Genomic DNA, 57671 nt, shown 5'->3' with positions numbered 1-57671 from the left:
ATCGTAGAGATGATCTCCCTGAGGAAGATCAAGCAGCACAGGAAGAAGAAACTCAATCTTCCGTTGCTGGCAAGTCTAAACAAGAAAATAAAAATACTTCGCTAGACATTAGCGAATCAAAAGTAATGGAATTGGAAGAAGCATTACAGGATGAAAGCAAGCCTGAATCAAGCATAGCGGCATCTATAAAAGATTTAGAAGAAGAGATACTAGATGCAACCAATATAGAAGCTGTTTCTAAAGAGAAATTTGAAGCAGCAAGTAAAGAAAATGCACCTGCAGAAAAACAAATAGCCAAACCCAAAATAGTTGAAAAGCCTGCCGAGCTTCCAGAGATTGATACAACCGCTAATGGGAAATCAAATGGAAAAGATAAGGGTGTAACGATTGAGCTATTAATAAAAGGTAAAAAGCATGTGCTCACAACAGACAAAGACACCTGCAAAGTAGGACGTGACCCTAGTTGCGATATTATCATTCAGAACAAATTCGTTTCTCGAATGCATGCACAGATAATTTTGAAAGATGGAAAGTTCTTAGTTGAAGACAGTAGCTTCAATGGCACTTATATCGAATTTAGTAACGGCCAGAAAATCCACGTCTCAAAAGACGAGCAAACCCTCGTGGCTAACGGTTTAATGAGCATGGGCAAACCTGTGGACGACAAATCCAAATCCGTTATTGAATTCAAGATCAGCCAATAAATTTCTCTTTCGCAAAAATAATCTAGTTACCTAATTCATGGATAGTCAGCTATTCATAAAATACATGAATTTACACAAACTCAGTGCTTCCCGCTGACTTTGCGTATTTCACGCCGTTGGTGTTTATCTGGCTTGCCGTGAGACTTCGGCATGCTGGCATTTAATAATTTTCGTTGTTCAGTCCTAAGCTCACGCTCTTGTATGCTTTGTGGTGTTTCTTCATAAAGCAGCTGCGCGGCTTTGGCTGGGCCACGTTTGTCATTTAGTGCGACTATTTTTACAACTGAATGTATTTGACCGCGGGTAATTTCAAGCTGGTCTCCCGCTTGTACGGGTCGAGATGATTTCACGCGTTGGTCATTTACATGCACTTTGCCACCATTCACTGCATCGGCTGCAATAGCGCGTGTTTTAAAAAACCGTGCTGCCCAAAGCCATTTATCTACACGGACTTTTTGTGGAATATTCTTATCTTCAGGCATAGGTTTATTCTAACCTCATCAGTATAATTCATCACTTTAAACCGCTGAAATCTTTACCATGAAACTAGAACTGATTAGTTTTAACGTCTGCCCATTTGTGCAACGCAGTGTCATTACCCTTATTCATAAGAATTGTGACTATGGCATCACCTTTATTGAATTAAGCAACCCGCCAGATTGGTTTCTTGAAATTTCTCCCTTAGGCAAAGTACCCGTTCTAAAAGTAGATGATAAAGAAGTGCTTTTTGAGTCTGCGGTGATTAACGAATTTATAGATGATGTTACCCCTGGCACTTTAAAACCTTCCGACCCTCTTACTTTAGCGAAAAACCGTGCTTGGATTGAATACGGTGGCACTTGTTTAGCTGACTTGTACATGATTTCTGATCATAACGAAGAAGCCGATATGAAAAAGCAAATGAATGAGTGTGTAGAGCGATTGCAACGAGTGGAAGATATTTTAGGTGATTCCACCTTTTTTAATGGCGAAGAACTTTCGCTCATTGATGCTGCTTATGCACCGTTGCTGATACGCTTAGATTTTATGAATGAAAAATTGAATCTAATTGATTGGAACACCTTTCCAAAACTTAAAAAATGGCGGGACAACTTACTCGATTTAAAGTCTGTTCAAAAATCGATTATTGATAATTTTGACCTGCATTACACCAACAAAATTAAGGGTCAGAACGGGTATTTGGCTAGTATCCTGCAATAAGATAATTTGAAACTTATTTACGAGTTACAAACTAGAATTAACTACTCATTCCTTAACAGCAATTAGGTTATGAACCTTAGCAACACCACCTATACTATTTGCCATTTCAGCTGCTGCACTTTTAACACTTTCATTTTCGACAAACCCTGCAAGTAGTATTTGTTTTTGCTTTACTTCGGTAGTGATAGCCGTTGCTCCGCCCAATCCGGTAGTTTTTGTAAGCTTTGTTTTTAACTTTGCAGAAATATTAGCATCATCTAAAACCTCACCTGCACTTCTAGAACCAGGAAATACAATCAGTGCATCCAACACTTTTTTTGCGCCTGCAACGCTATTCGCAATACTTAGTGCTATTGATTCTTCAGATTCAGTACTGACAAACCCCGAGAGCTGCAAAACCCCTTTAGAGACTTCAACATTGATATTCCTTGCAGGAACATTCTTTTCACTAATAAGTGCTGTTTTTGCTTTAGAAGCAATGACCGCATCATCAACATGTTCGCCGGCACTTTCAGCTAACAAAGATGATATTAAAACTAAATTTAATAGTGCAGCCATTACTATATTTTTTAAATTCATATTCTTTCTCTATTTGTTATTACTCATACATTACGAGCTATAAAAACTTGAATTGATATACATAAATTATCAACCATTGCTTAGACCCAGTAAACTATGTGCTCCGCTACTTCCATCACTTCTGTTTCGCTAATGACACGATTTTTGACAGATTTCTTTTTTTTATGCACGGTACTGCGATCACCAGAAATTAAGTAATGCCATTTAGGCAGCCCTCTGCCTTCATGCAGTCGACGATATGAACAAGATTTCGGCAACCACTTGAATTCTTCGACGTCGTCTACCTCAAGTTGCAGACAATCATCAACCAGTTTTCTACGATGCTTATAGTCCTTACATTGACAGGTGTTCTCATCTAACAAATGACATGCTACATCGGTATAAAACAGCTCTTTAGTTTCAGCATCTTCTAATTTAATTAGACAACACTTCCCACAGCCATCGCAGAGAGATTCCCATTCTTTTTGGGACATCTCTACAAGTGTTTTGGTTTTCCAGAATGGTTTTTCTGATTTTTCTTTATTTGGCGATTTCATTAATCATCTGATTCAAACGGTTGACGAAGGTAGCCGGATCTTCAAGCTGCCCACCTTCTGCAAGAATCGCTTGATCAAACAAAATTCGCGCCCAATCCTCAAAACGATCTTCAGCTTGTTCATTTTCCATGCGCTGCACTAAAGTATGCGTCGGATTAATTTCTAATACCGGCTTACTCTCGGGCATGTCATGTCCGGCTTGTTTCATGAGATTCTGCATATATAACGCCATATCTTGTTCACTCAACACGATACAGGCCGGAGAGCTCGTTAGACGATGCGAGACTCGCACATCTTCTACTTTTTCTTCTAATACTCTCTTGATGCGCTCTATTAATCCTTCTGCATCTTTCTCTGCTTTCTCGCGTTCTTTTTTATCTTCCTCACTGCTTAGCTTATCAAGATCAAGTTCTCCTTTAGCTACTGAAGCAAAAGATTTTTCTTGATATTCATTTAGATGACTCATCAACCATTCATCTACGCGGTCAGAAAGTAGCAATACCTCAATATCTTTTTCTTTGAAAATTTCTAGATGCGGGCTATTTTTAGCTGCGGCATAGTTATCTGCAGTAATGAAGTAGATTTTCTCTTGATCAGATTTCATGCGCGCAAGGTAGTCATCCAAAGAAACCGTTTGTCCATCACTATCTTGATGCGTTGATGCAAACCTTAGTAGCTTGGCTATTTTTTCTTTATTAGCAAAATCTTCGCCAGGACCTTCTTTTAAAACTTTGCCGAATACATTCCAAAATTCTTGATACTTAGCAGACTCATTTTTAGCTAACTTTTCTAACAAACCAAGAATCTTTTTTACTGAACCTGAACGTATATTGTCGATAACTTTATTGTTTTGCAGAATTTCACGCGAAATGTTCAGCGGTAGATCATTTGAATCTATCACCCCACGCACGAAACGCAGGTAACGTGGCATTAGCTTATCCGCATCGTCCATAATGAACACGCGTTGTACATAGAGTTTGACACCATGCTTTGTATTGGGCTCAAACAAATCAAACGGCGCTTGCGAAGGAACGTACAACAAGGAAGTGTATTCCGTTTTCCCTTCCACTCGATTATGGGTCCACAATAATGGATCAACAAAGTCATGCCCTACATGTTTATAAAACTCCTTGTATTCTTCTTCAGTAATTTCACTTTTAGGGCGCACCCATAAAGCAGAAGCTTTATTTACCGTTTCCCACTCATTGGTAAGCTCACTTTTATCATCTTCACCACTCTGATCTTCCTTGGTCTCATCATTATTGATCTCATCTTCCTTGAGCATCTCAATAGGCAAAGGCACATGATCTGAATAGGTGCCAATAATTGATTTCAGACGATAACTGCTTAAAAATTCATCTTCATCTTTCTTTAGATGCAAAATAACTTCAGTTCCACGTTGTTCTTTTACAGCCTGTTCTAATGTATACGAACCGGTACCTTCAGATTCCCACTGAACGGCTTGATTATTTTCAAGCCCAGCACGCCTGGTAATTAAGGTAACTTTGTCGGCAACAATAAATGCAGAGTAAAAACCTACTCCAAACTGGCCGATAAGATGCGAATCTTTACTTTGATCCCCCGTAAGTGTATCTAAAAACTCTTTGGTGCCTGATTTGGCAATCGTGCCCACATTGCTGACCACCTCATCACGACTCATACCCACACCATTATCTCGTATCGTTACGGTGCGGTCCTCTTTGTTAAACTCGACTTGAATCTTTAACTCTGCATCATTACTTAATAAGGAATCATCAGAGATCGCCTCAAAACGTAACTTGTCGCACGCATCCGATGCATTGGATATCAATTCGCGTAAAAATATTTCTTTATTTGAGTAAAGCGAATGAATCATTAAGTGCAGAAGTTGTGAAACTTCTGTTTCAAACTGCAATGTTTCTTTCTTGTTACTGTCTTCGGTCTTTTTGTTTGTTTTTGTATTCATACTCTTAATAATGCGTTGGTTATTTAAAATTTACGGTTTTAACTTAACGATTTATTTGACCATCTACTACAAAAGATAAACTTTCGCTGGGTGCACCTGGGCCATAATCCGTCAAATCTTCTAAGGTGGCTTTTAAGTTAAGTTGTTTTACATCTGGGTTTTTAGCTAAATGCCCAACGATGGCTTCATCGGCTTTTACACCAAAGGTTTTGAGCAAAGCTCGAATATCTTTTCTGCTGTTGTCATCCATCGTCATTCTCCTAATTATTGGGTCACTTTTTGAAAAATAAAGGCCTCTAGAAATTTCTCTAGCGTTTCGCGTGCTTGCTGGAAATTATCCACTGGTGCTAGCAGTTCTTCCAATCCATGAACAAAAGGGCCTACTTTCTCTGGTTTGCCGCATTCTTGATAAATCGTCTGCACATGACTAGGTAACATCTCTAAGTGAAACTGCAGTGCGAGTGTAGAATCACCGTAGGCGAAACCTTGATTTACGCATGCCTCGCTCGTCATAAAGTTTTTAGCGCCCTTTGGAATATCAAAAGTATCGCTATGCCAGTGAATAGCATCAAAACGAATTGGCAAGTTCTCGACTCGTTCATCCATAAGTCCTTTGGTACGCTTAACCGGAAACCAACCTATTTCTTCATTTGCATTCTTACTGACCTTAGCTCCCAACACATTAGCGATAAGTTGCGCGCCCAAACATACCCCTAACACAGGTATTTCACGTTTTAGCACCGATTCAATAAATTCTTTCTCTAAAGTAAGCCATGGATATTCATCATCATCCCCCACACCCATCGGCCCACCCATTACCACCAATGCATCAATATCGTGTATCGATGGCAAAGATTGATCTTCGTACATACAAGTTCTCGACAAAGTACAACCACGAGCAACAAATATATCTTCCATTGAGCCTAAGCCTTCAAATGGAACATGCTTCAAGTAATGTATTTGCATAAAAATTATTTAGCTATCAACAACCTGCTCATGATCAAGCAGCCATTGTTTGCGTTGCACAAGCTTGCCTGTGTCATCACCCATAAAACCACCTAAGCCCGCAACACTTACCACTCGATGACAAGGAACCAGTAACAATAACTGGTTACGCCGACATGCATTACCTACTGCACGTGGACCCGATTTAATCTTTTTAGCTATTTCTCCATAGGTTTTAGTACTGCCAAATGAAATTTTTCTAATTTGATCCCATACTCTTAATTGATAATCCGTTCCTTGCTTAAATAAAAACGGCAAATTGAATTCTTCTAGATCTCCTGAAAAATAAGCCGTTAGTTGTTTTTGTATTTCTACTGCAAAAGGATCTTTTTTAGATAGCGCACGCACTTGATCAGCGACTTGCCGCACTTCCATTACAAAGTCATCTTGATAATCCACCGCGATCTTGCCGATTGGGGTTTTTACAACGATTTGATCCATACTGAATTGTACATGTTTGACCTGGAGGGTCTGCTATAGACTTTACTATGGCAGAAACAAAAACGCCTCGATATACGAGGCGTTTCGAATAAAATTTAAAACTACAGCTATATTTTTTCTTTTAGATTTTTTCCTTGATCCTAGCGGCCTTACCGGTACGTCCACGCAAGTAGTAAAGCTTAGCTTGTCTTACGTTACCTTTACGCTTTACCGCTACACTTTCAATTAAAGGACTGTGAGTCTGAAATACTCGCTCAACCCCTTCACCATGCGAAAGTTTCCGTACTGTGAATGCGGAATTTATTCCACGATTACGTCTGGCAATGACAACACCTTCAAAAGCCTGCAAACGTTCACGATCGCCTTCTTTTACTCTTACCTGCACAACTACGGTATCACCAGGACTGAAGTCAGGTAAATCTTGCTTGAGCTGATGCTGGTCTATTTCTTGGATAATATTCGACATGTTCTTAAGGTACTTTAGTTTTGGTGTTCTTGTATATATTCCTGTAGCAAGGCCTTTTGCTCATCGCTTAGCTCTAATTTTTCAATTAGATCTGGCCTGCGTTGAAAAGTACGTCCCAATGACTGTTTTTCGCGCCATCTCTGAATGGCTTGATGGTCACCGCCCAGTAATACCTTGGGTACACTGAGATCGTTGATTCTTTCCGGGCGCGTATAATGCGGGCAATCGAGCAGCCCGTCAACAAAGGAATCCTGATGTGCCGATTCATCATGCCCCAATGCCCCTGGAATGTGTCTAATGAGTGCATCCACCATCATCATTGCAGGTAATTCACCACCGCTCACTACAGTATTCCCGATCGAGATCTCCTCATCGACCCCAGCTTCAATTAAACGCTCATCAATGCCCTCATACCGTCCTGCAAGCAGTATCAGATTACTGTAGGCAGTTAGTCTTTCTACATCCGCATGTTGAAATGGTTTGCCTTGAGCGGACAGACAGATCACTCGCACGCTAGTTTCAGATTTCCTAGCCTTTTGTATGGTTTTTAGTAAAGGCTCAAATTGCATCACCATGCCTGGGCCGCCCCCATAGGGACGGTCATCCACACGACGATTAAGGTCGCTAGAAAAATCTCTAGGATTGAAAACTTCAAGGCTGGCAATATTATTTTCAATCGCCCTACCTACAACACCGAACATTGCCAAGTTCAATACCATTTCTGGAAACAGTGTAATGACTTTAAAATTCATTAATGTAAGCGCTAGTAGTCTTTTTGCCAATCAACCGTAATTTTTTTCTGCTCTAAGTCTACGTGTTTAACCACTTGTTCACGAATATATGGAATTAATATTTCTTGCTTGTCATTTTTATCTTGCACTACCAACACATCATTCGCCCCGGTCTCCATCATCCTCTTAACTAGGCCCAGCTGATCTCCTTCAATGTTAATTACACTTAGTCCTTCCAACTGAAACCAGTAAAACTCATCGCTCACGAGATCAGGCAACTCGGTCTTAGCAATCCAAATCTCAGAACGCACCAATGTTTCCGCTAGAGTACGGTCATCAATGTTACTCAACTTTGCGACAATTTTATTACTATGCAACTTACCCTCTTGCAGTTCATATATCTCTGCACTGCTGGATGTTCGCAACTGCCACTTTGAGTAATCGAGAATCTGTTCTTTAGGACGACAAAAGGAAAATATTTTTAGCCAACCCTTGATGCCGAAAACACCTTGGATAGCTCCGAGCTGAATATGTGTATCTTGCTGACTCAAGATGCAGCCCAATACGGGCTAAAGAAATTGTTTTGAAAAGGCAGTGCTTATTAAGCAGCTTGCTTGAGGTGATTCTTCACCAGATATGCAACTCGGTCTGAAGGCTTAGCTCCGTGACCACACCAATGCTCAAAACGCTCCATCTCAATATTCAACCTTACTTCCTGACCTTTTGCAGTAGGATTAAAATAGCCAATTCGTTCAATGTAACTACTATCACGACGTTTGCGCGAATCCGTTACAACAATGTGGTAGAAAGGGCGCTTTTTAGCTCCGCCTCTGGCTAATCGAATGGTGACCATATATTTCTAATCTGAATATTTGCGTTATTGAGAGCCGGGCATTGTACGCAGATTTGGCCGAAAATAAAGCGTATTGAGGCACTTCAGCCCTGAGATTAAGAGATAGATAAAGGGATAAGAGACGGTTCAATTCCTTACGCTAACCCAGACGGCATCTCAGTCCGTGAATATATCAAGCCATGCGTTAACCTAATCCTGGCGGCATCCCACCACCTTTCAATCCTTGCATCATGCGCTGCATGCCTCCTTTCTTGGAGAACTTCTTCATCATTTTCTTCATTTGTAGGTGCTGCTTAAGCAGACGGTTTACATCTTGCACCTGAGTACCGGACCCAGCAGCAATACGACGCTTGCGGGTATTCTTAATCACATCTGGAAAACGACGCTCATGTGGCGTCATAGAATTGATGATCGCAATCATCTGATGCAAAGACTTGTCATCTCCCATACCTGATGCTTTTTGAGCCATTCCCGCAGCACCCAGAATTTTATCCATAATGCCAGCCATGCCTCCCATACTCATCATTTGTTCAAGCTGACTTTTTAAATCAACCATATTGAAGCTTTTACCCTTTTTAATTTTCTTAGCAAGTTTCTGAGCTTTTTCGTGATCAACTTTTTGCTCAACTTCTTCAACCAAACTCACCACATCGCCCATTCCCAAAATCCGCGATGCAATACGATCTGGATGAAACGGTTCTAGCGCTGTGGTTTTTTCGCCGGTTCCCAAAAATTTAATGGGTTTACCCGTTACGTGTCGCACCGACAAGGCTGCGCCACCTCGCGCATCACCATCTGTCTTGGTCAGAATTACGCCGGTTAATGGCAGTGCTTCATTAAACGCTTTTGCAGAGTTCGCCGCGTCCTGACCACTCATACTATCGACAACAAATAATGTTTCAGTGGGCTGTATGGCTTGATGCAACTGAATGATTTCTTGCATCATCTTTTCATCAACATGCAATCGGCCCGCAGTATCCACTAACAACACATCTTTAAATTGTGTTTTAGCTTGCTCTACTGCTCGCTTGGCAATATCAATCGGCGCCTGACTAGTATCACTTGGTATAAATTCAACACCTACTTCATTTGCCAGTGTTTGCAGTTGTTGAATTGCCGCTGGACGATAAACGTCACAACTCACCACCGCGACAGATTTATTTTGTTTCTCAGTTAGAAAGCGAGAAAGTTTACCGATACTGGTGGTTTTACCTGCACCTTGTAATCCCGCAATTAATATAACCACAGGAGGTTGCGCAGCGAGCGCTAATGATTCATTAGCATCCCCCATCAAATGCGCTAACTCATCATTTACAATCTTGATGAGCGCCTGACCAGGAGACAAACTGGTCAATACTTCTTGGCCTAAAGCTTTCTCTTTAATGCTTGCAATAAAATCTTTGACAACCGGCAACGCAACGTCGGCTTCTAGCAAAGCCATACGTACTTCGCGCAACGTTTCTTGGATATTTTCTTCGCTTAAGCGTGCTTGCCCGCGCAGTTTTTGAACAGTACCCGCAAGGCGAGTGGATAAACTATCAAACATAGAAATATGCTCCTATTAAGGAGCCTAGTTAACAAAGGAAGTGGATTATAGCGAAATTACAACGTAATTAGATCGAAATTAAATCGTAATTAGATCCTAATAATCTGGCCACTGGTGAGCTGATGTATTTTAAAGTCTGAAATAGCGGTATTAAGCTGCTCGATGATCAAGTCTTCTTTCCCTGGCTGCAAATGAGAAATGTATAATTCTGGACGATGGTTTAATTTTTTTAAGTCATCTGCCAAGGCATTAGGATAATAATGCTTCGCATCACGACCAATATCTTCATCTTCGTTGGTAAACCCGCACTCTACAATAATCATATCCATTCGCGGTTCTTCATTAAGCGCATCCCAGAAGGTGTCATTGGTAAATGAATCGCCACTGAATGCAATACTGCCTGTGCCATTGTTGATGATATATGCCGCAGCAGGAACAGAATGATTCATTTCCACCATCTTTATGACCTTGTCGCCAAACTCTATACAGTCGCCAGACTGCATCGATTCATAAATAATCACAGGAGTTTTAGGATCAGGTAACTCGAAAAAGTTTGGCCACACATCCCAATTGAAAATATTCTTTGCTAGCACATCATAGGTCTCTTGTTTGCAGTGCAACGTCAAAGGGCGATCTACAAGAGCATCGTAGACCGTGTCCAACAACATCGGTAATAAGGCAATATGATCTAGGTGGCTATGAGTAATGAAAACATGTTGGAGTTTAGACAGTTCATCAAGCGACAGGTCGCCCAAACCCGTGCCACAATCGATTAGCACCGAGTCATCTATTAATAGCGAGGTGGTCTTATTGCCTAAGCCAATTCCACCGCTGCAGCCGAGGATACGTATATTCATTGGTTATTAATGATCAAGATCTGAATAATGCTATCATTGCCAACAACACAGAAATGTCTAACCGATCTCAATTCACTTTAGATATGATTGTCTGAGATAATGACCTGATAAACGAAGATATTTATTACATCGATCCTAGTTTCTTGTGACCTCGTTCTCATTATATTAGCCACTTAAAGCAGAATTTTTTGTTTGTATATGTCAAGCATACTGAAATACAGCACCATAGTATTTTACGCAATCACTTTTGTCGTGCTGTTGTGGCGCTCACACCTCCCATCAAATAGTCAAATTACTGACAAACGCGGCCTTATGCTATTGATGTGGGCCATTGCTTGCGTATTGCATGCAGTACACCTTTACCCACAAACCTTTACATCCCAAGGATTGAATCTAACCTTTTACAACATCGTCTCTCTGATGCTGTTTATGATTTCCACTCTGGTTTTAATTTTATCCATCTCCAAGAAAAGAGAATTTATCGGTTTGTACTTATTGCCCATTGTGGTTGCCGGTATTGCATTGACGATTATTAAACCTGAAATTCATGTCGCCACATCAAATGTTCGCGGTTTGCAGTTACATATTGTATTTTCACTTTTCGCTTTTAGTGTGCTCACTATTTCAGCTATACAATCGATTTTGTTATTCAATCAAGAACGCCATCTTCATAAAGCAAAATTTGACAGCATGACGCGCGTCTTACCGCCGCTGCACGATACTGAAAAGTTCTTATTTCAAACTATCACTATCGGCTTTGTTCTACTTTCTGTTGCACTGGTAAGCGGATTTTTATTTTTAGAAAATATGTTTCAACAACATATTGTTCACAAAACAATCTTATCTATCTTAGCGTGGGTGCTTTTTGCAGTACTGCTGTGGGGGCGTTGGAAATTTGGTTGGCGTGGACAAATGGCGGTTCGCTGGACCCTAGGCGGCTTTGCTTTTCTCATCTTGGCCTACTTAGGAAGTAAGTTTGTCCAAGAAATTCTACTGAATAGGGCAACTAACATACCTCTCTCTTGACAAATAACTGCGTGCGGCAGTTAATGACTGTATCTTTATTACCGGAGGGTCAACACGACCTTGGACGAATACTCGATAGGCACACTTCTATTAGTGTTGCTCATATTAATTTTTCTCTCAGCATTTTTTTCAGGCTCAGAAACAGCGTTAATGGCCTTAAATCGTTATCGCTTGCGTCATTTAGCAAATAACGGTCACCCTGGCGCTAAACAAGCACAATCACTTTTAGAAAAACCTGATCGCTTAATTGGTTTAATCCTATTGGGCAATAATGTTGTCAATTTACTAATTGCCCAACTTGCAGCGTACATCGGTTATCGAATGCACGGCAGTTTCGGAATTTTTGTTGCCAACCTTATTTTAATTTTCGCGATTTTAGTGTTTGCTGAGCTGACACCAAAAACACTTGCCGCATTACATTCAGAGAAACTAGCGCTACCCGCTGCGCGGATTTACAAGCCATTATTAACGGTAATGTACCCGTTCGTTTGGGTAGCTAACTTCTTTTCAAATTCACTACTACGATTATTTGGAATAAATGTTGAAAAGAGTGTGCTCACTTCACTTTCTCACGATGAACTTCGTACTGCAGTAAATGATGAGGGCACAACTATATCTAGCGAGCACCAACAAATGCTCCTGGGTGTTTTAGATTTAGAACAAATCACTGCCGAAGATATCATGATCCCTAAAAATGAAATTATTGGTATAGACCTTGATGATGATTGGGAAGACATTGTTACGCAATTAAAAAATATATCCTATACACGCGTTCCGGTTTATCGAGACAGTATTGATAATGTTGTTGGCTTCCTACATTTGCGGAAATTCATTTTAAAAATTTTAGATAAAGACTTGGAACGCGAGGATTTAGAAAAAGTAATCCGTGAACCTTTCTTCATACCCGAAGGCACACACTTAAAAAAACTGTTATTTGAATTTCAGGCCAAAAAACGTCGCTTAAGTTTGGTAGTCGATGAGTTTGGTGATATTCAAGGCATGGTTACCTTAGAAGATTTACTAGAAGAGATTGTCGGCGAATTTACTAACGACCCCGCAAGCTATGATGTTGAAATTCATCCACAGAAAGATGGCACATTCCTAGTTGATGGAAGTTCACATGTCCGCGATATCAATAAAGCCTTAACTTGGAAGTTACACGCAGACGGGCCAAAAACTATCAATGGTATAATTTTAGAACACATGCAATCCATCCCAGAGCCAGGCACCAGTGTGTTAATTGATGGCTACCCCATAGAAGTTGTACAAATACAGAACAATGCAGTTCGCACGGTGCGCATAAGCCCTCGTTTACCACAACACGAACAGGTTGCCTAATCTTTACTCTCCCATACGAGTAAAGCAAGAAAATCTACTGATCTAGTACAATAGCTACATGGCAAAAGAACTCAGCTATGTGTGCACCGAATGCTCAGGACTATTCTCCAAATGGATGGGACAATGTTCTGATTGTGGTGCATGGAACTCGATTGAAAAACAAGCGGCAGTTTTTCAAAAACAGAAAGTAAGTTCATTTTCACTCCCCGGCGCAGCCAACGAAATTCAAGCGATCAACGACGTTGCTTGCGAAACCCATGCTCGCATCAAAACCCCTCTTACAGAATTAGATCGCGTATTGGGCGGGGGAATTGTTTCTGGTTCCGTTATTTTAGTAGGAGGAAATCCCGGCATAGGAAAGTCCACTTTATTATTACAAGTTCTTAGTTCATTGGACCGTGAGCGAGCCTTGTATGTAACTGGCGAAGAGTCTTTACAGCAAGTTGCACTACGCGCAGAACGTCTAGGCTACAAAGATTCAACATTACGCGTACTGGCATCAAACAATCTTGAAGAAATTCTTGCCAATGCTATGCGCGAACGCCCAAGTATCATGGTGATCGACTCAATTCAAACACTCTCTTCAGAAAAAACACCTTCTGCTGCTGGCTCCGTATCTCAAGTGCGCGAATGCGCAAATCAAATCACACAATTTGCAAAGCAAACTGACACCACCGTCTTTGTAGTGGGACATGTCACCAAAGATGGCTCAATCGCCGGCCCTCGCGTGCTCGAACATGTTGTTGATACTGTTTTGTATTTTGAAGGCGAAGAAGGCGGTCGCTATCGAGTATTACGCGCAGTAAAAAATCGTTTTGGTGCAGTAAACGAGCTGGGTGTTTTCGCCATGCAAGAGTCAGGGCTAAAAGGCGTTAAAAATCCATCCGCTATTTTCTTATCACAACGCTCTGAACACACGCCTGGAAGTGTAATCACCGTTACTTGTGAAGCCACACGCCCTTTATTACTAGAAGTCCAATCTCTTGTAGATGACAACCCCACTGGACACGCTAGACGTGTAACCGTAGGCATCGATCAAAATAGATTAACTATGTTGCTCGCCATCTTGCATAGACATGGCGGTATTGCCATTTATGACAAAGATGTATTTGTAAACATCGTAGGCGGCGTTTCATTAAAAGAAACCGGTGCTGACTTAGCAGTTTTACTAGCAGCTTATTCTAGCTTTAGAGATCAACCACTCGACCGCAACTTAATCGTGTTTGGTGAAGTAGGACTTACTGGAGAAATACGCCCAGTCTATAACGGCATATCACGCCTTAAAGAAGCCAAGGAACATGGATTTAAGAAAGCCATCATCCCTGGTGCCAACAAACCAAAAGAAAAAATTCCCGGGCTAGAAATCATTGGCGTAGACAAACTTAGTGAAGCGATCGAAAAGGCCCTATAAAATAAATTAGTGAAATTAGACCAAGCAAGTATGGATAGAATATACCGCCCACAGATGTCACAAGAAGGGTTAGCGCCTACCCACGGCGTAAGTGCAATTAACCAATTTGGCGAGCAACGTGAAGTACACGTGGCCGGTGAATCACCTTTGACTTTAAAAGTGAATGACCGCGAGATTGTTACCTTAATGACTCTAGGCACTCACCCGGAAGAACTCACTCTAGGCTATCTTCGAAATCAGCGCTTACTTGAAGACATTACCGATGTTGAATCAGTGAAAGTGAACTGGGAAAAAGAATTAGTTGATGTTCGCTTAGTAGCTGATAAAGAAATTACTGACTGGGAAGAAAAGCTTAGTAAACGCACCGTTACATCAGGCTGCGGACAAGGCACAGTCTTCAGTTGCACACTGGATAAACTTTACGATGCCAAGTTACCCAAAGTTGCTTTAAAGCAATCTAAAATCTATGCGCTACTCGCAGAAATTACTACACACAATGATATTTATAAAAAAGCCGGTGCCGTGCATGGCTGCGCCCTATGCAATCAAGATGTGGGTGATGACAAGAATATATTAAAATTTGTTGAAGATGTAGGCCGGCATAATGCAGCTGATGCAATCTCTGGTTGGATGTGGCTGGAACATCAACAAGGCAGTGATAAAATTTTTTATACCACGGGCCGATTAACTTCAGAAATGGTAATGAAGTCCGCTAATATGGGCATTCCTGTTTTACTTTCACGGTCAGGTGTAACCAACATGGGCTTAGAGCTCGCACGCGACTTAGGTATCGTGATGATCGCACGCGCTAAAGGTAAAGCTTTTCTTGTTTACAATGGTTCCGAACAAATTGAATTCGATGCAACGCCCAAAAAACCACCCGCCTCATAATTGTCAACAAAGCATTAGAGTCATGACCCTACTTATCAAGGAATAGATAAAAAATGAAAACGCTAAAACATCTTTTAGATAATAATATTGCTTGGGCAGACACTGTTAACAAGAATAACCCCGAATTTTTCTCAACATTAGCTCAACAACAATTTCCTGAGTACTTATGGATTGGTTGCTCGGATAGCCGTGTACCAGCAAACCAAATTATCGCTCTACCACCAGGTGAAGTTTTTGTGCATCGCAACATTGCCAATGTGGTCACCCACACCGATTTAAACTGCTTATCCGTCATACAATTCGCAGTGGATGTATTAAAAATTAAACACATCATTGTATGTGGACACTATGGCTACAGCGGTGTACGCGCGGCTATGGAAGACCAGGAACATGGTCTCGTCGACAATTGGCTGCGCCATGTAAAAGACGTCGCACGATTTAATGCTAAAAAATTAGATGGTTTATCCGCTGATAACAAACATGATCGATTATGTGAACTTAATGTTCAGGAACAAGTAGTTAATGTATGCAATACCAATATTGTTGCACACGCATGGGAAGGCGGCGCTAACCTCACCATTCATGGTTGGATTTATAATATTAACAATGGAATTCTGAAAGATCTGGATATGTGTATAAGCTCAACAGAAGAATTAAAAGAAAAATTTGCGTGGATAAACTAAGTGTAATGTCCGCTTACGACCCAAAGCGGACATTCAATAATTAAGCATTGCACAATAAACTGTAAAATTTGGTAGAAATAAATCATGAAAGCGATTTGGAAAAATAAAGTCATTGCAGAGAGTGATGAGACGATTGTAATCGATACTTTCTGCTACTTTCCTCCTGAATCGGTTAACTATAAACATTTAGTAAAAAGCAATAAACACACTGAATGTTATTGGAAAGGGCAAGCGAGCTACTACACTATTAACGTAGACGGAAAAGAAAACGAAGATGCTGCCTGGTATTACCCAGAAGCAAAAGACAAAGCAAAGAATATCGAAAATTATATTGCCTTTTGGCGAGGTGTCGAAGTAATTGAATAAATGTATTACGCTTAATTTAAATATCAAAAACTGAATGACCGCTATTGGCCGAAAACGGACATTAGGAAAATTTACATTTAATCCATATCCGCCACTAACGAATCTCGCATAGAACCCGACAATGCCTCAATGGCATGCTTATACTCAGGGTGATCAATCCCGATAGTTAATGCTGCACCCTCTTTTAACTCACTCACCATTTCTGGTGTTAATTCAAATCTCATAAAATGCACAGAAGAAGTTTTTTCAGCCGTCTCACGCGGCAAGTCCTCATCACTTATAGGATGTACTTTATCGTGACCCGACACTTGCACATAAGTAGCGTCTTCAATACCCAATAATTCTCTTAAACGAATTGCGCGTTCATCTGGGTCTGGAAATTCAATCATGAAGGTTACTTTCCAATTACTTCCATCTGGAATCATTGGATTATAGGCATCAAGCTCTTCTTGAATGCCCGCGCTTTCAAAAATCTTTTCCGCACGTAACATTTCTTGAATTTGATATTGCATCACCAGACGGTCTTCGAAATGCATGGTGATATTGGGGCCGACTTGTAATACACGATTTTTTTTATGTTGAATGATTTGCGCGCGAAATTCATCGCGCATGGCAGAGTAGTCTTCTAGAGAATGTAAATCTTGTCTGAATAGTTTTTGCATAAATAACAATTTATTTTGAAATTAGATAAGTCATAGCCCGTATGCAGTTTTCAATAAAGTTATTGGGTGTGTTGGCGACGACTCATTTTTATCATCGTTTTTGTTGAGGCCATTTGCTAAATGATAGCCCGCCAATGGACAATCACTGGAAAAATAGTTTGGCTCATTATTTTTGATTTTATTTACAACGGGTCGTGCAATTTTCATTGAGATTTCATGGAATTCTTCTTTTACTGCATAAGTACCATCATGCCCTGCACAACGTTCAATCAGCTCAATTTCTGTATCGGGAACCAAATTTAAAATATCTCTGGTTTTATTGCCTATTTTCTGAACACGCAAGTGACATGGTGCGTGATAAGAGACTTTCCCAAGTGATGTTGGGAAATCAGTATTCATCATGCCTTCTTTTTTACGCAATGCTAAATATTCAAACGGGTCAAAAATAGATTGCTGCACTTTCTTTAATGCTTCATCCTCAGGAAACATCAATGGCAGTTCTTGTTTGAACATTAATACGCATGAAGGAATAGGTGCAATGATATCCCAACCATCATCAATAACTTTTTCCATGATAGGAATATTATGATCTTTATTCGCCGCTACGGATTCCAAGTCACCCAATTCTAACTTAGGCATACTGCAACATTTATCTTGGGTGATGAACTTGGTAGCAATGTTGTTGTGCTCGAAAATCTTTATCAAATCTTCGACCAAATCAGGTTCATTATAATTTCCATAGCACGTTGCATAAATAGCTACTTTCCCTGTTGTGCTGCCAATTGCTTTTGGCGAACTCACAGACGTTTGATGTTTGGTAAATTGTTTTTTTGCTGACTTGCTTTGATATTTAGGCAAATAAGCATCTGGATGAATGCCTAGGGTTTTCCCCATGCCTTTACGTGCAAGAGAACTATTGTTTACCGCATTTACGGTTTGCGCAACGACTGGAATTCCAAAAAATTTGCCATTTTTATCCGTGTTGCTAAGCATGTTGTCTCGCTTAGATGCACCCTTTTCTTTAAATTTGATTGCTTTTGCGCGCAACATTAGATGTGGAAAATCTACATTCCATTCATGTGGTGGAACATAAGGACACTTAGTTAAGAAGCATAAATCGCATAGATAACACTGATCAACGACTTTGGTGTAATCATCTTTTGCAACACCATCTACTTCCATGGTTTCGGATTCATCCACCAGATCAAATAGTGTAGGAAAAGAATTGCACAAACTTACACAGCGCCTGCATCCATGACAGATGTCAAAAATACGCTCTAACTCAGTATTAAGATCTTCTTGGTCGTAAAACTTTGGATCTTTCCAGTCAATAGGATGCCGCGTAGGTGCGTCTAAGCTCCCTTCTCTCATTAATAAATCCTGTGTGTTTTAGAACTTCTGCAATGCACAAATCGTGTTAATACGATTTGTGCATTTGCAAAATCTTTTCGGCTTTTATTCAGTTACCTAGACTAGTCTAGAGTGTTTCTAGTCTAGTGTATCAAGGGCTTTCTGAAAACGATTAGCGTGTGAACGCTCTGCTTTAGCAAGCGTTTCAAACCAATCTGCAACTTCGTCGAAACTTTCGTCACGTGCAGTTTTTGCCATTCCTGGGTACATATCAGTGTACTCATGAGTTTCACCAGCAATTGCTGCTTTTAAGTTATCAGAGGTTGAGCCAATTGGAAGACCCGTTGCTGGATCACCACACTCTTCTAAGTACTCAAGATGACCATGAGCATGCCCTGTTTCGCCCTCAGCGGTTGAACGAAATACTGCAGACACATCGTTGTATCCTTCTACGTCAGCTTTTGCCGCAAAATATAGATATCTACGATTCGCTTGTGATTCACCCGCAAACGCATCTTTTAAATTACCTTCTGTCTTACTGCCTTTTAGAGACATTATCGCTACCTCCAGCTATGATGTTTTTAGCAAAATCACAATGGATTATGCCTGTTTCTATGATTTAGACTTAGTCTAAACTGGGTGAAACTTTAGACTAGGTCTAAAATGTTGTCAACTCAGATTGCCTAAGCTTAAATCAAAACCTGCTACTGGTCCGTACAAAAATTAAATTAATTAGGAAATGGCTTTGGCGCGCAAAACAACCACAAAAGCGGTCGACTTTGAGAAATCGCTAAAACAACTGGAAACGCTAGTTGATAAATTAGAAAAAGGCGATCTTTCTCTTGAAGATTCGCTTAAAAACTTTGAACAAGGCGTAAAACTTACTCGTGAGTGTCGACAAGCGTTACTAACTGCTGAACAAAAGATTTCCGTGTTAAGCAAAGAGGATAAAGATTGGATTGAGAAAGATCTCGACAAAGATGAAGACTCAGTCAACTGAAACGATTGCCACTGAGGCAGACACAGTTGAAGAGTTACTTGATCAATATGCATGTCGAGTCAACCAGCAACTAAAAACAAAACTGCCCCAAGAAACCGATTCCCCTATAACGCTACATAAAGCCATGCGTTATTCTGTTCTGGGTGGCGGTAAGCGTATTCGCCCTGCTCTCGTATACGCAACCGGTGAAGCACTCAGCAGTAATTTAGAATCACTAGACTGCGCGGCTTGTGCAGTTGAACTCATGCATAGCTATTCACTCATTCATGACGATTTACCTGCCATGGACGATGATGACTTGCGCCGTGGTCGCCCTACCTGTCATAAAGCATTTGACGAGGCAACTGCGATTCTTGCGGGTGATGCCATTCAAGCCCAAGCTTTTGCCATACTAGCTAGTGACGATGCAACATATGAGCAACGCGTTCATATGATTCTGCAGCTAGCAAAATCTTCTGGCTCTTTAGGTATGGCTGGCGGTCAAGCGATTGATCTTGCTGCGGTAAACAAGCAGCTTAATGAAAAACAAATTAGAACTATGCATACACTTAAGACCGCAGCATTAATCCAAGCCAGTGTACTAATGGCGGTCATTACCAGTGATATGAATAATCCTGAAACCTTTGCTCATTTCGCACATTTTTCAGAGAAAGTAGGCTTAGCATTCCAGATACGTGACGATATACTTGATATACAAGCAGATACCGAAACATTGGGTAAGCCTCAAGGCTCAGATGCTGCGCAAAATAAACCTACTTACCCTAGCATTGTGGGGGTAGAACAAGCTGAAAATACAGCGAATAATTTGTTGCAAGAAGCATTAAATGAAATAGATCACTTAGATGATCGCGCCGAGAATCTGCGCGAAATTAGCCAATATATGGTTACACGAAACTCTTAAAATAATGAATCATAAGTATCCATTACTAGACGGCATCGAATACCCAGCAGATTTACGTGCGCTGGATTCACAGCAGTTACCTGCAATCGCACATGAGTTACGTGCATATTTATTAGATTCGGTTGCAACCAGTGGCGGGCATTTTGCAGCAGGTTTAGGTGCGATTGAAATTACTACTGCACTACACTACGTTTTCAACACCCCCCATGATCGGATTGTATGGGATGTAGGTCATCAATGTTATCCGCATAAAATTCTTACCGGTCGTAAAAATCAAATTACTAGCATTCGCACCAAAGATGGACTTGCACCATTCCCAGCGCGAAAAGAAAGTGAGTACGATCATTTTGGTGTAGGTCACTCCAGTACTTCAATTAGTGCTGCATTAGGAATGGCCATTGCGAGCGGCAACAAACGCAAAGTAGTTGCGGTAATTGGTGACGGTGGACTTACTGCAGGATTAGCCTATGAGGCTTTAAATCACTTAGGTGATTGCAAGGCTGATTTATTAGTGATTCTAAACGACAATGAAATGTCGATCTCACCGAACGTAGGCGCAATGACAAATTATTTAACCCGCATGTTATCGGGTCGGGTATTTTCCAGTATGCGCGAAGGTAGTAAAAAGCTATTAGAACCCATCCCTCCGATTCGTGAGCTTGCAAAACGCACGGAAGAGCATGTCAAAGGCATGATTGCACCTGGTACTTTATTTGAAGAGATGGGGCTCAATTATTTTGGCCCTATAGATGGTCATGATGTATCTGGTTTAGTAAAAACATTGCAAAATTTAAAACGCTTAGATGGCCCTCGCCTATTACATATTGTTACTCGCAAAGGCAAAGGCTATGAAAAAGCTGAGTCTGATCCCGTTGGATATCATGCTGTACCTTCATTCGATCCAAGCGTTGGGGTGGTTAAGTCAAACAAGAAACCAAAAATTACGTATACAAATGTATTCAGCGACTGGATTTGCGATATTGCTGAACAAGATGAGCGCGTAGTTGCCATTACTCCAGCGATGCGTGAAGGATCTGGGTTAGTAGAATTTTCAAAAAGATTTCCTGACCGTTATTTCGACGTTGCGATTGCAGAGCAACATGCCGTAACCGTAGCAGCAGGAATGGCTTGTGAAAATTTAAAACCAGTAGTGGCAATTTACTCTACGTTTTTACAACGCGCGTACGATCAGCTTATTCATGATGTTGCAGTGCAAAACTTACCCGTAGTGTTTGCAATAGACCGTGCTGGTGTAGTGGGACCAGATGGTCAAACTCACGCAGGTAGTTTCGATTTATCTTATCTACGTTGTATACCAAACATGATGGTCATGGCGCCTGCTGATGAAAACGAAACTCGGCGCATGCTTTACACCGCACATTTACAAGATTGCCCAACTGCTGTGCGTTACCCGCGCGGTTCTGGTCCAGGCGCACCTGTTCATCCAGATATGAATGCAGTAGAAATTGGTAAAGCTAAAATTTTGCGCGAAGGCACCCATAAAGGCATTGCTATTCTCGCCTTTGGCAGCCCAGTGTATGACGCATTACAAGTGGGTGAAGAACTAGATGCCACAGTAGTCAATATGAGATTTGTGAAACCGATTGATTCAACACTAATTGAAAAAATCGCTAAACAATATAAATTTATTATTACGGTTGAAGACAATGTTGCTGCAGGTGGTGCCGGCAGCGCGGTGAACGAAGTGTTAGCGAATAACACTAACATTAAAATAAAAAATCTAGGCCTACCTGATGAATATTTAGATCACGCATCACGCGAAGAACTGCTAGAACAAGCTTGCTTAGATGCATCATCGATTCTCAAATCGATTCAAACTTTTACCAATGAAAAGACTAAATCGTACTCGTAATTAGATTTTTAAATCACTCAAAGAAGTTCTGACTTAAGAGTTTGGATAACTCCCTGGATACGCTGCAACAACACGTTTTAATAGCGCCTTAGCTGTATTTGAATCAATCACACCTACACCCTTATTTACTTGGTGAGCGGTTACTAAAGTTTGTTTGCCTTGGCTAAGCAAATGTATTTCGTAATACACTTTTTGGGCAATAACTTCCTCAGCAGGGACACCTGGTTGGGCAATGTCCACCACAACAAAGTACACACCCTTATTACGATCATGATCTTCAATCGCTAATCCTGAACGATCTAATGCAACACCTGTGCGACGCCAAACACGTGAATAAATATCACCCACCACTAGAACAGGAACGCCGCCAATATCTTTTATATCTAAGTATAAACTTTGCGCATCGGCACTGGCTAGTTTTTGTTGCGCATCTTGACGTTCTGTTCCTAAAAACTCCATCAGCCTAATCATCATTTCAGTTTCACGCTCACTATTGGGCGGCTGAGGTTTCCATAAAATTTGATTACCTTTATTGACTGCAGCAACTTCTGCACCACGTTGAGTCAAAAAGATATTTGTTACCGCATTTGGTTGGCGCTCTAGACGCGTACGAAATTTTTCGCCGGTGATATCATAGCTCTCTTGATTAAGCTCACTGTTTACTGAACGATCGGTATGTTGCTTCCACTCCGTTTCGATATATCCAAGTGTAGGTTCGTTTTTACCGATCGGGTACTGTTGTTCTTGCCAAAATTTACGCATCAGTGGCCACAAAGTTACTGGATCACTATCCACTTCTAACCATGTCGTTGGACCCTCGCGACGCACACGAACATCTAAAAATTCCGGCAGCACTGCAGCACCTAATGCTGGACCTTGGGTTTCCAATGCACTTACTCGATCATTAGCCGTTTTAGGAATTTCTAAACTCTCTTCCCATTGTGGAGTCACTAAATCTGGCGGCGCCTCTAATGGGTTAGATTCCCCACCACTAACAAAGTCGGTACCGAACTTTAAGAAACCACAGCCACCAATCAGCAGTAGTGATAACGAAACACAAGTAAGAAGTATCTTTTTCACTAAAATTTAATCCAATAATTAGGGTATATATTAATCTAGATTGAGCCTGCTGCTGATAAAGCTTGGCGCAACGTTTCATGATGAATTTCAGACAGCGTAGTCATGGGTAGTCTTGTACCTGTAGGAAATAAACCCATTTCCGTTAAACACCATTTAACCGGTATAGGATTAGACTCAACAAATAAGTCCTTGTTCAATTTTTCTAATCTGGCATTCATTTCCTGCGCTTTATTTCGATCGCCATCAATACTCGCTATGCACATATCATGGAATAGTTTAGGCGCTACATTACCTGTAACCGTAATTACACCACAGCCACCCGCCAATAGAAATTCCATTGCAGAATAATCGTCACCACTGATCAACATAAACTCTTTAGGACTAGCAGCTAAGATTTGTTTGCAACGATCAATTTCACCAGTAGCTTCTTTTATGCCAACAATATTATCAACAGATGACAACTTAATTGCCGTCTCAGGCAATAAATCGACAGCAGTACGTCCGGGCACGTTATACAAAATTTGTGGTATCGCTACTGCTTTTGCAATCGCTTGATGATGCAATATTAAACCTTCTTGCGTGGGCTTATTATAATAAGGAGATACCAGCAAGCAGGCATCTGCCCCCGCATCTTTAGCACACTGTGTCAGCTCAATTGCCTCTTGAGTTGAATTTGCACCGGTACCCGCAATTACAGGTATTCGTCCCTTAACTTGATCAACAACAAATTGAATCACCTCGCAATGCTCTGCATGATTTAGCGTTGCAGATTCACCGGTTGTACCCGCAGGTACCAACGCATCGGTGTCATTTTCTATATGAAACTCTACATATTTGGCCAGCGAGTCGAAATCGACCTCCCCCCCGACATGCATAGGTGTCGCAATGGCGACCATGCTACCTTTGAACACAGGTTACCTCGATTAGATGGTTGAATGATGGAGCGAGCGATATTACAAATGAAACCCTAGTATTACAAGGAATCAGAGTGCTAGCCTCCATTTAAATCAATGATATAGGCTAAAGATCAAGGACTAAAAACGAATTTTATAGCAAATATTTCACGCAGACTTAGCTTGTTGAACATTCTCACTATCATTTTCAACACTACCATTTTCTGCAGGCCATGCTTTCAGGACTGCATTCACTAAGGTGGCCAACGGGATTGCGAAAAACACTCCCCACAATCCCCAAATTCCTCCAAACACAAGTACTGCCGCGATTATTGCTGCTGGGTGCAAATTCACCACTTCAGAAAATAAAAGTGGCACCAAGATATTTCCATCCAAAAATTGTATAACAGCATAGGCAATAAGTACGTATGCAAAATCAGGGCCTATGCCCCACTGGAAGTAAGCTACAAATGCGATCGGAATAGTCACTACCGCCGCACCTACATAAGGAACTATCACCGAGATACCAACCAAAAACGACAACAGCATTGCATATTGCAAACCAAAAAATACGAATGTCGCATAAGTGACCGACCAAACTAAAAATATCTCTAAAAATTTACCGCGTATATAACTCGCTATCTTTTGATTAACTTCAAACCACACTTCGTTTGTAAGTTCACGGTTGACAGGAAGAAATCCTTCTAACCAATTTAATATTTTTTCTTTATCCTTCAAAAAAAAGAAAACTAACAATGGCACCAATATGAGATACACCATAATGGTAATCACACCTACTACCGATTCGAGTGGCTGACTGATAAAATTATGCCCAGCAGAAATTAATTGCGAACGAATCGACCAAATAAGTTCATTGATTTGTTCTTCTGTAAATATTTGCGCAATGCTCGGATATCGATCTGGCAATTGCATGATTAAATCTTGACCGTGGGTAATCATAGTGGGCAATTCACGAAAAAACTGAGTGAACTGTTGAGATAGCTGTGGAATCAAAGCAAAGATAATGATCAGCAATAAAGCAATAAATGCAAAAAACACTATACCCAGTGCTAAAAATCTTGGAATTTTGCCGCGACGGAGAATCTCAACTGCTCCGTCCAACACATAAGCGATTACGATACTGGCCAATAAGGGCGCAAGCAGATCGCCAGCCAATAAAACGACCGCAAAGCCAATGATGATAAATAAGGCAAGGATTACAACTTGCGGGTCAGAGAAATGTCGCTGATACCAACTTCTTATATATTCAATCATCTGCGTATTCTTGGGACATAATTCAGACTATATTTATGAAGCAAATTCTTTACAGTCTTATCGTTGTATGGGTATCTACAAACAAATACTGAGCTTAATAACTAGAAACTATTGGAAAGGCTGTAATTCTTGCATAACAACCCTACTATTTATCAATCTACATAGGGTCAATTTACTCTGGAGGGCTACAATAACCACGCGCATATTCTAGTAACTGTTCCATAGCATGCAAACGAAACTTTTGTCGTTGGCGCACAAAGGAAAAAGGTCTTTCAAGTGGCGGGGCTAAATCAACTTTAGAAATACTATCGAGCTTAAGCTCTTTTTCAATCGTAACATTTGAGACAATAGAAACTCCCATTCCTGCTTCAACAGCACCCTTAACTGACTCGGGGCTACCCAGCTCTAAGCTAAGATTAAGATTATTACGATCCAAACCCTGGCTGACCACATAGTCCATAATGACTTCGCGGGTACCTGAACCCTCTTCACGAGATATGAATGGATAAGGCAACAATTCTTCCATAGAAATAGAAGTTTTTGATGCCAGCTCATGATGTTTTGGAACAATTACTACCAAAGAGTCTTTACGACATTTTTCAACCAATAAATTTTTATTGGTAACGGGCCCTTCAACAATACCTAAATCGATCATGCTATTTTCAATCATCGATACAATGCCTTCAGTATTTGAGACCTTAAGACGCAACTGAATATCAGGAAATTCTTTAGTAAAACCACTCAACAAACTTGGCAACATGTATTCAGCTATCGTAGTACTTGCACCTAGTGTTAAAACGCCACTTACATCACCCGTTAACTCTTTAATAGAGTTTTCCAATTCCGCATAGAGTTCGAAAATCTCTTCTGCGTATTCATAAGATTTACGTCCTGCTTCGGTTAAAGTCACTCGATTATGGGTGCGGTCAAATAAACGGGTATTAAAATGCTCTTCCAGCTGACGGACTTGGAAGGTAACTGCAGGCTGAGTCATATGTAGCGTTTCTGCCGCTTTAGTAAAGCTCAACAGTTTTGCAACTGTATAAAATACCTGTAATCGTCGATCCGCCATGGAGACCTCTTTGAAGTCTAATTGATTTTTTTTATAGGCAATTAGTATAGCACCAGAATCCCTCTAGAAGTCTCATGAAATTCACCCTTTATTCGTCTATAGGCATAACATCAGAGGGCTTTAAACAAGCAAATACGCAGTTCACATTTAGTAAAAATGAACCATTATCAAATAACTTCGTCGTTAGAATGGCTCCGCCTAACCCCCTGAAAATACAGTATTCGCCAAAATACAACTCATTTTTGCTAGACTGTTGTTACTTAAATATTTAATTTTTCACACATCATGATTTCAAAAATTCTCCTTGCGGTAAGTTTAGCTCTAATTCTTGGGACAGCAGCTTATGCCGCTCCTGTATATAAGTGGAATGAAGAAGGCAGAATCATTTACAGCCAGACTCCCCCAGCACCAGGTGTTGAATTTGAAGTGGTCTATCAAGATGATCTTGGAGTCAAAACATCTGTCGCTAAAGCGGATTCAGACGCTTCGAATTCAGGCGACAGCTTTGAAGAACGACGCGAAGAACGCAAACAAAGTGAAACTGACAAAAAGGTAATGCAAGAAAGTAATAAAATTAAAGCTGAAAACTGTGCAATTGCCACAAAAAATATGGAATCTCTCACCAGTCGCGGTCAAGTAACCATTAAAGATGGCGATGTTTATCGCAAGCTTAGTGAAGACGAACGCCAAGGTAAAATACAAGAATCTCAAGAACAAGTTTCTGAATTCTGCAGCTAACTCACCCTAGCTAACCTCAATCTTCCTTAAATTTAATCACCACGATATAGATCGTGGTGACTTCTTGTTACTATGTGACTTAATCATTTAAGTTAATTTTTATTTAGTCTATTTTTATCTCATGCGTGTAAACCAGTTTTTCCTATCTACCCTTAAAGAATCACCTGCTGACGCAGAAGTCGTCAGTCACCAACTTATGCTACGTGCCGGAATGATCCGGCGTCTTGCTTCAGGGCTTTACACATGGATGCCTATAGGGCTGCGAACCTTACGCAAAGTAGAAAATATAATTCGTGAGGAGATGAATAAATCAGGTGCAATCGAAGTGCTCATGCCTTCCATTCAACCCGCTGAGCTATGGCAAGAAACGGAACGTTGGGAGCAATATGGCCCGGAACTATTGCGTTTGCGCGATCGCCATAAACGCGAATTTTGTTACGGACCCACTCATGAAGAAGTAATAACTGACTTTGTCCGTAAAGAAGTGCGTAGCTACAAACAATTACCAGTTAATTTTTATCAGATACAAACCAAATTCCGCGATGAGGTTCGCCCACGCTTTGGTGTGATGCGTGCACGAGAATTTAGCATGAAAGATGCCTACTCTTTTCATATTAGCAAAGAATGTCTTGAACGTACGTATCAGATTATGTTTGATACTTACCAAAGTATTTTTACTCGCTTAGGACTCGAGTTTCGCGCCGTAGAAGCAGATACCGGAAGCATTGGTGGTAATGCTTCGCATGAATTTCATGTGCTAGCTGAGTCTGGTGAAGATGCAATTGCGTTTTCAAACCAAAGTAAGTACGCAGCAAATGTTGAATTAGCACCTACATTTAAACCCGAATGCATTGAGAATACAGACCAGGCAAGATTAGAAAAAACAGCTACTCCAAATCAACACAGCATAGATGAAGTCTGCAAATTCCTAGGAACCCACCCTGAGCAAGTGGTTAAAACATTGATCGTAAAAGGCGAGGATGACACATTAATTGCATTAGTACTTCGCGGCGACCATGAACTCAATCCTGTTAAAGCTCAAAAACTTGAAGGTGTGGCCGAGCCACTTGAATTCGCCAGTGAGAAAGACATTCAGGCAGAACTTGGTTGCAAGCCTGGTTCTATAGGACCTCTAGATTTGAAAATCCCAATCTTATTTGATCATGCTGTAGCGGCATTATCGAATTTTATCTGCGGGGCAAATGTGGAAGGTTTTCATTATAAAGGTGCAAATTGGCAGCGAGATTGCAAACAGTTTAACAATTCGCCCACTGTAGATTTACGCAAGATTGTTGATGGTGATGCCAGCCCTGATGGTAAAGGCACCGTCTCCATTAAACGCGGTATAGAAGTCGGTCATATTTTTCAGCTAGGAGATAAATACAGCCAAGCGCTCAAAGCTAGCGTATTAGGCGCTGACGGTAAAGATCAAGTTGTTACAATGGGTTGCTATGGCATTGGCGTCACTCGCGTTGTTGCAGCCGCTATAGAACAAAACTTTGATGAAAATGGAATTATCTGGCCGCAAGCCATTGCACCATTCCATCTCTCTATAGTGCCTATAAATTTAAAAAAATCCGAACAAGTGCAATCAACCTGTGAACATTTATATTCAAAGCTTCAAGATGCAGGAATAGAAGTTCTTTTTGATGACCGAGATCTGCGTGCTGGGTTAATGTTTGCAGACCACGAACTTATGGGCATACCACACCGGATTGTTATTGGTGACCGCGGTTTAAAAGAAGGGAATATTGAATATAAAGGTCGCGCAGATGCAGATTCCCAACAAGTTCCAATCGATAGCCTTATCCATTTTCTTAAAGAAAAAATTATTTCCCACTAATACATGATATTAATAGGAAACTATTTAATCTATTTGCTAACTAACTAGCATGAAGAAGTTCTAGTAGTCTGTCATCTTCTAGAGAGTATAATTCAAACCCCAATTATCATTAGGTCTAAGTCATGTTGTATAAATTTTTCCTTGTTTCATTAATTGCATTGGTCACTTTGACTATCAACGCTTGCGCAAGTGTAAAACTCACGCATGGTGGCGAAAAAGCACGGTTATTGAGTTCCGGAGAAGTTGCAAATTGCCAAAAACGTGGCGCAACAACAGTACGAGTAAAACCCACATTAATGACAGTTCCTCGACAACCCACCATTATTGCTAAAGAACTGCAGATCTTGGCACGCAATAGCTCTGTAAATATGGGCGGTGACACCGTTACCCCTATCTCAAAAATTGATAATGGCGAACAAACCTTTGCGGTTTATCGATGCGTGCCTTAAATAACTGATTTTGTTTGCGTAAATATATAAATAATCTGCACACTTTATAAGCAGCAAACTAAAATAAATTGTAAATTAAGCATTACTAACCTTATATTTATAAGGGTAATGTTTTATTTAGTTTATTAATTTATGCTTAATTTACTGTTTACTTCCCGCCCATCTTCATACTTTTGCCTTGCATTCCATCTAGCAATAGCTACACTGGCCAGAAGGCATATAGGACCTAAACTTCTTTTAGCCTATGTGGTCTAAAAAATAACTGTAAGAAAAGTTATTTTTTTACAACTAAACTAAATGTGAAATTTATTTTCACAAATCAAACCAACCCATGTTTTAAGACTTGTGGTTTATATATAACCTCAAGTACTTGAAGGATAGGAGGAGTACACATGAAGATAAGACTATTAACGTTAATGGTAGCATTAGGATCGATGCTAAGCGTTAGCACAGCAGTGTTAGCGGAAGACACCATGTACGTACCGATTCCAAGCTACCGTGTAGGACCATATGCGGCAGGTGGAACAGGGTACTTTGGTGGGATCTTAGACTACTACAATTTATTAAATGAGCGAGACGGCGGTGTAAACGGCGTAAAGCTTATTTGGTCAGAGTGCGAAACTGAATATTCAGTAGAGCGCGGAGTAGAGTGCTACAAGCGATTGAAAGATCGTGAAGGTGGTGCGGTATTCTTTGACCCACTATCAGTAGGTATATCTACTGCATTGATTGAAACCGGTCGTAAAGACAAGATGCCAATCATCGCGGTAAACCACGGTAAGACAGCCGGCCAACGCGGCGACATCTTCCCGTACTACTTTATGCCAGGTATCAACACCTATGACGAGCACTCCATTATGGTGCACTTCATTGGTGACGTACTAGAAGGCGGACGTGACAACCTTAAAGGCAAGAAGATTGCCATGTTGTACCACGGCTCTCCATACGGTCGTGAAGCGATCGACTTCATGGACAGCATGTGTGAGAAGCACGGTTGCACCCACCACCCTCTAGAAGTACCTCATCCAGGTAACGAGCAACAATCACAATGGTTGAACATTCGTAAATTAAAGCCTGACTATGTATTGCTAAGAGGCTGGGGTGTTATGAACCCAGTTGCGATGCAAACTGCGGTACGTACCGGTTACCCAGTAAGCCGATTAATCGGCAACATCTGGTCTAACTCTGACGAAGACGTAATCCCAGCGGGTAAAGCAGCGGATGGCTACCAAGCTATTACCACTCACCCAGCGGGTACCGACTTTGATGTGGTACAACAAATCATCAAGACCGTATACGGCGGCGGAAACGGCGACTTACAAGACAAGTCACGTTTAGGCTCAGTATATTGGAACCTTGGCGTACTAGCGGGTGTAGTACACACAGAAGCGCTACGTATTGCCCAAGCACGTTTTGGCAACCGCGCGTTGACTTCATCTGAAGCACGTTGGGGCTTTGAGAACCTACAATTGGGTGCGGATCGCATCGAAGAGTTAGGCGCTACGGGTCTTGTACCAGAACTTGCTTTATCTTGTCTTGACCACGTAGGCGGACATCTTGCTAAATTCCAGCAATGGGATTCAGGTGCACGTCAGTGGAACATCGTATCGGATTGGATTGAGGGCGACGTACCTCTATCACAAGCGATCATTGATGCGGGTGCAGAGCAATATGCAACCGACAACAAGATTGCGGCTCGTCCGTGTTCTGCAGACAGTAATGATGATGATTTCGACCTTTAAGATCTAAATCACACATTAGTAAATAAAAAGCTGGGCTTCGAAAGAAGCTCAGCTTTTTTTATGCTCAAAATAATTTACCTTAAAATATTTAAGCTGAAGCTTTTAGATTTATACTTTCGCCATGAAAGATAAGACCGTACTGATTACTGGGTGCTCAACAGGCATTGGTTTACATCTTGCACAATCATTAGAAAAAAGTGGATTTCAAGTTTTTGCTTCGGCAAGAAAGTCATCCGATGTAAAGAAACTTACCCAACTTGGCTTACGCTGCTTGCAACTAGATATAACAGACTCCGAATCTATCAAAGCTGCAGTTGAATTATTACTAACACAAACAAATGGAAATCTATATGCACTCATCAACAATGCAGGTTTTGGGCAAGCAGGTGCAGTAGAAGATCTGAGTCGCAAAGTATTACGCGAACAATTTGAAACCAATTTATTTGGCTTAATCGAACTAACTAATTCGGTTTTGCCTATCATGCATCAACAAGGGCATGGAAGAATTATTCAAATTAGTTCTGTATTAGGGTTTGTTGCAATGCCCTTTCGCGGAGCATACATTGCCTCAAAGTTTGCATTGGAAGGAATTAGCGATGCATTACGTTTAGAACTGAGGGGTACAAATATCTATGTATCATTAGTTGAACCCGGCCCAATCACAAGTCAATTCCGCCAAAATAGCTTAAAACTATTTAAAAAAAATATAGATAGTAATCGTAGTCGATTCAAAAAAACGTATCATGCAACGATTTCTCGACTTGAAACTGAAGGCCCTGCAGTACCGTTTACGCTTGAACCAGAGGCAGTTGCAAAAAAAGTATTGCATGCACTACAAAGACGACACCCTAAACCCAGATATTACGTAACTTTCCCAACCTACCTATTTGCATATTTAAAAAGAATATTCCCAACAAGAATGCTTGACATCCTACTTTCACGATCCTCGAAAGTTAAAGGTAAGTAATTAATAATTATTAATATTTTAGCCTCTTAGCATCATTCTTAGAATGTCCTGTCAACCAGTTGCTTACTCTCCCGTTGTATACAGTGTGAATTATGCAACTGGAGCAAATAACATGAATACTAAAAACCTAACATTATTGACTGCTACTTTTTTACTAGTTACAAGCGCATCTATTGCAAGTGCAGACAAAGGGGACAAGATAGAACGCCACCTAGATCGCAAGGGTGATCGAATTGAACGTCATCTAGACCGCAAAGGCGACCGTATTGACAATCGTTTAGATCGTAAAGGTGATCGCATTGAAAATAGATTTGACAGAAAGGCAGATCGTGCACGTGATGCAGGAAAAGATGGCTTAGCAAACCGACTAGAGCGTAAAGGCAATATTGCCGATAATCGATTAGACCGAAGAGGCGACCGAATCGACAATCGTTTAAATCGCAAAGGTGATCGTATAGATAGACGTCTAGATCGAAAAGGTCAACGCATCAATCGAAGGCATTAATGTAACAATGTGGCTGAAAGGAGCAATGAGCCATTGCTCCTTTATAACTTCTAATCAGCTTAAGAAGCTTTATGATTAAAACTTAACATATCCCCACTTACCCCAACATTTACAATTCCACCTGTTTGTATTTCACCAGACAAGAGTGAATGTGCAAGTGGGTTTTCAACCAATTCTTGAATAGCCCGTTTCAAAGGACGCGCCCCATACACAGGATCAAAACCTGCTTCAGACAACTTATCTAATGCAGCATCCGAAAACGATAATTTAATATCGCGATCATTTAATCTAGCTTGCAATTGTAGGAGTTGAATTTCTGTAATTGCACGAATGTGTTGTTGTGACAAAGGGTGAAACACAATGGCATCGTCTATGCGATTGATAAATTCAGGTCTAAACCTTGCCGCTACAACCTCCATAACCGCTGTCTTCATTTTTGTATAATCTTTATCGGTAGACATCTCTTGAATCAAATCACTGCCTAAATTTGAAGTCATTATGATTACTGTATTTTTAAAATCTACCGTGCGCCCATGTCCATCTGTTAAACGCCCGTCGTCTAATACTTGAAGCAAAATATTAAATACATCTGGGTGTGCTTTTTCAATTTCGTCCAACAACACCACACTATAAGGTTTGCGACGCACGGCTTCGGTCAAGTACCCACCTTCTTCGTAACCCACATATCCTGGTGGCGCACCAATCAAACGCGCAACAGAGTGTTTTTCCATAAACTCAGACATATCGACACGAATTAACGCCTCTTCACTATCAAATAAAAACTCTGTCAACGCCTTGGTAAGTTCAGTTTTACCTACACCGGTTGGGCCCAAAAACAAGAAAGAGCCGTTAGGTCTTCTTGGGTCTGAAATACCTGCACGAGATCTACGCACAGCATCTGAAACCACTTGAACTGCTTCATCTTGACCTACTACCCTTTTGCCTAATACAGATTCCATTTCTAATAGTTTTTCTCGTTCTCCCGCCAACATCTTTGACACAGGGATACCGGTCCAATGCGCGACAATTTCTGCTACTTCCGCATCAGTTACTTTATTACGTAGCAATTTATTTTCAGAAGTTTTTACTTCACTTGCAGCATGTAGCTGTTTTTCCAGTTCGGGAATTCTTCCATATTGCAGTTCAGACATTTTAGCTAAGTCACTTGCCCTATGCGCAGCATCTAGGTCAAATCGTGCTTGCTCAAGCGCTTCTTTTATTTCTTGCGCCCCTTGTAATGTAATTTTTTCTGAGCGCCACACTTCATCTAAGCCCGCATATTCTTTTTCAAGTTTTTGTATTTCTTCCTCAAGCTCTGATAAATGCTTTTTAGATGCATCGTCAGATTCTTTTTTCAATGCTTCACGTTCAATTTTTAACTGAATGAGTTTGCGATCTAACTTATCCATCGATTCAGGCTTAGAATCAATTTCCATGCGAATTCGTGATGCGGCCTCATCAATAAGGTCAATCGCTTTGTCAGGCAATTGTCGATCGGAAATATAACGATGTGAGAGTGTCGCAGCACTTACAATGGCAGGGTCCGTGATATCTACACCATGATGAACTTCATAACGTTCTTTTAAGCCACGTAATATAGCTATGGTATCTTCGACGCTTGGCTCATCCACAATGATTTTTTGGAAACGACGCTCTAATGCTGCATCTTTTTCAATATATTGCCGGTATTCGTCCAAGGTAGTAGCACCTAAACAGTGTAGCTCCCCTCTTGCTAATGCAGGCTTAAGCATATTTCCTGCATCCATTGCACCCTCGGCTTTACCTGCACCCACCATAGTATGAAGTTCATCTATGAATAAGATAATTTGTCCTTCTTGCTTAGATAATTCATTTAAAACAGCCTTCAAACGCTCTTCAAACTCTCCGCGGAATTTTGCACCGGCTATTAATGCACTTAAATCCAAAGACAGGAGTTTTTTGTTTTTAACTCCTTCAGGAACTTCGCCGTTTACAATGCGCAAGGCAAGACCTTCCACAATTGCAGTTTTACCTACACCCGGCTCACCTATCAATACTGGATTATTTTTAGTGCGGCGTTGCAAAACTTGTATGGCTCGACGAATTTCATCATCACGACCAATGACAGGATCAAGCTTGCCTTGTTCGGCACGCTCGGTTAAATCAATTGTATATTTATCCAATGCTTGCCTAGTTTCTTCTGCATTAGGATCAATCACATTTTCACCCGCTCTCATTCTTTCTAGCGCTGTCATTAATTGCTTTTTATGGATACCAGACTGGTTAAGTAAACTCCCTAACTCACCCTTATCTTCTAATGCTGCAACAGCAAACATTTCTGATGCAATGTAATTATCCCCACTTTTCTGGGATATCTTATCGGTAACATTTAATAAATTGCTTAGCGTGTTGGATATATGCACCTCACCCGCTGTTCCCGAAACCCTTGGCAAACGTTCAATAATATCTTGAGTTTTTTGTTTAATTGCATTTACATCTGCACCGGCACGTAGATACAAGTTAGCCACCGCACTATTTTCTTGATTCAGCATCGCTGCCATCATATGCGCAGGCTCAATGAACTGATGATCTTTGCCTACCGCCATAGACTGCGCCTCTTGCAAAGCAAGCTGGAAATTATTGGTTAGTTTATCCATGCGCATATTGAAATCTCCATAGTAATTTGGCTATGTCATCAAAAATGAGGCCAATTACCTGTATTTCAAGGCCTGACAACGGAATTCTTATATAATTAGTCATCGGCAGAATGGGAGAATTCTATAATAAGAATATGGACATGCGAATATGATGTCCATCAGGGACGATGCAACCGATTAAATACTTAATTTACAATGTCCGCTATCGATCCAAAGCGGACATTGTCGAATATTAAATAAATGAGCAAACCTACAGTAGATAATTTTAAATTACCGCTTTGGGCAGTGTGTTCTTCGCTGGCATTTACTATTATTTTATTGGGAATAATGCTTTGGTTAGATTTATATGTTTATTCAGCTTCAGATAGTTCATGACTTCATTTCTTGCTATTCGCACCAGCTTATATTTTTTTGCAAATATTTGTTGAAGGGATACTTAGTATCTTTTGGGAATCGCGTCTATGGATAACAAAGCTAGTGCCAATAGCAATGCTGATACTTTTTTATGTAGCTTTTTTCAGGTTAAATTAATTAGCGCTAAACGTCTGCTATTGGCCATAAGCAGACATTTTGGAAAAAAGAATTTAAACTGATGTAACTTCCATGTTGCGACTCATATTCGCACTTCCATGTGCTCACTATTGGCCGACAGAAATTTGCTCCTGCAATTTCTGCACTTCCACCATCCATGGCGGTCGAAGCGATTATTCATTTTTCCAAATCAGCGTCGCCATTCTTCCTGTTTCACCATCTCTTCGATACGAATAAAATGCATCACTTTCAGTATAGGTGCAATACTCATCACCATAGACATTTTTCACATTGTGTTTAGTTAATATATTCATCGCAAGCTGATAAATATTTGCCAAATATTTTCCATTACTTTTTTCTACAAATGCATTTCGGTGTTTTTCATTTATTGTTATAAACTGCTCAACCACCTCTTCACCCACTTCAAACACTTTTGGACCTATCGCAGGCCCTAACCAGCACAATATTTTTTCATTAGTTACAGGTATTGCTCGCAAGGTGTTTTCAAGAATGCCATTCACCAAACCGCGCCACCCTGCATGAGCAACTGCAATATGCTCACCAGCTTGATCACAAAAAGCGACAGGCAAGCAATCTGCAGTAAGTACTGCGCAAACCACACCCCTCACATTTGTGTATGCTGCATCTGCAGTTTTATCAGCTGGCGCTTTATCCCCCAAAGTCAAAATGGATGACCCATGCACTTGATCAAGCCACACTGGTTCATTGGGAAGCTGTAAGTCTTGTTTAATTAACCGCCTGTTTTTGACAACGCTTTCTTGATTATCTTTTACATGATCACCTATATTAAGCGAGCGATATTCTTGCTGACTGCATCCCCCCTTCCGGGTAGTGGTTATACAACGAATATTTCCCGGCACTGGCCAATTGGGAATTATATATTCAAGATTCATCTAAATTACTCTCTAAAACTTCAATCAATTCTTGAAAATCTGTAGGTATGGGAGCCGAAAAAGATACTTCTGATTGTTTTTTAGGATGCACAAAAGATAATTCTGCTGCATGCAATGCTTGGCGAGGAAAATTAGATAGCAGCTGTAACATACTATTTTTACCAGCGTTCATTTTTCTTCCGTACACAAGATCACCAATAATTGGAAACTTTATATGTGACATGTGTACACGTATCTGATGGGTTCTGCCGGTTTCTAATTTCACGTCCAGCAAAGTAAAACCATTATATTTTTTTCGCACACGATAATGCGTGACCGCAGGCCTGCCCATCGAAGGTTTTACCGCCATACGTTTACGGTCGACTGAATGCCTACCAATAGGTTCATCAACTGTTCCACCTGAAATCATTTCACCATACACCAGCGCAATATATTTTCTGGAAACGGTTCTTTGCTGTAGTTGATCTACAAGATGTGTATGAGACTTAAGATCTTTAGCGACCACTAATAAACCTGTCGTATCTTTATCCAAACGATGCACAATACCAACCCTAGGGACTGAACGTAATTCAGGTATATGATGGAGCAAAGCATTTGCCATAGTGCCCGAAGGATTACCTGCACCAGGATGAACAATGAGCCCTGCAGGTTTATTGATTACCATTAGATATTCATCTTCAAATACGATATTCAACGTTATAGCTTCAGGATCAAGAGAAACTTCATCCACAATACTCACATTAAGCAGCACGGACTCTCCACCCGCCACAATATCTTTAGGACGCATTATTTGATCATTTATTAATGCATCACCATTTTTTATCCATTTTTGTAAGCGCGCACGAGAAAAATCTGGATACATTTTCGCCAATGCGAGGTCTAATCGTAAACCCGCATAATCATTGGGTATAACGGCAGTAAAGATTTCTTTTTCGTTCACTATCATGTACGGATTTGTAGTAAAAATATGGTTATAATCCAAAACACATGAAAGACTATACATTTACTCCTCAAAGATCCATTTGGCAGGTCTTATTAATGCTAATACTTATCGCATCTATCAGCGGCTGCTCATCTTTGTGGCCATTTGGTAAAGATGACGAAGAAAAAGATTCAGAAATAGCTGCAGATGAATCTGCGGCTAAAATTTATAATGCTGCAAATAAAGCGCTAGTAAATAGAGAAATTGACGTTGCTGTTGAACAATACCAGCTATTAGAAACCCGTTACCCGTTTGGCCGCTATGCGCAACAAGGGTTGCTGGAACTTGCATATGCATATCATGCGGCAAACAAACCTGATCGTGCACTCGCTACAATTAACCGCTTTATTAAATTAAATCCTCAGCACCCAAGCATTGATTATGCGTACTACATGAAAGGGCTAACTACTTTTGATAAAGGAAAAAGTTTAATTCACGTTATAGTTAAGCGCGACCCCTCAAATAATGATCCAACCTACGTACGTGAAGCATTTGATATCTTTAAACTACTTATAGAAAAATATCCTGATAGTGAATACGCCGAAGACGCAAAGTATCGGATGATCTATTTACGAAACGAACTAGCAGAATATGAGCTAAAAGTAGCCAAGTTTTATATGCAACGTGGAGCCTATGTGGCTTCTGCCAATCGCGCAAAATACATAATGGAAAATTACCAGGGTGCTGAGATTATGCCAGAAGCAGTTTATATACTCGAGCAAGCCTACCTGGCACTTGAATTAAATGATCTAGCTTATGATACACATCGAGTATACGCACAAAATTATCAAACTGGGAAAGATGGTGTTATCGACGAAAAATTTGCGAATAAAAGTTGTGCTGAAAGTTTATGGGGGAAAGCTTTAGAAAAGTTGCGTTTAAGAACCTATTATTGTAATTAAAACGAACTCTAGCGATTTTTTAAAAAGCCAGAAGTAATTGGATAACGACGATCCTTACCGTAGGCACGTGAAGTTATTTTTACACCAGGCGGAGCTTGACGCCGCTTGTATTCGTTACGTAACACCATCTTCACCACACGACTAACAACTTCTTCATCACAACCTTCCGCTATAATTTGTTCTACTGTGTAGTCCTGCTCTACAAATTTCTCAAGTATAGGATCTAATACTTCATAAGCGGGCAAACTATCTTGATCGACTTGATCTGGAGCTAGCTCAGCAGATGGTGCACGAGTTATTACACGCTCTGGAATAACACGCTTTATACTGTTCCTATAGTTAGCAAGTTCGTATACTAATGTTTTTGACACATCCTTAAGAGGCGCAAAGCCACCTGCCATATCTCCATATAAGGTTGCATAGCCTACCGACATTTCACTTTTATTCCCTGTTGTCAGCAGCATGCTTCCAGTCTTATTGGATATAGCCATCAACAACACACCCCGAATGCGAGACTGAATATTCTCTTCGGTAACATCTGTCTCCAATCCATCAAACACTTGCTCTAGACTTTTTGTTATGGTGTTGAATGAACTCTCAATAGGAATCTCATCTAACTTTACACTCAATGAATTAGCAAGTTGTCGCGCATCCTCAATACTAATATCAGATGTATAACGAAATGGCATCATAACTGCGTGCACATTTTCTGACTCCAAGGCATCTACCGCAATGGCGAGGGTCAAAGCAGAATCGATTCCACCTGACAAACCCAATACAATATTTTTAAATTTATTTTTTATCACATAATCTTTTACACCTAAAACCAGTGCTCGATATATAGAAGCGTGTTTAGCTAATTGTGAATGTATGTTTTGACTTTTAATTAAGTCTTGCTTTGCTTTTGAATATTGCACATTGAATATACCAGTCTCAAACGCAGGACCCTGCAAACAAACCTCACCATCTTTATCTAAACATAAAGATTCTCCATCAAATACCAATTCATCTTGTCCGCCAATTTGATTTATATAAATAATTGGGATTTTCTGCTCAGTTATTCGTTGCCGCAATATATCTAAACGCTGTTTGGTCTTATTAAATTGATATGGACTTGCATTAAGATTTATAACTATCTCAGCCCCTGCTTCTTTGCTCTTTTTAATAGGCTCTTCGTACCATATGTCTTCGCATATAGTAATTCCAACTTGCACACCTTTAATATTAACCACACATGCAGCATTGCCTTGATTGAAGTAACGTTTTTCATCAAACACTTCATAATTTGGCAATTGATGCTTATGGTAGATAGCGATAACCTCGCCGTTATAAACAAGCAATGCTGAATTAAAGAGTTGACCTTTTTCCTGGGTTGGCGATCCAAGCAATATGTAAATATTTTTAATTTCTTTTTGAATTTTATTAATTGCAGTTTGCACACGCGCCAACAAAGACGGCCTAAACAGAAGATCTTCTAGTGGATAGCCTGTAATGGATAACTCTGAAAAAACTATGATATCAGCTGAGTTCTCGTCACGCGCCTGTATAGCAGCTGCAATAATAAGTTGCGCATTACCTTCTACATCACCTACCAAAAAATTAATTTGCGCTAATGAAATTTTTAACACACTGTCCATAGTAATTTTCATTTCGATAAATAAATTTAAACTATATCTTTAAAAGCTCACTCATTCGTTTACCAATTTCAGCAGGTGATCTCACAGTAACTACGCCAGCATTTTCTAGCGCTTGGTACTTTTTCTCAGCAGTCCCTTTCCCGCCGCTTATGATTGCGCCCGCATGCCCCATACGTTTTCCAGTTGGCGCCGTAACGCCAGCGACATATGCAACTACTGGCTTAGATACATTTTGTTGAATATAGTCTGCCGCCTCTTCTTCTGCAATTCCACCAATCTCGCCCACCATAATTATCCCATCAGTGTCTTTATCTTCTTCAAACATTTGCAAGCAATCAATAAAATCCAAACCATGTATTGGATCACCTCCTATACCTACACAAGTTGACTGCCCCAAATCGTGTTGAGTTGTTTGATTAACCGCAACATAAGTTAGTGTACCTGAACGAGAAACAATGCCGACGTTGCCGGACCTGTGTATTTCTCCAGGCATAATACCTATTTTGCACTCACCGGGAGTAATTATTCCTGGACAGTTTGGCCCAATTAAAATTGAATCACTATCATTTAACACGGCATTAACTTTTACCATATCTAGAACTGCTATACCTTCGGTTATACAAACAATTAGTTTAATTTCAGCGAATATAGCTTCAAGTATTGCGTCCGCTGCAAAAGCTGCAGGTACATATATAACGCTTGCATCGATTTCATGTTCCGCAAGCGCTGAACGGATTGTGTCGTATACTGGTATATTTAATTCTATTGCGCCACCCTTGCCTGGCGTAACTCCTGCTACAACCTGAGTACCATAGTCAACAGCTTGTTTGGTATGGAAGCTTCCTTGCGCACCGGTAAGCCCTTGACACAACACCTTGGTATGTTTATTTACAAGTATGCTCACATTCTTTTATATTTAAGCTTCCGATGCACTTGTTGCAAGCGCAATAGCTTGCTGAGCACCTTCGGTAAGATTATCGACAGGAATAACATTAGATGATTTTTCTTCGAGTAATTTTTTACCTTCTTCTGCATTGGTTCCTTGCAACAAAACAACTACTGGAGTATTCAAAGATATTTCATTCTCATCCAATTCTTTCTGGGCATCCAATATTCCTTGCGCGATCAAGTCACAACGCACAATACCGCCAAAAATATTTACAAATATTGATTGAACCGACTTATCACTAGAAACAAGCTTAAATGCTTCGGCAACTTTTTCTTGCGTTGTACCGCCACCTACATCAAGGAAATTCGCTGGCTCGCCACCGTGATGTTTAACCAAATCCATGGTCGCCATGGCTAAGCCGGCACCATTAACGATACAACCTATATTCCCATCTAGCTTTATGTAATTTAAACCCAGTTTTTTTGCAGTAGCTTCTGCTTGATTTTGTTGCGAAGCATCATAAAAGCTCTGTAACTTTTGGTGACGGTAAAGAGCGTTATCATCAATACTAATTTTTGCGTCCAAGGCAATTAAATCGCCTTCTTCATTAACAATTAGAGGATTAATCTCAACAAGGCTGCAATCATGTTCTATAAACAATCCAAATAAACTGTGTAGAATTTTTTGTAACTGTTTTATCTGACTTTTCCCTAGGTGCAATGCATAACCAATATCGCGTATTTGATTTGGTTGTAGCCCAACAGAGGGATGAATATAATGTGTGAAAATTTTCTCAGGCGTTTGCTCTGCTACTTGTTCAATATCCATACCGCCTTCAGCTGAAGCAATGATTGCAATCTGCCTAGAGCCTCTATCAACCAGCATCGCTAGGTAAATTTCTCGCTCGATACTCGTAAGCTCTTCCAAAAGTACAGCGCTCACAGGCAGTCCTTGCTCATCGGTTTGCTTGGTAACTAAAACTTTCCCTAGCATGCTTGTGACTGTAGGTTCCAGTTGGCGTGCATCTCTCACAATGACAACACCACCCACTTTACCGCGTCCACCAGCATGAACTTGCGCTTTCACGATCCAGGCTTGATCTTTGATTGATTCACAAATTGTCTGAACATCATCATCATGCTTTATTACTCGCGAGGATAAGATAGGAATTCCATTTTCACCAAATAGAATTTTGGCTTGGTACTCATGTATGTTCATAATTATTACCGTTGAATTGCTACATTATACTGATGAATTCAATTCCATATACAAGTTAAACTGAGTTATGCTCATCCACTTAACAAAGTAAATTTATTTAGGTTAATTTTTACTTAATTCAATTATGAGCAATTTTTTTGAAGAAAAAACCATTCAACAATGGTCAGCTTTAAGGCTATTTTCACTTTACCGCCTCACTATCTCCGTCATTTTTTTTGGCCTTAGCCTATTTGCAGACCATAACAGATTCCTAGCATCACTAGACCCTAACTCACTTAGCTGGGTAAGTGGATGTTATTTGTTATGTGCAATTGTCGCACTCATATGCGCGTATTTCAGGTGGCTGCCATATAAGATCCAAGTATATTTTTTCATCATAATTGATATCGCGATCACCGTTACACTAATGCATCTATATGGGGAGGTAACCAGTGGCTTTGGCACACTTATGATCGCCGTAGTTGCAGGTGGCAGTCTGTTATTACCCGGTAGAACCGCACTGCTTTTTGCAGCACTAGCAACACTAGCGATTCTAAGTCATGAGATTTATGCAAACTTGCATGGAGATTTTGAAAAAACAGCTTACACACAAGCTGGATTACTAGGAGCAGCATTATTCGCAACCGCATTACTGGCAATCACTCTTGCGCATCGCGCAACGGAAAGCGCAAAACTTGCAGCACAACGCGGCGTTGATTTAGCTAATTTAGCAAAACTCAATGAACACTTAATCAATAGAATGGAAGCTGGAATTATGGTGCTTGATGATGACAGTACTATACGAATGCATAACCATGCTGCTTGGAAATTATTAGGTCAACCTGAGATTAGTGAACAAACTACACTTTTAGATATTTCTGTACCTTTGTATGATTTATATAAATCCTGGAATAAAGCAGCTGAAAACCCCACCTTTAGAAATCACATAGGAAAACTGAATCGTTCAAACCAAGCAGATTTACAGGTGCGTATTGCACCAGTGGGGTTAAGAAAGCACGATCGAGGGTCTGTAATATATCTAAATGATAATACTGAAGTAGATAAACAAATTCAGGAAACCAAACTTGCTTCATTAGGAAGACTAACCGCTAGCATTGCGCATGAGATTAGAAACCCATTGGGCGCGATAAGCCACGCAGCACAGCTATTAGATGAATCATCTGAATTACATAAGGCCGATAAACGTCTCGCTACTATAATTCAAGATCAATCAATACGATTAAACAACATTATCAATAATGTTCTACGTTTATCAAGACGAGAAAAATCAAAGCCTGAAAAAATAGAGCTAGGCACTTGGTTACAAAAATTTATAGAGGAGTTCATTCGTACAAATGATATAGATAATGACTGGGTATCATTAAAAATTACTCCTACAGATGGAACCGTTATGATGGATCCTAATAATTTGCACCAGGTATTATGGAATTTATGTAAAAATGCAAAAAAATATGGTGTTGTACAGGGTAATGATGTTCGCATCCAATTATTGGCAAACAGTAATCATCCTGAGTCTCCACCTTATCTTGATATCATCGACAATGGTCCTGGAATCAGCGAGGACCATCAAACCCAGTTATTTGAACCATTCTTTACAACCAGTGATACAGGCACGGGCCTTGGTTTGTACCTTTCACGCGAATTATGCAAGAACAATGGAGGAAATTTACGTTATATTCACCTCCCAGAAGGCGGCAGCTGCTTTAGAATTGAGTTTCCTTCACCCATAAATTATGGAGAATCATAGTCTTGAAAAACGTATTAGTCGTTGACGACGAACCTGATATTCGAGAACTGTTAGAAATCACCCTCAGCCGCATGAATCTAGATTCACGTGCCGCTGCAAATGTGCGTGAGGCTAAATCTTTATTAGAAAACGAGCAGTTTGACTTATGCCTTACCGATATGAAACTGCCTGATGGAACCGGCATTGAGTTAGTCGAACATATACAAGAACAATTCCCTCACATTCCTGTTGCCGTGATCACCGCTTTTGGCAGTATGGAAGCAGCTATCAGAGCTTTAAAAGCTGGCGCATTTGATTTTGTTTCAAAACCCATTGATTTAAACATGCTGCGCGGCCTCGTGGATAGCGCATTAAAAGTTGCTAGCACCCCCATCGATAAAACTACAGAAAACGGAGTTAAACCATCGCAAAAACTTCTTGGTGAATCTGAGGCAATGTTAGTGTTACGCCAAAAAATCGATAAATTAGCCCGCAGTCAAGCACCTGTATATCTACGCGGAGAATCAGGCGTTGGCAAAGAACTCGTTGCAACTCAGATACATCAACAAGGCCCGCGAGCAAATGCAAGCTTTGTACCTGTAAACTGTGGCGCGATACCTACTGAACTTATGGAAAGTGAATTTTTTGGACATCTTAAGGGAAGCTTCACCGGTGCAGTAAGTGATAAAGAAGGCTTGTTTCAAGCTGCTCACGGAGGAACCTTATTCTTAGATGAAATAGCCGAATTACCGATTCATATGCAAGTTAAGCTGTTGCGCGCTATTCAAGAAAAAGCCATTAAACCTATTGGTGGGCAAAAAGAAATACCTGTAGATATACGCTTACTGAGCGCGACCCATAAAGACTTAAGTGCTGAAGTTGAAGTGGGAAATTTTCGACAGGATTTATATTACCGCATCAATGTCATTGAACTGAATATTCCACCATTACGAGAACGCATCACCGATTTACCTATCCTAGCCAATTTCATGTTGAGCAGAGTATCGGGCATTAATAACGAAATATATAGTCTCTCAGATGATGCGATAGAAAAACTCAAAACCTATCCTTTCCCTGGCAATATACGCGAACTAGAGAATATTTTAGAGCGCGCAGCAACACTGTGCGATGAAAATCAAATTGCAGCGAATGATCTAGACTTACCTGATGTCAAAATCTCACCGTCAGCAGATCAACAAGACCCTGAAGAATCTTCAATTTCATTATCGGTTGACCAACTGGAAGACTATTTAATTCAAAAAGAGCGCAAAGCTATTGTTGCCGCACTAGAACAAACGCGTTGGAACAAAACCGCTGCAGCCAAGCTACTAGGCATCACTTTCAGGCAACTCCGCTATCGCTTACAAAAGCTGGAGTTAGAATAAACACCTAGATTTATGCTCAACTGACAAATATTGTCACTCTTGAACACTGAACCCCGGCTAAACGTCATAAAATGCCGCTTATCTCTTAAACGCTTTAAATCTGACCTAAATCGAACATACTGTTTTTATTAGAGTTATTCAGTCAAAACTGTATTGGCATGATATCTGTATATATTTAAAGCAAGATTGCCCTTACTTATAATTTGGGCAATCACCAGTATTTCCGGAGTTGGAGTCGTTAAAAGACTTCTGGCAAGGACAGCTGGAAATTAACGTTCAACTTAATATTTTTAATTTTTAATGAGGATAGGAGATTCCCATGAAAAAAACACAACAAGGTTTTACCTTAATCGAACTTATGATCGTAGTTGCGATCATCGGTATTCTTGCTGCGATTGCTATTCCTGCTTACCAGGATTACACCATTCGCGCTAAAGTAACTGAAGGCTTGAATCTAGCAAGTGCTGCTAAACTAGCCGTTGCTGAAACCTACAGTTCTGAAGGCTCAATGAAATCTACTAATGCTAGTTATGGTCTTGCTGGAGCAAGTTCTATTACTGGTAATAACGTCAACAGTGTTGGTGTAGATGCTAGTGGTATAGTTACCGTAACTTATGCAACTTTAGGCGGCGGTGTTAATACTGCTACTATCACATTGACACCAGACACTTCAAACGCTGGTTCAATTGAGTGGACATGTGCAGGGACTGACGACCTAACTGAACAGTACCTACCTGCTACTTGCAGATAATAAGTTCAGTTTAGCAAAAAAATCAAAGCGCCCTGCATTTGCATGGCGCTTTTTTTTTGCATTATAGTATCCCCCTAAGATAGCACATGACTTAATTCACATAATTAGTATCCAATACGTAAAAATGACCCAAACATTTACGTTGCTCTTCCTACAAAAGAATTACATTAAAACTACCCTACTTATTGCGGCCCTTGCTGTAAGTATTTTAATTTATATTCCAGGACTTAAAGGTGATTTTGTACACGATGATATTCCCAATCTTGTTACGAATGATAGATTACATGTCAATACGCTAAGCTATGATTCGCTTATCACTGCAAGCTTTTCTTCTAAATCAGGGCCGCTTAGACGTCCCATCAGCATGTTTACTTTTTCGATTAACCACTACTTATCAGGACTTAATCCCTACAGTTACAAAGTAGTTAACTTATTCATTCATATCATCACCGGTCTTTTATTATTCTTTTTAACAACCTTACTATTAAATTTCTATGAGAAAATATATGGAAAAAATCCATTAAATATAGATCACTTCTACATTGCATTATTCGTGGCTTTGGCATGGCTCGTATCACCAATTAATTTAACCGGTGTTTTATATATCGTACAGCGCATGACAAGTTTAGCAGCACTATTTAGTATAGCAGGACTATGCTGTTACGTAGCAGCAAGAAAATCGATGATCTTCGACAATAGGTTAAAGGTTCATTATTTTATTTTATGTGCAATATTTTTTTTATTATCTATTTTCAGTAAAGAAATTGGCGCATTAAATATCTTCTATATAATTTGTATCGAGATTTGTTTTTTTAAATTTATATCAAACTGCATAATCTCAACAAGCACATTCAAAGTGTTGTTTTTTGCAGTAGTTCTGACCCCAATCTTAATAGCATTCATATTTCTATTAAAAGAGCCTGGCTACATATTAAGTGGATACGATCATAGGAACTTTACACTTGAAGAAAGAATGCTTACCCAGACAAGAATGTTTTTTTTATATTTAAAATGGATACTTTTGCCCAACATTACAGAACTAGGCCTTTATCACGACTATATCATTTCATCTAAATCGCTTGCTGAACCTATTTCAACTCTACTATCAGTAATTGGAGTAATGCTAATATTTTGCACATCTATAGTGATAATAAAAAAGAAACCTCTAATCTCTTTTTCAATTCTATTTTTTTTAGCCTCCCACCTTCTAGAATCAACCATATTGCCACTAGAGCTTGTATATGAGCATAGGAATTATTTAGCTAGCTATGCTGTTATATTTGGTATTGCATCAAGCTTAATTTATACAATCAACAAAAAATCAACATTGAAACTAGTCTTGCTAGTAGGTTGTATATGGATTTGCGCAATAGCTACAACTACCGGTATACGAGCATTTCAGTGGCAAAATGATGCCTCATTGGCTTTATATGAAACAGAGCATCATCCAAATTCTGCAAGAGCAGTTTTTTCTCTCGCAAAAACCTATGCGAATATGACACTAGCGGATCTCGTTGATGAAAAAGAAAAAACATTGGATTTATTTGAAGCATCCTCACAATACATGCCTCATGAAATTATAGGCGAAGCTTCTGCTATATTATTCTCCAGTCTAATTGGAGAGACACCAAAAACTTCTTGGATAGATAGTGTAACTAAAAAACTTAATACACTTCCTTTAACTCAAAATAGCATTAGCGCACTATATGAAATTAATAATTGTATACTTTCAACATGCACGCTTACGGTTCAACAAGTGCATGGGTTTTATAATGCCGCCCTTAGTAATCAAGCCCCATTTGTACCCAAAATCAAATCAGATTTATTAACGCTGTATGCCAAATTCTCTGCCAATAAACTAGGGGACCTTGCTACAGCACATGACGCAATGACAAATGCCATTAATATATCGCCCGATATACTGCAGTATAGAGTGAATTTTATAACCCTCTTACTAATACTAAAAAATTACGATCGAGCTGAGTCAGAGCTTATCTATATAGAAAATAATGATACATTTAACTACCACAAAAAACAGATAAAGACCTTTAAAGAAGAACTTTCAAGATTAACACTTGAAGCAAAGAATGCACTATCAAAATAAAGCTCATCTTAAAATTAAATATATCATTCACATACTTTATATCGTGACGCAATTAAAGTATCAAACCCAATAGAAAATATCATTTTGTATAAATTTCAAAAAACCCTTAGCCTAAACAATAATTTCTTTAAATATATTCTTTTAATACTTAGCTTAAGTCTTTGCGCACTAGTTTATCTGCCAGGGCTATCCGGCAGCTTTACCCACGATGATTATCCAAATATTGTTAATAATACTAAACTCCACATAGACAGCTTAGACTATCACTCCCTAACATCAGCAAGCTACTCCGTTAAATCTGGCCCCTTAATGCGGCCAATAAGCATGCTGTCTTTCGCAATTAACTATTACACATTTGGATTAGATCCGAAAAGTTACAAAATCGTAAATATTATAATTCACATTACAGTTGGGGTATTTTTATTTTTCTTATCTAGGCTTTTATTAGATAGCTACAGAAAAATACATCAACAAAAATTAAGCCAAAACTTCTGCTTTTACATTCCGCTAATAACTTCAATAGCATGGTTAGTATCGCCGATAAATCTTACTGGAGTCTTATATATTGTTCAACGAATGACTAGCTTATCCGCTTTATTCAGTGTTGTTGGATTATGCTTTTATGTATTAGCAAGGCGGTCAATGATTTTCGAAAAAAGAAATAACTTCTACTTTTTCACTCTTAGTGGAATTTTTTTTCTCATTGCAATTTTTTCAAAAGAGAATGGAGCTCTTAATTTATTTTATCTGTTATGCATAGAACTTTGCTTCTTTCGCTTTATGTCTAACACAAAACTTTCACCTAAAATCTATCGAGGATTGTTCTTAACCGCTACATTAGTGCCAATTTTTTTCGCAATACTCTGGATTATAAACAACCCAACTTACTTAGAGGCAGGCTACTCACATAGAGGGTTTTCACTAACGGAAAGAGTTCTAACCGAATTTCGCTTGTTAGCAAGTTACTTAAAATGGATTGTAATGCCAAATATTTCAGAACTAGGACTTTTCCATGATGACATCACGATATCTAAATCATTACTTTCCCCTTTAACAACTATATTTTCAATGAGCTTTATAAGCATTTTAATTATTTTCTCAACAATAAGTATAAAAACAAAAACATTCCTATCATTTGGTATTTTATTTTTTTTCTCTTCACATATATTAGAGTCTACAGTACTCCCACTAGAACTTGCATATGAACATCGTAATTATTTGGCAAGCTATGGTGTTATTTTCGGCATTATTACATCTATATTCTTATATATCGGGAAGTCATCCCACATAAAAGCAACCGCTTTAATTGTTAGCATATGGCTATGCGCAATATCAATAACAACTACTCTGCGTGCACACCATTGGGGAAATGAAGCAAGACATGCTTATTATGAAGCTGTGCACCACCCTAAGTCTGGCAGAGCCATTTATAATTTGGGCAGGATATATGCTAACTTGTCTGCACAGAACTTGATCGAGGAGAGTGAGTATGCACTTAGTCTATTTGAAGAATTTATTAGAATTTCACCTAATAAAATAATAGGAGAATCTTCAGCAATAGTGCTCAGTACCGCGATAGATGCAGAAATTAAACCTGAATGGCTAGAAAGCATGTTAACAAAACTTGAGACAAAGCCAATAACACATAATACTATCGAAAGCCTTAAACAGATAAACAGATGCCTCGAAAAAGCATGCAAACTTACTTTAGATCAAGTTTTTAATTTATACGTTACCGCATTAAACAATAATATTCCAACACCAAAGACAAGCAGATCAGACCTGTTAACACTATATGCTATCTTTGCCAGTAGTTTTCTTGGTGATAAGACTGTCGCTTATAATGCCTTAGTTGACGCAGTAGATATTAAACCAGATTTCTTGCAATATAGGATCAACCTAATTACATTACTAATAGAAATAGAGAAGTATGATGAAGCATTACATCACATCGAATATATTGATAAAAATGACATTTATAATTCATTCACGACTGATACAAATATTCTAAAAGAAAAACTCAAGTTTTAACTAAATTTTACCAGAATATTTGAAACGGTAAGCAATAAACATGGACATTTCAATAATAATCCCAGCCAAAAATGAAGCTGAATCTTTAGCTCTACTACTTCCAAAACTAAAAACTTTTTTCCCTAAAGAGGAAATTATTATCGTTGATGACGGGTCTACTGATAACACCAAATCAGTTGTAATTAAGCATGAAATGAGATTAATTTCTCACCCATATAGCATGGGTAATGGCGCAGCGATTAAGGCTGGAGCTAGAGCTGCAACAGGCGATACAATTGTCACAATGGATGCTGATGGACAACACGATCCCAAAGACATTTTAAGACTAATTGCCAAGAAAGAAGAAGGTTATGATATGGTAGTTGGCGCGAGGTCGCACAAGTCCCAAGCTGGCAAGCGAAGATGGTTAGGCAATCAAATTTTTAATTATATTGCCAGTGTAATTGTAGGCAAAAAAATTAGAGACCTAACATCTGGTTTTAGAATCGTTAACGCAAAAAGATTTAAAAGCTTTTTATATTTATTGCCAAATGGATTCTCTTATCCAACGACTATAACTATGAGTTTTTTTAGGAACGGTTACCCAGTTACATATATCCCAATCGATGCTGAAAAAAGAGTTGGAACAAGCCATTTACGAATATTTAAAGATGGCATACGATTTTTAATTATAATATTTAAAATAGGAACTCTTTATTCACCTCTTAAAATTTTCACGCCAATCAGTTTTTTATTATTTCTAATCGGTTTTTTTTATTACATGTATACTTTCATAACAATGGACAGATTCACCAATATGAGTGCCTTGCTACTTATATCGTCTATACTAATTTTTCTTATTGGCCTAGTTTCTGAACAAATAACTACACTGTTATATTCTAAAGTTGATACCAACCCTTAAACTACTCGTACAAATTTTTATTTATTGTGAAGCATAGTTTTATTCGAAGAATTGCCAAGCATATATCATCCACACCATTACATCCTCAATGGTTTGTATTTAAAGAACAAAATTTTACGCTCGAGAGAATTAAACCTTTTTTATGTGGAAAGGTTTTAGATATTGGATGCGCAGACAATTATTTAGAAAAATTACTCAATGAGGACAGTCAATATATTGGTATAGATTATCCAACTACCGCAGACGAAATGTATCATACCACCCCAACAATTTACGGAGATGCACACAATCTTTCGATTGCTGACTCTATTATTGATAATGTTGCATTACTCGATGTATTAGAACATCTGCACACCCCAGATAAATGCATTAAGGAAATTCAAAGAGTACTTAAGCCAAATGGCGCACTATGTTTACAAGTTCCATTCATGTATCCGATTCACGATGCACCTTATGACTTTCACCGCTGGACAATATTTGGTCTAACACAACTATTAATAAATCATGGCTTCGAAATTGAGTCCGCTTATTCTCAAGGAAATATTTCAGAAACATTTTCCTTGCTAACAAATATTGGTTTGGCCAAAATCAGTTTGAAACTAATCAGCTATACGAAATTATTCATTATTATGATTCCAATCATTTCCTTCTTAGTATTATTTATTAATATAGTAGGATCACTATTGGGTAGAATCTTCAGTGATAACTCATTTATGCCATATGGGTATTTGTTAATTTGCAGAAAAAAGTAAATCATATTCTTCTAATAAGTAGCTCATACCCAACTATTGGTGAAGGATCTGCTGCAGCCGGCTCATTTGTATATGATTTTGCTATGGAATTAAGTAAACATACAAAGGTAAGTGTTCTAACTCCTGGCATTTCAAAAAACGAAGAAAACACAAATGATGTAGATGTTTTTCGATTTAAGGTGCCGAAACTTCCTTTATCGTTACTAAAACTTTACTACCCAACACATTGGCTCCATATAGTCAGAACGCTTCGATCAGGATCGCGCGCACTAAATAAATTATTAAAACGCAAATCTGTTGACCATATACTTGCATTGTGGGTGCTGCCGAGCGGGTTTTGGGCTCTTAAAGCATTCCAAAATAGCGGCATGTCATATTCATGCTGGGCACTTGGTAGTGATATTTGGTCATTCCAAAATAATATATTCGGTAGGCTTTTATTAAATAAAATTCTTAGCAATGCTAAATACATTTATGCCGATGGATATATTCTTAAAAAAGACGTTACAAATATCACCAACAGGAATTGCACATTTCTCCCAAGCACTAGAGTATTACCCAAAATACCACCTAAGAATGAAGAACATTCGGGCACAAGATTTGCATTTTTAGGGCGTTGGCACCATAACAAAGGTATTGACCTACTACTAGATGCGCTGCATTTATTATCAGCGACAGACTGAAAAGCATAAATAAAGTAATTATTGCTGGAGGCGGGCCTATGGAATCATTAGTACATGAGCGATGCGCCACTTTAATCGATAACAATCGACCTGTAGAAATTCTTGGGTACCAGAACAAAGAAAATGCAGCGAAACTTATATCCTGGACTGATTATTTAGTTATACCGTCTCGCGTGGAAAGCATCCCAGTGATCTTATCTGATGCTCTACAGCTTGATAAACCTGTAATAGCTACCCCTGCTGGAGACATTCCTGAGATTTTAGAAGAAAATAATCTTGGATTATTATGTACATCAATTTCTGCTGACTCTATTTCTTCAGCAATTAAACTAGCAATCCAAATTTCGCCGAAAAGCTTTAATAATGACATTCAACTTGCAAAATCAATATTCAATATTCAATCTATTGCACAACAGCTTTATAACGATATAAAAAACATAAAATAATTTATGCTTCTATTTAAGCAACCTCCTGATTTTTGGGACAAAAAATGTTCTCTAAATAAATCCTTTTTTCATAACAGCCAATGGCATTCGATTTTGGAAAAAGGATTTAATGCTAAGACTATATATATGGGATGAAGCTCATAATAGTGGTTTTTCAATCACAATATTTACGAAAGCTATTTTTAAAATCGGTTATTTAGGGTTCCCAGTAGGAGGGACAATTACAGGGAGTACAATAGATGATGATATATTTAATTCCTTAAAAGCTCTTTTACCACCCGGGCTAATCCATATTCTACGCATTCCTTCAGGGATATGCTCTCCCACTTCAATCTCTACTGAGTCGCACCTTTCTTGCCCAGAAACTTATATCCCTGAATTAGGCAGTTGGACATTTGACTGTCTCTCAAAGCACTGTCGAAGAGATATAAAAAAGGCCACTCGCGAAAATGAAGATGTTAATGAAGTAATAGATCCTCAACATTGCACCAGTATTTATAAATTGTACGAGAACACTATTAGAAAGAATGATGGCTCACTTAGATATAACGAAAAATATTTTAAGTCAATTATAATTGCATCAAAAAACAACAAAGAAATACGCATCACTTGCATTAAGAATAAAGGTGAAATTATTGCATTTTTAATTGTTGCTCTTAGCAATGATGTTGCAAATTACTTACATGGCGCAATCAATTACAGTTTTAGAAAATCACTTCCTAATGACTTGTTAATATACGATGCAATTATGTGGGCGAAAAACAATAATGCAAAATCTTTCAATTTAATGTGCTCGCCAAATAATCAACTAAATTTAGTTAAATATAAAGAGAAATGGGGAGGCACCACTAGTTCAAATATAACAATTGAGCACAATCTATCACTTCTACACAGCTCCATGTTTAAAATGGCTACTTCTTCAATACATGTTGCAAATAAATTTATTTCTAAATATCGATAAGTACATTAATATAGGTAACTTAAGGCTTACTCAAACATTTCATCAGACATTAGGTAACTCATTAATTTATCAGATTCGGTGAACGATTTTTTTGGTGCAGATGTATTCCATATATCTAGTGTCATCTGCCAATTCCCCTCTAGATTCCGCTCGAACACTTGTATTGACTTTGCCTCCATCAATACACCATAGCCTCCCTTTTTAGGTGCGCTGCGTTGCACAAATCCACCGCGAACAACTGCTAGATCACCCGAAACATATACGGATTCTACATACGGCTCCCACAAATCTATAAAGTTCTGTTGATATAACTGCCACCTCTTAAATAGTTTCGAACGACCAATAACAGGAGGTTGGTTTGGAGGCATTTGCACAATTTCTACTGCATAGTAGGGTTTCATGGCTTCTATTTGACCGCTATTCCAATAACCTTCTAGAAGCTGCACGATATCCACAAGCTCTTTTTGTGGATGCTCATCTAAATTAGTCTCCAATGAGGCACGATCATTTTGATTACAACCAAACAGTGAGATAGCCACAAGCAGAAGAATAACAATTATAAATTGAATATTTTTAGACATAATTAACCTCAGATGATATGGATGCTCCATTTAATAAATGAAGCACATAGCCTTTATTGACGCATAGCCTCGCTAACACACTTTGCAATGTACTTTAAATGTTTAAGTTTTGTCTCAATTCCTAGCGGTAGTAATATATTTTGATTTAAAACGTGATTCGTACAGCTCACATCATGCCATCTCACATCTTTAAACGGCAAAGAATGTAGTGCATGGTACCGCCATTTTGTTTCAATACCATTTTTAGATAGCTTATTTGCAAACACCATCCTATCAATAGAATTTAATACAATAGGAAAATATGTATAGGTATGAGGAGCTTTTGCCACATCTTCTGGGCAGCTAATACCTTCTACATCATTAATTAATTTAGATAAGCATCGACCTTTCTCGATTTGATTATTTTTCAGGTGACCTAATTTATTAGATAACAACAGCGCTACCTTAGCTTGTGCAGACCCTATGCTATATTTATATAGACTCTCGTTAATTATATGGTCATTACATTCAGGTACAACTTCATTTGAAAGATTTTGAATATTATTATATAACCGAATTAGTACTGCAGTGCATGGTCTTAATTTATATGCAACCGTATTAGATATAATATATTTTAGGGTATGCAAATATTTCTTTTCCCTATTAACATGTTCTTTGATGGAATTAAATACATCTTCCCTGTTTGTAATCAATGCGCCCCCTCCAATACCACCGAAAGCTTTATCTGCCTTAAAGCTAACAATAGCTGCATCCCCCCATGACCCAATAGGTTTATTATCAACAATTGTATTTCCAGGCACATGCACACAATTTTCGATTAAAAATAATTTATGCTCATCTGCTAATAATCTTAGTGCTTTAACTTCAGAGCACTTCCCATAAAAATGGTTTACTAATAATACTTCAGTATTACTGCCAATAAGTGACCTTGTAGATTCTATATTTATAGTAAAATTCTTATTAATATCAGCTAGCGCAAAGCCGCTGCAGAAATTTCTGATTATTTCTGATAGTGGCTGATACATGAATGATGTAGTAATCCACTCCCCCTGCAAGCCAAAATTCTTTGCAAGAAAATAAATTCCACTTCTTGCATCATTTAATAATAAACAGTATTTAACACCATATTGTCTGCATATTTCTTTATTTAAACTGCTCTCATACTCATCTATAAAACAAGAACGGTGCAAATCTGAAAAAGACCATTTAGGCTGAACTACACCTGGCACTCTAAATCTAAAAGGTATATTTGGTTGTCTTACAGTCATGCTTATTTGTATATTGAGATTATATTTATTTAATTTTGCGTAATGCTACATTTATGTCATTTGCGAGAACAACAGCATCTTTCCTAATACCTCTTAAGTATCTGCTTCTAAAATTATATATTTGATCTAACCCAATGAAGAATATATTCTCAATATCACTGCAATGCATATCCTTTATAATAGGCATATCACCATCATCTTCAAATCTAACAATGTCTTTCAAATACGCAAGAGATGGTTTATAACCTGTAGCATAAATTATGAGATCAAATTTATCACTTGCTCCATCCTCAAAGACCACATGCCTATCACGTATACCTACTATATTTGAATGCACTGTAACTATTTTTTCTTTTAACAACTCTTCAGTTTTCCCACCATCCATATGCGGAAAAGAATCAGCATAAATATTTGGATTTAATTTAACTTTTAGTTCTTCATACGGGAAATAAATAAAATCCTTAATTTTACCTTTAAAAGATCCGTCACGAGGAGACACCGATCCTCTTGCAGAAATTGACAATGAAAAATCGTGTTTACTAAGATCCGTGAGTAATTGTCCAGCTGACACTCTACGTCCAACGATAAGGATCTTGGTACAGTGTGGAAATAGTTTCTTAAGTCGTTCTGGACTGAAGTATTCTGATACATGAAATGACCTTATTGAGTCATCGTCACCTCTAGGAAGACTAGGAATATATGGATTTGAATAATATCCAGTAGCTGAAACTATTATCTTACATTCAAAATCTAGATCATCAGACGTAAGTTTAAATTTTTTGCAATTATCTATTTGCAAGACATTATATATATTGATCTCTTCATGTACCTTAATTGAGTTAATTTTAGAATACTGGAGCAAGTATTCTCTATATGAATTAACCCAGGGCTTTGAAAATGGCGAAGAATAAGGAAAACCCGAACCTGGGAGCATATTTGTCCATTGAGGGCTAACTACTCTCCAATACTTAGGCATATTGCCCCAAGAATTGCCAACTTTATTTTTTTCAACTACAAGGCAATCTATATTTAGTTTTTGCAAACAATATGCCGTAGCTAATCCTGCTGGCCCACCACCAACTATAATGATATCTGCATACTTTTTTTCTTTCATGATGCACTTTTCATTTTATTTTGTTTTTTTAAAACAAAAAGAGTATCAGCATAATCAAATAAAGGAATTTTATATATTTTCCCGATTTGTGATTCAAGCGACGCTATATGCTTATACCAGCTCTTCTTTATAAGGCCTAACCTAATTAAATATATAAACGGAAAATGCCCATACCGTAATATTCTTTTTCTTATAACGCTAAATCCTGATGCTCTAAATATTTCATTAAATTCTTCAATTGTTAATTGCTTTTTACTTTTATCCTTATTTATCTTAACTTTTCTCCTAGTTTGTTCGATAGCAAAGACAGTACCGTTATCTTTTAATACTC

At 39.1% G+C, this 57671-nt stretch carries 58 protein-coding genes (2 of these 58 cut by a window edge); 28 read left to right on the top strand and 30 right to left on the bottom strand.

Annotated elements, in window-relative coordinates:
- Positions 1 to 704, top strand: the 3' portion of a protein-coding gene (locus GKR92_13025) for an FHA domain-containing protein (protein ID QMU62572.1). It extends 109 nt beyond the left edge of the window; only the last 704 of its 813 coding nucleotides appear in the window; its start codon lies beyond the left edge, outside the window; it ends in the stop codon at positions 702 to 704.
- Between the two features lie 80 nt (positions 705 to 784).
- Here GKR92_13025 and GKR92_13020 read toward each other — a convergent pair whose 3' ends face one another.
- On the bottom strand, positions 785 to 1186 hold the full coding sequence (locus tag GKR92_13020; protein QMU62571.1) for an RNA-binding protein: 402 nt from the start codon (positions 1184 to 1186) through the stop codon (positions 785 to 787).
- Between the two features lie 58 nt (positions 1187 to 1244).
- Between GKR92_13020 and GKR92_13015 the strand changes: the two genes are divergently transcribed.
- On the top strand, positions 1245 to 1904 hold the full coding sequence (locus GKR92_13015) for a glutathione S-transferase family protein (protein ID QMU62570.1): 660 nt from the start codon (positions 1245 to 1247) through the stop codon (positions 1902 to 1904).
- A 45-nt stretch (positions 1905 to 1949) separates the two neighbouring features.
- On the opposite strand, the gene GKR92_13010 is transcribed toward GKR92_13015, so the two are convergent.
- From GKR92_13010 to GKR92_12955, 12 genes are all read right to left on the bottom strand, one after another.
- Complete coding sequence (locus tag GKR92_13010) at positions 1950 to 2483, bottom strand: BON domain-containing protein (GenBank protein QMU62569.1); 534 nt, start codon at positions 2481 to 2483, stop codon at positions 1950 to 1952.
- Positions 2484 to 2563: 80 nt separating this feature from the next.
- Entirely contained in the window at positions 2564 to 3019 is a 456-nt protein-coding gene (locus GKR92_13005) for a YcgN family cysteine cluster protein (protein ID QMU62568.1), read from the bottom strand.
- On the bottom strand, positions 3003 to 4964 hold the full coding sequence (gene htpG / locus GKR92_13000; GenBank protein QMU62567.1) for a molecular chaperone HtpG: 1962 nt from the start codon (positions 4962 to 4964) through the stop codon (positions 3003 to 3005). Before htpG ends, GKR92_13005 begins: the two co-directional genes overlap by 17 nt.
- Positions 4965 to 5007: 43 nt before the next feature.
- A complete protein-coding gene (locus GKR92_12995; GenBank protein ID QMU62566.1) occupies positions 5008 to 5214 on the bottom strand; it encodes a hypothetical protein in 207 nt (68 codons plus the stop codon).
- A gap of 14 nt (positions 5215 to 5228) precedes the next feature.
- Positions 5229 to 5930: an amidotransferase gene (locus tag GKR92_12990; protein QMU62565.1), complete on the bottom strand. Its 702-nt coding sequence runs from the start codon at positions 5928 to 5930 to the stop codon at positions 5229 to 5231.
- A 9-nt stretch (positions 5931 to 5939) separates the two neighbouring features.
- Positions 5940 to 6410 (bottom strand): methylated-DNA--[protein]-cysteine S-methyltransferase, encoded by a 471-nt coding sequence (locus GKR92_12985; GenBank protein QMU62564.1) that lies wholly within the window; start codon positions 6408 to 6410, stop codon positions 5940 to 5942.
- 121 nt (positions 6411 to 6531) lie between these two features.
- On the bottom strand, positions 6532 to 6876 hold the full coding sequence (rplS, locus tag GKR92_12980) for a 50S ribosomal protein L19 (GenBank protein QMU62563.1): 345 nt from the start codon (positions 6874 to 6876) through the stop codon (positions 6532 to 6534).
- Positions 6877 to 6890: 14 nt separating this feature from the next.
- Positions 6891 to 7628 (bottom strand): tRNA (guanosine(37)-N1)-methyltransferase TrmD, encoded by a 738-nt coding sequence (gene trmD, locus GKR92_12975; GenBank protein ID QMU62562.1) that lies wholly within the window; start codon positions 7626 to 7628, stop codon positions 6891 to 6893.
- 11 nt (positions 7629 to 7639) lie between these two features.
- The gene (gene rimM / locus GKR92_12970; protein ID QMU62561.1) at positions 7640 to 8170 is read right to left on the bottom strand and encodes a ribosome maturation factor RimM; all 531 of its coding nucleotides are present in this window, start codon (positions 8168 to 8170) and stop codon (positions 7640 to 7642) included.
- Positions 8171 to 8208: 38 nt separating this feature from the next.
- Positions 8209 to 8460 (bottom strand): 30S ribosomal protein S16, encoded by a 252-nt coding sequence (rpsP, locus tag GKR92_12965; GenBank protein ID QMU62560.1) that lies wholly within the window; start codon positions 8458 to 8460, stop codon positions 8209 to 8211.
- Between the two features lie 184 nt (positions 8461 to 8644).
- Complete coding sequence (locus GKR92_12960) at positions 8645 to 10006, bottom strand: signal recognition particle protein (GenBank protein ID QMU62559.1); 1362 nt, start codon at positions 10004 to 10006, stop codon at positions 8645 to 8647.
- 89 nt (positions 10007 to 10095) lie between these two features.
- The gene (locus tag GKR92_12955; GenBank protein QMU62558.1) at positions 10096 to 10863 is read right to left on the bottom strand and encodes an MBL fold metallo-hydrolase; all 768 of its coding nucleotides are present in this window, start codon (positions 10861 to 10863) and stop codon (positions 10096 to 10098) included.
- A 198-nt stretch (positions 10864 to 11061) separates the two neighbouring features.
- Between GKR92_12955 and GKR92_12950 the strand changes: the two genes are divergently transcribed.
- The 6 genes from GKR92_12950 to GKR92_12925 all read left to right on the top strand — a co-directional run bounded on the left by GKR92_12950 (position 11062) and on the right by GKR92_12925 (position 16578).
- Positions 11062 to 11889, top strand: coding sequence for a phosphohydrolase (locus GKR92_12950; GenBank protein ID QMU62557.1), 828 nt, complete (start codon positions 11062 to 11064; stop codon positions 11887 to 11889).
- A gap of 60 nt (positions 11890 to 11949) precedes the next feature.
- Positions 11950 to 13227: a DUF21 domain-containing protein gene (locus GKR92_12945; GenBank protein ID QMU62556.1), complete on the top strand. Its 1278-nt coding sequence runs from the start codon at positions 11950 to 11952 to the stop codon at positions 13225 to 13227.
- Positions 13228 to 13285: 58 nt separating this feature from the next.
- On the top strand, positions 13286 to 14638 hold the full coding sequence (radA, locus tag GKR92_12940; protein ID QMU62555.1) for a DNA repair protein RadA: 1353 nt from the start codon (positions 13286 to 13288) through the stop codon (positions 14636 to 14638).
- A gap of 30 nt (positions 14639 to 14668) precedes the next feature.
- On the top strand, positions 14669 to 15529 hold the full coding sequence (locus GKR92_12935) for a sulfurtransferase FdhD (protein ID QMU62554.1): 861 nt from the start codon (positions 14669 to 14671) through the stop codon (positions 15527 to 15529).
- Positions 15530 to 15582: 53 nt separating this feature from the next.
- The gene (locus tag GKR92_12930) at positions 15583 to 16212 is read left to right on the top strand and encodes a carbonate dehydratase (GenBank protein ID QMU62553.1); all 630 of its coding nucleotides are present in this window, start codon (positions 15583 to 15585) and stop codon (positions 16210 to 16212) included.
- 81 nt (positions 16213 to 16293) lie between these two features.
- The gene (locus GKR92_12925; protein ID QMU62552.1) at positions 16294 to 16578 is read left to right on the top strand and encodes a DUF427 domain-containing protein; all 285 of its coding nucleotides are present in this window, start codon (positions 16294 to 16296) and stop codon (positions 16576 to 16578) included.
- Positions 16579 to 16655: 77 nt separating this feature from the next.
- Here GKR92_12925 and GKR92_12920 read toward each other — a convergent pair whose 3' ends face one another.
- The 3 genes from GKR92_12920 to GKR92_12910 form a co-directional block, all read right to left on the bottom strand.
- The gene (locus GKR92_12920) at positions 16656 to 17240 is read right to left on the bottom strand and encodes a DUF3501 family protein (GenBank protein ID QMU62551.1); all 585 of its coding nucleotides are present in this window, start codon (positions 17238 to 17240) and stop codon (positions 16656 to 16658) included.
- 30 nt (positions 17241 to 17270) lie between these two features.
- Positions 17271 to 18611 carry a Fe-S oxidoreductase gene (locus GKR92_12915; protein ID QMU62550.1) on the bottom strand — a complete coding sequence of 447 codons (1341 nt, stop codon included), beginning with the start codon at positions 18609 to 18611 and terminating at the stop codon, positions 17271 to 17273.
- A 117-nt stretch (positions 18612 to 18728) separates the two neighbouring features.
- Positions 18729 to 19145 carry a rubrerythrin gene (locus GKR92_12910; protein ID QMU62549.1) on the bottom strand — a complete coding sequence of 139 codons (417 nt, stop codon included), beginning with the start codon at positions 19143 to 19145 and terminating at the stop codon, positions 18729 to 18731.
- Positions 19146 to 19329: 184 nt separating this feature from the next.
- On the opposite strand from GKR92_12910, the gene GKR92_12905 reads away from it, so the two are divergent.
- The 3 genes from GKR92_12905 to GKR92_12895 are packed head-to-tail and all read left to right on the top strand — an operon-like array spanning position 19330 to position 22364.
- Positions 19330 to 19590, top strand: a complete 261-nt coding sequence (locus tag GKR92_12905) for an exodeoxyribonuclease VII small subunit (GenBank protein ID QMU62548.1) — start codon at positions 19330 to 19332, stop codon at positions 19588 to 19590.
- Entirely contained in the window at positions 19571 to 20491 is a 921-nt protein-coding gene (locus tag GKR92_12900; GenBank protein ID QMU62547.1) for a geranyl transferase, read from the top strand. The genes GKR92_12905 and GKR92_12900 overlap by 20 nt, the downstream gene beginning before the upstream one ends.
- Before the next feature lie 4 nt (positions 20492 to 20495).
- Positions 20496 to 22364: a 1-deoxy-D-xylulose-5-phosphate synthase gene (locus GKR92_12895; protein QMU62546.1), complete on the top strand. Its 1869-nt coding sequence runs from the start codon at positions 20496 to 20498 to the stop codon at positions 22362 to 22364.
- A gap of 33 nt (positions 22365 to 22397) precedes the next feature.
- Here the strand turns inward: GKR92_12895 and bamC are convergent, their stop codons facing one another.
- From bamC to GKR92_12875, 4 genes are all read right to left on the bottom strand, one after another.
- Positions 22398 to 23450 (bottom strand): outer membrane protein assembly factor BamC, encoded by a 1053-nt coding sequence (bamC, locus tag GKR92_12890; GenBank protein QMU62545.1) that lies wholly within the window; start codon positions 23448 to 23450, stop codon positions 22398 to 22400.
- Between the two features lie 29 nt (positions 23451 to 23479).
- The gene (locus GKR92_12885) at positions 23480 to 24355 is read right to left on the bottom strand and encodes a 4-hydroxy-tetrahydrodipicolinate synthase (protein ID QMU62544.1); all 876 of its coding nucleotides are present in this window, start codon (positions 24353 to 24355) and stop codon (positions 23480 to 23482) included.
- A 150-nt stretch (positions 24356 to 24505) separates the two neighbouring features.
- Entirely contained in the window at positions 24506 to 25612 is a 1107-nt protein-coding gene (locus GKR92_12880) for an AI-2E family transporter (protein QMU62543.1), read from the bottom strand.
- A gap of 172 nt (positions 25613 to 25784) precedes the next feature.
- The gene (locus GKR92_12875; GenBank protein QMU62542.1) at positions 25785 to 26684 is read right to left on the bottom strand and encodes a LysR family transcriptional regulator; all 900 of its coding nucleotides are present in this window, start codon (positions 26682 to 26684) and stop codon (positions 25785 to 25787) included.
- Positions 26685 to 26969: 285 nt separating this feature from the next.
- On the opposite strand from GKR92_12875, the gene GKR92_12870 reads away from it, so the two are divergent.
- The 6 genes from GKR92_12870 to GKR92_12845 all read left to right on the top strand — a co-directional run bounded on the left by GKR92_12870 (position 26970) and on the right by GKR92_12845 (position 32928).
- A complete protein-coding gene (locus GKR92_12870; GenBank protein QMU62541.1) occupies positions 26970 to 27422 on the top strand; it encodes a DUF4124 domain-containing protein in 453 nt (150 codons plus the stop codon).
- Positions 27423 to 27543: 121 nt separating this feature from the next.
- The gene (locus GKR92_12865) at positions 27544 to 29265 is read left to right on the top strand and encodes a proline--tRNA ligase (GenBank protein QMU62540.1); all 1722 of its coding nucleotides are present in this window, start codon (positions 27544 to 27546) and stop codon (positions 29263 to 29265) included.
- Positions 29266 to 29387: 122 nt separating this feature from the next.
- Entirely contained in the window at positions 29388 to 29714 is a 327-nt protein-coding gene (locus GKR92_12860; protein ID QMU62539.1) for a DUF4156 domain-containing protein, read from the top strand.
- 392 nt (positions 29715 to 30106) lie between these two features.
- Positions 30107 to 31456 carry an ABC transporter substrate-binding protein gene (locus GKR92_12855; protein ID QMU62538.1) on the top strand — a complete coding sequence of 450 codons (1350 nt, stop codon included), beginning with the start codon at positions 30107 to 30109 and terminating at the stop codon, positions 31454 to 31456.
- A 121-nt stretch (positions 31457 to 31577) separates the two neighbouring features.
- Positions 31578 to 32423 carry an SDR family NAD(P)-dependent oxidoreductase gene (locus GKR92_12850; protein ID QMU62537.1) on the top strand — a complete coding sequence of 282 codons (846 nt, stop codon included), beginning with the start codon at positions 31578 to 31580 and terminating at the stop codon, positions 32421 to 32423.
- Between the two features lie 112 nt (positions 32424 to 32535).
- Positions 32536 to 32928, top strand: a complete 393-nt coding sequence (locus GKR92_12845) for a hypothetical protein (protein ID QMU62536.1) — start codon at positions 32536 to 32538, stop codon at positions 32926 to 32928.
- Positions 32929 to 32987: 59 nt separating this feature from the next.
- Here GKR92_12845 and clpB read toward each other — a convergent pair whose 3' ends face one another.
- The 3 genes from clpB to rluD all read right to left on the bottom strand — a co-directional run bounded on the left by clpB (position 32988) and on the right by rluD (position 37955).
- Positions 32988 to 35570, bottom strand: coding sequence for an ATP-dependent chaperone ClpB (gene clpB, locus GKR92_12840; protein QMU62535.1), 2583 nt, complete (start codon positions 35568 to 35570; stop codon positions 32988 to 32990).
- 698 nt (positions 35571 to 36268) lie between these two features.
- On the bottom strand, positions 36269 to 37009 hold the full coding sequence (gene pgeF, locus GKR92_12835; protein ID QMU62534.1) for a peptidoglycan editing factor PgeF: 741 nt from the start codon (positions 37007 to 37009) through the stop codon (positions 36269 to 36271).
- The gene (gene rluD, locus GKR92_12830) at positions 36999 to 37955 is read right to left on the bottom strand and encodes a 23S rRNA pseudouridine(1911/1915/1917) synthase RluD (GenBank protein QMU62533.1); all 957 of its coding nucleotides are present in this window, start codon (positions 37953 to 37955) and stop codon (positions 36999 to 37001) included. Before rluD ends, pgeF begins: the two co-directional genes overlap by 11 nt.
- A 41-nt stretch (positions 37956 to 37996) precedes the next feature.
- Between rluD and bamD the strand changes: the two genes are divergently transcribed.
- The gene (gene bamD, locus GKR92_12825) at positions 37997 to 38893 is read left to right on the top strand and encodes an outer membrane protein assembly factor BamD (protein QMU62532.1); all 897 of its coding nucleotides are present in this window, start codon (positions 37997 to 37999) and stop codon (positions 38891 to 38893) included.
- Between the two features lie 8 nt (positions 38894 to 38901).
- Here the strand turns inward: bamD and GKR92_12820 are convergent, their stop codons facing one another.
- From GKR92_12820 to sucC, 3 genes are read right to left on the bottom strand one after another with little or no spacing between them, the layout of a single operon-like run.
- Positions 38902 to 40530, bottom strand: coding sequence for an NAD+ synthase (locus GKR92_12820; GenBank protein QMU62805.1), 1629 nt, complete (start codon positions 40528 to 40530; stop codon positions 38902 to 38904).
- Between the two features lie 31 nt (positions 40531 to 40561).
- Positions 40562 to 41434 carry a succinate--CoA ligase subunit alpha gene (gene sucD / locus GKR92_12815; protein QMU62531.1) on the bottom strand — a complete coding sequence of 291 codons (873 nt, stop codon included), beginning with the start codon at positions 41432 to 41434 and terminating at the stop codon, positions 40562 to 40564.
- Positions 41435 to 41446: 12 nt separating this feature from the next.
- Positions 41447 to 42637, bottom strand: a complete 1191-nt coding sequence (sucC, locus tag GKR92_12810; protein QMU62530.1) for an ADP-forming succinate--CoA ligase subunit beta — start codon at positions 42635 to 42637, stop codon at positions 41447 to 41449.
- Positions 42638 to 42761: 124 nt separating this feature from the next.
- Between sucC and GKR92_12805 the strand changes: the two genes are divergently transcribed.
- The 10 genes from GKR92_12805 to GKR92_12760 all read left to right on the top strand — a co-directional run bounded on the left by GKR92_12805 (position 42762) and on the right by GKR92_12760 (position 54377).
- Positions 42762 to 44384, top strand: a complete 1623-nt coding sequence (locus GKR92_12805; GenBank protein ID QMU62529.1) for a two-component sensor histidine kinase — start codon at positions 42762 to 42764, stop codon at positions 44382 to 44384.
- Complete coding sequence (locus tag GKR92_12800) at positions 44381 to 45748, top strand: response regulator (GenBank protein QMU62528.1); 1368 nt, start codon at positions 44381 to 44383, stop codon at positions 45746 to 45748. The genes GKR92_12805 and GKR92_12800 overlap by 4 nt, the downstream gene beginning before the upstream one ends.
- Before the next feature lie 319 nt (positions 45749 to 46067).
- Entirely contained in the window at positions 46068 to 46499 is a 432-nt protein-coding gene (locus tag GKR92_12795; protein ID QMU62527.1) for a prepilin-type N-terminal cleavage/methylation domain-containing protein, read from the top strand.
- Positions 46500 to 46623: 124 nt separating this feature from the next.
- On the top strand, positions 46624 to 48603 hold the full coding sequence (locus GKR92_12790; protein QMU62526.1) for a hypothetical protein: 1980 nt from the start codon (positions 46624 to 46626) through the stop codon (positions 48601 to 48603).
- 84 nt (positions 48604 to 48687) lie between these two features.
- Positions 48688 to 50634, top strand: coding sequence for a hypothetical protein (locus tag GKR92_12785; GenBank protein QMU62525.1), 1947 nt, complete (start codon positions 48688 to 48690; stop codon positions 50632 to 50634).
- Positions 50635 to 50674: 40 nt separating this feature from the next.
- The gene (locus GKR92_12780; GenBank protein ID QMU62524.1) at positions 50675 to 51535 is read left to right on the top strand and encodes a glycosyltransferase; all 861 of its coding nucleotides are present in this window, start codon (positions 50675 to 50677) and stop codon (positions 51533 to 51535) included.
- Positions 51536 to 51558: 23 nt separating this feature from the next.
- Positions 51559 to 52287, top strand: a complete 729-nt coding sequence (locus tag GKR92_12775; protein QMU62523.1) for a methyltransferase domain-containing protein — start codon at positions 51559 to 51561, stop codon at positions 52285 to 52287.
- On the top strand, positions 52272 to 52970 hold the full coding sequence (locus GKR92_12770; GenBank protein ID QMU62522.1) for a hypothetical protein: 699 nt from the start codon (positions 52272 to 52274) through the stop codon (positions 52968 to 52970). Before GKR92_12775 ends, GKR92_12770 begins: the two co-directional genes overlap by 16 nt.
- Positions 52952 to 53416 (top strand): glycosyltransferase, encoded by a 465-nt coding sequence (locus GKR92_12765; GenBank protein ID QMU62521.1) that lies wholly within the window; start codon positions 52952 to 52954, stop codon positions 53414 to 53416. The genes GKR92_12770 and GKR92_12765 overlap by 19 nt, the downstream gene beginning before the upstream one ends.
- Before the next feature lie 109 nt (positions 53417 to 53525).
- A complete protein-coding gene (locus GKR92_12760) occupies positions 53526 to 54377 on the top strand; it encodes a GNAT family N-acetyltransferase (protein QMU62520.1) in 852 nt (283 codons plus the stop codon).
- Between the two features lie 26 nt (positions 54378 to 54403).
- On the opposite strand, the gene GKR92_12755 is transcribed toward GKR92_12760, so the two are convergent.
- The 4 genes in view from GKR92_12755 to GKR92_12740 are tightly spaced (at most 25 nt apart) and all read right to left on the bottom strand, a layout consistent with a single transcriptional unit that may run on beyond the window.
- Positions 54404 to 54988 (bottom strand): DUF4440 domain-containing protein, encoded by a 585-nt coding sequence (locus tag GKR92_12755; GenBank protein ID QMU62519.1) that lies wholly within the window; start codon positions 54986 to 54988, stop codon positions 54404 to 54406.
- 23 nt (positions 54989 to 55011) lie between these two features.
- A complete protein-coding gene (locus GKR92_12750; GenBank protein ID QMU62518.1) occupies positions 55012 to 56226 on the bottom strand; it encodes a hypothetical protein in 1215 nt (404 codons plus the stop codon).
- A 25-nt stretch (positions 56227 to 56251) separates the two neighbouring features.
- On the bottom strand, positions 56252 to 57340 hold the full coding sequence (locus GKR92_12745; GenBank protein ID QMU62517.1) for an FAD-dependent oxidoreductase: 1089 nt from the start codon (positions 57338 to 57340) through the stop codon (positions 56252 to 56254).
- A protein-coding gene (locus GKR92_12740) for a methyltransferase domain-containing protein (GenBank protein QMU62516.1) crosses the window boundary here: on the bottom strand, positions 57337 to 57671 show its 3' end. Its footprint extends 427 nt past the window's final position; only the last 335 of its 762 coding nucleotides appear in the window; the start codon falls outside the window, past its right edge — the gene reads right to left on this strand; it ends in the stop codon at positions 57337 to 57339. Before GKR92_12740 ends, GKR92_12745 begins: the two co-directional genes overlap by 4 nt.

This window comes from Gammaproteobacteria bacterium (assembly GCA_014075255.1).
In the GTDB taxonomy this organism is placed as follows: Bacteria; Pseudomonadota; Gammaproteobacteria; order UBA4575; family UBA4575; genus JABDMD01.
Note: the sequence above shows the minus strand (reverse complement) of the source record. Positions and strands in the feature narration are given on the sequence as shown.

Bases quoted from the DNA above. Each gene is read 5' to 3' on its own strand.
- GKR92_13020 (QMU62571.1), bottom strand. From the start codon at position 1,186: ATGCCTGAAGATAAGAATATTCCACAAAAAGTCCGTGTAGATAAATGG.
- GKR92_13015 (QMU62570.1), top strand. From the start codon at position 1,245: ATGAAACTAGAACTGATTAGTTTTAACGTCTGCCCATTTGTGCAACGC.
- GKR92_13010 (QMU62569.1), bottom strand. From the start codon at position 2,483: ATGAATTTAAAAAATATAGTAATGGCTGCACTATTAAATTTAGTTTTA.
- GKR92_13005 (QMU62568.1), bottom strand. From the start codon at position 3,019: ATGAAATCGCCAAATAAAGAAAAATCAGAAAAACCATTCTGGAAAACC.
- htpG (QMU62567.1), bottom strand. From the start codon at position 4,964: ATGAATACAAAAACAAACAAAAAGACCGAAGACAGTAACAAGAAAGAA.
- GKR92_12995 (QMU62566.1), bottom strand. From the start codon at position 5,214: ATGGATGACAACAGCAGAAAAGATATTCGAGCTTTGCTCAAAACCTTT.
- GKR92_12990 (QMU62565.1), bottom strand. From the start codon at position 5,930: ATGCAAATACATTACTTGAAGCATGTTCCATTTGAAGGCTTAGGCTCA.
- GKR92_12985 (QMU62564.1), bottom strand. From the start codon at position 6,410: ATGGATCAAATCGTTGTAAAAACCCCAATCGGCAAGATCGCGGTGGAT.
- rplS (QMU62563.1), bottom strand. From the start codon at position 6,876: ATGTCGAATATTATCCAAGAAATAGACCAGCATCAGCTCAAGCAAGAT.
- trmD (QMU62562.1), bottom strand. From the start codon at position 7,628: ATGAATTTTAAAGTCATTACACTGTTTCCAGAAATGGTATTGAACTTG.
- rpsP (QMU62560.1), bottom strand. From the start codon at position 8,460: ATGGTCACCATTCGATTAGCCAGAGGCGGAGCTAAAAAGCGCCCTTTC.
- GKR92_12960 (QMU62559.1), bottom strand. From the start codon at position 10,006: ATGTTTGATAGTTTATCCACTCGCCTTGCGGGTACTGTTCAAAAACTG.
- GKR92_12955 (QMU62558.1), bottom strand. From the start codon at position 10,863: ATGAATATACGTATCCTCGGCTGCAGCGGTGGAATTGGCTTAGGCAAT.
- GKR92_12950 (QMU62557.1), top strand. From the start codon at position 11,062: ATGTCAAGCATACTGAAATACAGCACCATAGTATTTTACGCAATCACT.
- radA (QMU62555.1), top strand. From the start codon at position 13,286: ATGGCAAAAGAACTCAGCTATGTGTGCACCGAATGCTCAGGACTATTC.
- GKR92_12935 (QMU62554.1), top strand. From the start codon at position 14,669: ATGGATAGAATATACCGCCCACAGATGTCACAAGAAGGGTTAGCGCCT.
- GKR92_12930 (QMU62553.1), top strand. From the start codon at position 15,583: ATGAAAACGCTAAAACATCTTTTAGATAATAATATTGCTTGGGCAGAC.
- GKR92_12920 (QMU62551.1), bottom strand. From the start codon at position 17,240: ATGCAAAAACTATTCAGACAAGATTTACATTCTCTAGAAGACTACTCT.
- GKR92_12915 (QMU62550.1), bottom strand. From the start codon at position 18,611: ATGAGAGAAGGGAGCTTAGACGCACCTACGCGGCATCCTATTGACTGG.
- GKR92_12910 (QMU62549.1), bottom strand. From the start codon at position 19,145: ATGTCTCTAAAAGGCAGTAAGACAGAAGGTAATTTAAAAGATGCGTTT.
- GKR92_12905 (QMU62548.1), top strand. From the start codon at position 19,330: ATGGCTTTGGCGCGCAAAACAACCACAAAAGCGGTCGACTTTGAGAAA.
- GKR92_12900 (QMU62547.1), top strand. From the start codon at position 19,571: ATGAAGACTCAGTCAACTGAAACGATTGCCACTGAGGCAGACACAGTT.
- GKR92_12895 (QMU62546.1), top strand. From the start codon at position 20,496: ATGAATCATAAGTATCCATTACTAGACGGCATCGAATACCCAGCAGAT.
- GKR92_12880 (QMU62543.1), bottom strand. From the start codon at position 25,612: ATGATTGAATATATAAGAAGTTGGTATCAGCGACATTTCTCTGACCCG.
- GKR92_12875 (QMU62542.1), bottom strand. From the start codon at position 26,684: ATGGCGGATCGACGATTACAGGTATTTTATACAGTTGCAAAACTGTTG.
- GKR92_12870 (QMU62541.1), top strand. From the start codon at position 26,970: ATGATTTCAAAAATTCTCCTTGCGGTAAGTTTAGCTCTAATTCTTGGG.
- GKR92_12865 (QMU62540.1), top strand. From the start codon at position 27,544: ATGCGTGTAAACCAGTTTTTCCTATCTACCCTTAAAGAATCACCTGCT.
- GKR92_12860 (QMU62539.1), top strand. From the start codon at position 29,388: ATGTTGTATAAATTTTTCCTTGTTTCATTAATTGCATTGGTCACTTTG.
- GKR92_12855 (QMU62538.1), top strand. From the start codon at position 30,107: ATGAAGATAAGACTATTAACGTTAATGGTAGCATTAGGATCGATGCTA.
- GKR92_12850 (QMU62537.1), top strand. From the start codon at position 31,578: ATGAAAGATAAGACCGTACTGATTACTGGGTGCTCAACAGGCATTGGT.
- GKR92_12845 (QMU62536.1), top strand. From the start codon at position 32,536: ATGAATACTAAAAACCTAACATTATTGACTGCTACTTTTTTACTAGTT.
- clpB (QMU62535.1), bottom strand. From the start codon at position 35,570: ATGCGCATGGATAAACTAACCAATAATTTCCAGCTTGCTTTGCAAGAG.
- pgeF (QMU62534.1), bottom strand. From the start codon at position 37,009: ATGAATCTTGAATATATAATTCCCAATTGGCCAGTGCCGGGAAATATT.
- rluD (QMU62533.1), bottom strand. From the start codon at position 37,955: ATGATAGTGAACGAAAAAGAAATCTTTACTGCCGTTATACCCAATGAT.
- bamD (QMU62532.1), top strand. From the start codon at position 37,997: ATGAAAGACTATACATTTACTCCTCAAAGATCCATTTGGCAGGTCTTA.
- GKR92_12820 (QMU62805.1), bottom strand. From the start codon at position 40,530: ATGGACAGTGTGTTAAAAATTTCATTAGCGCAAATTAATTTTTTGGTA.
- sucC (QMU62530.1), bottom strand. From the start codon at position 42,637: ATGAACATACATGAGTACCAAGCCAAAATTCTATTTGGTGAAAATGGA.
- GKR92_12805 (QMU62529.1), top strand. From the start codon at position 42,762: ATGAGCAATTTTTTTGAAGAAAAAACCATTCAACAATGGTCAGCTTTA.
- GKR92_12795 (QMU62527.1), top strand. From the start codon at position 46,068: ATGAAAAAAACACAACAAGGTTTTACCTTAATCGAACTTATGATCGTA.
- GKR92_12790 (QMU62526.1), top strand. From the start codon at position 46,624: ATGACCCAAACATTTACGTTGCTCTTCCTACAAAAGAATTACATTAAA.
- GKR92_12780 (QMU62524.1), top strand. From the start codon at position 50,675: ATGGACATTTCAATAATAATCCCAGCCAAAAATGAAGCTGAATCTTTA.
- GKR92_12760 (QMU62520.1), top strand. From the start codon at position 53,526: ATGCTAAGACTATATATATGGGATGAAGCTCATAATAGTGGTTTTTCA.
- GKR92_12755 (QMU62519.1), bottom strand. From the start codon at position 54,988: ATGGAGCATCCATATCATCTGAGGTTAATTATGTCTAAAAATATTCAA.
- GKR92_12750 (QMU62518.1), bottom strand. From the start codon at position 56,226: ATGACTGTAAGACAACCAAATATACCTTTTAGATTTAGAGTGCCAGGT.
- GKR92_12745 (QMU62517.1), bottom strand. From the start codon at position 57,340: ATGAAAGAAAAAAAGTATGCAGATATCATTATAGTTGGTGGTGGGCCA.